Genomic DNA, 57,671 nt, shown 5'->3' with positions numbered 1-57,671 from the left:
CGCTGCCGAGACGGTGACGTCGATCGTGACCGGATTGGCGGGGTCCGCGTCGGGACCGGGATCTGATCCGCAGGCCACCAATGCGGTGGACAGCGTCAGTGCTGCCATGATGGACGTGGCTCGGCGTAAATGCATCTGCGTCCTCGCTGGATGATCGGCGTAGCGCTTACCGAAAGTGGGAGTGGCGGCTGTCGCACGAGCACTCATTGTGAGACGTACGTAACAACTGCATTCAACCTAAACATAAGATGTTTAGGGCGTCAAGGCGGCCTGTTGTCGACGGATTCCGCGAGAAATGGTCCCGCAGGTCAATTAAAGATCTGATGTATGGGTCGGAAATGTCCGATGCCAGTCGGTCACGGACTGATACCGCTCACCCACTGCGAACAACGCACCTTCACGGTGCGCCGCAGCGGTGAGTTGCGCTCCCACCGGCATGCCCGAGTACGGGTGAAACCCGACCGGCAGAGCCAGCGTCGGACCGTCGTGCAGAGACCACGGGTACGTGAATTGGCCCATTCGCCGTGACAGCGCGACGACGTCGTCGCCCCCGTCCCGCGGGGGAACGTCGACTGGCATGGTCGGGGTCAGCACCACGTCGACCGTCTCGAACGTCGCGGTCATGGCCTCGCGGAATCGGTCGCGGCCGGTGATTGCACGGGCGCGGTCGGACTCGGAGATTTTCAGGCCCAACGCTATTCGCTCACGGGTAGCGGGTTGGAAGCGGGAGGCCTCGGTGTCGAGCCGATGCCGATGGCGGCGAGCGAGGTCGCTGTAGACGATCGTGTAGACGATGTCTTGGGCATCGGCCGCGTGCGCGAGTTCGATAGGGACGATCTCGTAGCCCAGCTCCGCGAGTGTGCGAACGGCAACCGCGGCTGTCTGAGCAACACCGGGATCCACGTCGGCGGTGAGAAACACGGTCGGCACACCGATGCGCGTGATGTCCGCCGGAGCCAAGGGAGTGGGGGACAGGACGTCGAACAGAGCCTTCACCTCGGCGACCGACCGCGCCATCGGGCCGACGGTATCGAACTGCTCGCTCACCGGGAACACGCCGTCGTTGCTGATCGATCCCCAGCTCGGTCGTAGACCGGTGATTCCACACGCTGCGGCGGGTAGGCGAACCGACCCGCCGGTGTCGGTGCCCAGGGACGCGTCGACCAATCCGGCGGCGACGGCAATTCCCGAACCACCACTCGATCCGCCGGGCACCCGAGCGCGATTCCAAGGGTTGTACGACGGCCCCGCGGCCGAGTTCTGCGAGGTGACGCCGACAGCGAACTCGGCCATGTTCAGTTTCGCGACCACCGACCCGCCGGCGTCCCGCAGGCGGGTGACGACCTCGGCGTCCGACGCGGCGACGTTGTCCAATAAGAACTTCGATGCACAGGTGGTCTCGACACCGGCCACGTCGATGTTGTCCTTGACGCCGATGCGCAGGCCGGACAGGGGCCCCGGGGTGTCGTTCCGGTCGTCGATCCACCGGACGACACCGCCGAAGGTCCCGTCCTGGATCAGGCCGCGCTCCGGGCGCGCAGCTCGGCCGTCGCGTCCTCGTCGACCGTCCACGAATCGGTGTTCACGACCACACCGTAGTCGCGTCGAGCATCGTCCTCGGTGAGGTACTCGTCCCAGACGTCGCTGAGCACCTGAAACGGATCACGCTCGAACGGGTTTCCGAAGCCACCGCCCGAGGGCAGTTTGATCTCCAGCGTCTCACCGGAACGAATCGTCTCCTGAGTGACCTTGGAGTACAACACTTCCTCGCGATCGGTCCCGGCGTTCCTGGTGAACGAGCCGGACACACCATTGTGGCCACCGAGGGCACCGGCCGGCGGATCCGACCGGTTGTCGGCCTCGGACCCGAGGAACGTATCGGTCTCCATCAACCACTTGCGCACACTGCCGATACCGCCGCGCCACTTGCCTGGCGCAGGAGCCTCGTCGCGCAGCTCGTACCGCAACGCACGCATGGCGTGGTTGAGCTCGAGCTCCTCGATGGGGTTGTTGCGGGTGTTGGCCATCAGGGCGTCGACGGCGTCCATGCCGTCCTTGCCGTTGCGGCCACCGTACGAGCCCTCGTTGATTTCGATGTACACCCAATAGGATTCGCCGTCTGGGGCGATGCCGGAGTAGGCGATGGCGCACAGAGCAGCGGACGATCCCGCGATGGCGTGATCCGGAAGCACCGGGGCTAGAGCAAGATTGATCGAGTCGAACACACGGTTCACCTGCGAGAACCGCGCGAAGCACGATGCCGGGAAGTCCGGGTTGAAGATCGTCCCCTCGGGGGCATAGGCCTTGACGGGCCGGAAGCACCCGTCGTTCTGGGGAACGAATTCCTCCGTCAGATCTTCGTCGAGCAGAATCGTGCGAATGGCCGAGACGGCCACCGGTAGAACCGAACCTTCGAACGGGACGTTGAACGCGGTGGGTACCTGGCTGTTGGAGCCGGTGAGGTCGATGAGAATGTCCTCGCCCTCGACCTGCACCCGCACGGCCACCTTCAGTGGTTCGTCACGGTTCTTACCGTCGTCGTCGAGGTACCCGATGGGTGCGGTGTAGCTGCCGTCGGGAATCTCGCGAATCTTTTTGCGCAGCATCGATTCGGAGTAGTCCATCCAGCGTTCGCCCGCGCTCATGACGGTGTCGAGGCCGTACTTCTCGAGGAGCTCGGTGAATCGTTTTTCCCCGATCCGCGAGCATGCGATCAACGCTTCGAGGTCGCCGCGGTTCTGCTCCGGTGTGCGGACGTTGTCGAGGATGTGCTGAATCAAGTAGTCGTTGCGGACACCGGCCTCGTAGATCTTCATCGAGTCCATCAGCTTGCCCTCGGCCCACACGTCGACGACATCCATGCACAGGCCGGGGAAGTTGCCGCCGACATCGGAGACGTGTCCAGTACACCCGGCGAAGCCGATGTGTTCGCCCTGCCAGAAGATCGGGATGATCACGCCGTAGTCGGGTGAGTGAGCCGCGCCGTGGTACGGATGATTGTGCAGCACCACATCTCCGGGCTTGTACGTTCCGGCGAGGCGACGGTTGACACCCTTGATGTATGCCGGAATCGAACCACAGTGCATCGGAGTCGAATCCGATTCACACAGTTCACGTCCGTTGATGTCGAAGATGCCCGCGCCGAGGTCCTCGGACTCGCGGATGAGCGAGGAGTACGCCATGCGGTAGAGGACTTGGGCCATCTCCTTGGCCATCGATTGCAGGGCTCCGCCGATGACGCGCAGCGTGATGGGATCGACCTCGACGTCGTTCCAGGTTCGAGTGGATTCGCCCGCCAGTGACACTCCGGTGGTGGGCATCAGCGCCTTGCTCATGCGGGGTTCCTCTCGATGATGATGTGGCCGACAGCGTCGACGGTGGCGTGCTGATTCATGCCGATGATCGTGGTGGAGTCGAACTGCTCGACGATCGCCGGACCGTCGATCTCGTTGTTCGCCAACAACAACGACCGCTCGTAGACGGGTGTGTCCACCCACTGTGGCGCGGAAGTCTCGTCCTGCCAGAACAGTGCTTTGGTTGTCGTCTTGATCGCGGCCGAGGAGTCGGCGGTGCCCACGGCGATGTCGGCGATCTGGACGTGCGGTACCGCACCCACGCCGGTGACTCGGACGTTGATCAGCTGCACGGGTTTGTCGTCGAACCGCTGTGAGTAGGTGCGTCCGTGCACGTCGTGGAATGCCTCGGCGACAGTCTTGACCCACACGTCGTCGATGTCGCCGTCTGGCGCGGCGACGCGTAATTCGTAACCCTGGCCGACGTAGCGGCAGTCGACGCTGCGTTCGAGCGAAATGTTCTCTGCTGTAACGCCGTCTTTCTCGAGCTGCGCTACGGCGAGGGCGGACAGGCGCTCGATCTGCTCCTGCAGGAGTTCGATGTTCGGGTCTGCAGACGACGTCCACACCGTCGTCGGCTCCTCGTAGCGGATGTCGGTGGTGAGCAGCCCGACGGCGGAGGTGATGCCGGGGTGGCCGGGCACGATCACGCGTGGAATGCCGAGCTGGTCGGCGATCTGCCACGCGAACAGTGGACCGGCACCACCTTCGGCGATCAGTGAGAAGTCCCGTGGGTCATAGCCTTTACGTACCGAGTGCAGGCTGATGGCCTCGGTCATGGAATGGGCGAGGATCTTGAAGATGCCCATCGCGGCGTCGTCGAGTGGGGTGTCGAGCTTGTCGGCGATATGCGTTTGAATCGCCTGACGTGCCAACTCGGGCTTGACCTCCATAGTGCCGGACAGGAAGCTCTTCTCCCGCAGCCATCCCATCATCACCATGGCGTCGGTGGAGGTCGGTTCGGTGCCGCCGTGTCCGTAGCAGGCCGGGCCGGGAACGGCTCCCGCACTACGTGGTCCGACGCGGAACATGCCTCCGTCGTCGACGACGGCGATGGATCCACCTCCGGCACCGATGGTGTCGACCTCGGCCATCGGCACCATCGCGTGATAGTCACCGATCCGGGTGTCGAGCAGATGTTTCATGCGCAGAGCGCCGTCCGGTGCCACTCCGACGTCCGCGGAGGTTCCGCCGACATCGAGTGTGATGACACTGGGGAATCCGGACGCTTTGCCGATGGCGCATCCGCCGAGGAGGCCGGCGACGACACCGCTGGTCAGGAGTGAGACCGGGATTTCGCTGGCGCTGCGAGAGGTGACGAGTCCGCCGGCCGAGGTCATCAGATGCACGTCTTCGCCGACCAGCGCGGCCTTGGCTTTGCCGGCCAGGTTCTCGATGTACTTCGATGTCTTCGGTCCGATGAAGGCGTTGAGCGCTGCGGTCGAGAAGCGTTCGTACTCGCGGTATTGCGGGGCGACCTCACTGGAGAGGGAGATGAAGACGCCGGGGAACTCCTCCTCGATGATGGCTCGCACGCGCTGCTCGTGAGTCGGATTGCGGTACGCGTGCAGGAAAGCCACGGCAATGGCCTGCACGCCTCGGTCACGCAGCAGGCGAACTTGTTCGCGCACAGCATCTTCGTCGAGCGGGGTCAGAATATTCCCTGCGGCGTCGATTCGTTCCGGGACCACCCGCCGGTTGCGTCGCGGCACGAGCTGCCACTTCTGCCACGGAAGATCCTGGTAATTCGAGTAATTTAGAGGACGCTTCTTACGCGCGATGTGCAGCAGGTCGCGGAAACCCTCGGTGGTGATCATGCCGACGTCACAGCCGTTGTGCTCGAGCACGATGTTGGTGGCCACGGTGGTGCCGTGGAAGAACATGTCGATTTCGGACGGGTCGATCCCGGCGCGTTCGGCGAGGACCTTGATTCCGTCCATCGTGCCGATCGAGGGGTCGTGGTTGGTGGACGGGGTCTTGTGTACGACGACCGTGCCGTCGTCGTCCCACAGGACGAGGTCGGTGAACGTGCCGCCGACGTCGACTCCAATGCGTTTCATGCTGCGTCCGTTCTGTCGGTGCCCGAGTGGAGCGGAAAGGCGTGCTCGGCCTGTCCTGCGAAGTCGTGTGGTCACCACGAAGGTGACATGAGTCATAGTGCTGATGATCCTCTGGAAAAGCAATACCTCTGATGTTTTCAGTCCGGTTTGTAAGGTTCTCGCCGCCATCGGCCGTTTCCGGCCGGAATCGGGTGGTAAAGAGCGGATGTATAGGAGTCTGCGATCCGTGCATGGTGAATCGCTGGCCAGGCTAAGCTCGAGCCGATCGTCAGCCGTCGTCGAGATACAGGGGGAGAAGTGGCCGAATCGGCATCGCTCAAGGGCGCAGCCAAGAGCGTCCCCGCGTATGCGGTCCTCGCGGGACATCTACGCACTCGCATCCTGTCCGGTGAACTGCAGCCCGGTGAGCGTCTCCCCGGCGAAGCGGAGTTGACCGCCGAATTCGGCGTGGGCCGCAGCACCATTCGCGAGGCCCTTCGCTCCCTGGCCAGTCAGAACCTGATCGAGACGACGCGTGGCGTCACCGGAGGTAGCTTCGTCGCCGTCCCCAGCGTCGGACACATCAGCGAGCATCTGGAAACCGGTGTCGCACTGATGGCCGCCGCGGAAACCGTCACCGTCGACCAGCTCATGGAAGTGCGCAACCTGATGGAGGTGCCGGCCGCAGGCATCGCTGCGTTCCGCCGCACCGACGAGCATCTCGAACAGCTCAACGCGTCGATCTTCGACCCCAACGAGCTGCAGGGCCCCGAGACTTTCGCCAAGAACCAGGAATTTCACCTGGTCTTGCTTCGTGCGGCGCACAACCCGCTGCTCGAGCTCATCACCGCGCCCGTCTTTCGTGTGCTGTCCGGCCGATTCGGGCGTGATCACGCGCCCGAGGGCTTCTGGCAATGCGTCGACAGTGACCACCGAGGGCTGCGCGACGTGGTGGCCGCCGGTGATTCGATGGCCGCGATGGACCTGATGCGTAAGCATCTCGACCACCTCGGCGACTCGTACCGACAGATGGATCGACTCCGCAACCCGTAAACATCTGCTCTTTATCGAGCCGGTCTGCCTGAAGCCCGTCGATTATCGGTTTCGCTGAACCCTTGACGCCATAAACATCTGATGTTTATGGTCTAGGTAAGGCACTCGCCAAACCGACACGAGGAGACACGGTGGCAATCCATCCGGCCGTTCTGGGGCGCTTCTTCGACGACTACGCCGTGGGGGACGTCTACCAACATCCCTTCGGGCGGACGATCTCGGAGACCGACAACACGTGGATCACGCTGCTGTCGCTCAACACCAACCAGAACCATTTCAACGCGCACCTGGCATCGCAGAACCCCATCACCGATGGGAAGGTCATCGTCAATTCCGGCTTCACAGTCTCTGTGGTGCTGGGACTTTCGGTGATCGACATGAGTCAGAACGCAATCTCGAACCTGGCCTTCACCGACATCAAGATGTCCCACCCGGTGTACGCAGGCGACACGCTGTACGCCGAAAGCATCTGCACGGGACTGCGTAAGTCAGAGTCGCGCCCCTACGCCGGCATCGTCTCTATGATCACCCGCGGCCTCAATCAGGATGGCGTCGAGGTCATTTCGTGGAAGCGCTCGGTCATGGTCGCCACCCGTGACAGTGGCATCGGGCAGAACTACTTCCCCGAAGCGCAGAACGGCCCGCTCGAACTTCCCCAGATTAAGGATTCCGACGCATGAGGCCACTCGAAGACGTCCGCATCATCTCCCTCGAGCAGTACGGCGCGGGCCCGTTCGGCAGCCTGCATCTGGCCGACCTCGGCGCGGATGTCATCAAGATCGAGGACCCCAGCGTCGGCGGCGACGTCGGACGCTATGTCCCGCCCTACAACGAGGGCGAGGACTCGCTGTTTTTCGAGAGCTTCAACCGCAACAAACGCAGTCTCTCCCTTGATCTTTCGACCCCGAGTGGGCGAGCGGTGTTCGAGGACCTCGTCCGTACCAGCGACGCCGTCTACTCCAACCTCCGCGGCGACGTGCCGGAGAAGATCGGCATCACCTACGACCAGCTCAAGCACCTCAATCCCGCGATCGTGTGCTGCAGCCTCACCGGCTTCGGCATGACCGGCCCGCGCGCGAAAGAGCCTGGCTACGACTACATTCTGCAGGGACTTGCCGGCTGGATGAGCGTCACCGGCGACCCGGACGGCCCGCCCACCAAATCCGGTCTGTCGCTGGTCGATTACTCCGGTGGATTCGTCGCCGCGATCTCTTTGCTGTCGGGATTGCACGCTGCCCGACGCGACGGCATCGGTGGGGACTGCGACGTCTCGTTGTACGACACGGCGATGTCTCTGCTCACCTACCCCGCGACGTGGCATCTCAACGCCGGCTTCGAGCCGATCCGCACGAAGAACTCGGCCCACCCCTCCTTGGTACCGTTCCAGGCCTTCGAGGCAACGGACGGCTGGCTCATCGTGGGTTGCGCGAAGGAGAAGTTCTGGGACCGCTTGGTTGTCGCCATCGATCGACCGGACCTCGGTGCCGATCCACGGTTCAGCAACTTCTCGCTGCGCGGCAAGCATCAGGACGTGCTGCTGCCAATCCTGGAAGAGGTGTTCGCCACCAACACCGTCGAGCACTGGCTCTCGAAGCTCGGCCCGGCCGGGGTGCCTACCGGGCCGATCAACGACGTCGAGCACGCCTTGACCGAGCCGCACACGATCGCCCGCAATCTTGTGGTCGAGACAGAGCATCCGGTCTACAACACGGTGCGTCAGGTCGCCTCACCGGTGAACTTCGGTTCCGAGGCCAAGCAGTACCGCCGAGCGCCGCAACGCAACGAGCACTTCGACGACATCGTGCGCGACCAACTGGGCTACGACGACGAACGCGTCGCGAAACTGAAGGCGGAGGGCGCTTTCGGTACGGCGAAGGACGAGGTCCGGGCGTGACTTCGACGATCTTGGCGGAGTGGGCATCGAGTGTGACCGTTGCCGATCTGTCCGAGGACGTCAGGCACGCGGCCGCGCGTCACCTACTCGATGGCGTCGGTAATACCGTTGCGGCCCAACGCCTCGGCTACGGACAGCCGGGCTGGACAGTCGCCGACGCTCTCGGCGGCCCACCGGAGGCGCGGCCTCTCACCGGCATCCGAGGCCTGTCCGCACCGGCAGCCGCCTTCGCGACCGGGGTGATGCTGCATTCCCTGGATTTCGACGACACGCATGCGGGAGCATTGGTGCACGCGACGGCGGTGTCGTTGCCCGCGGCATTTGCCGTCGGGCAGCAGGTGTCGGCCTCCGGGGCGAATGTGCTGACCGCCGCGACTCTCGGTCTCGAAACTGCCTGTCGCCTCGGTGAAGTCAGTCCGCACGGATTTCACGCTCGGGGCGTACATGCCACGGCAGCGGTAGGACCGCTCACCGCCGCACTCGTCACCGGACACCTCTCGAAGTTCGACACCGAGACGATGGTCAACGCCCTGGGGATCGCCGGATCGTCGAGCTCGGGACTGCTCGAGTTCCTCGACACGGACGCGGACACCAAGGCGCTGCATCCCGGATCGGCCAGCATGAACGGTGTTCTGGCCGCCCGACTCGCCGCCGCCGGTGCCACCGGCCCCTCGTCGGTTCTGGAAGGTCGACGCGGCATCTACGCTGCGCTGACCGATCGGCCGACGAACTTCGCGGCACTGACCGAAGGACTCGGCACGCGGTGGGAAGCCACCCGGATCGGCATCAAGCCGTACCCCAGTTGCCAGCTCATGCACGTCACGCTCGACGCGGTGACGAAGGCGCTCGGGGACAATGCGGTTCAAGCGCGCGACGTGGCCGATATCGAGGTGTTCGTTCACCCCGATTCGAGCCCGTTCGTCTGTGGCCCGAACACCGGGGTCGCGTCACCGCGCAGCACCTACGACGGCAAGTTCGATCTGCCCTGGAGTGTGGCCGCGTTACTGCACGACGGATCGATCACCGTCTCGACCTACACCGACGAATCCATTGCACGCGACGACGTCCTCGTCACCGCCCGGAAGGTGCGGGTGACGAACCTGCCGTCCGAGGTTCCCGCGGCGGCCGCGTCGGGCAGGGCGATTCTCACGCTCACCGACGGACGCGTGCTCGACGCCTCCGTCGGCGGCAGTCAGGGATCCGCCGGATTCCCGCTGAGCGACGACCGTCTGCTGGAGAAGTTTCTCGGCAACTGCGGCAACGATTCTCGTGCCGCCGAGCTCGCCGACCGCATCCTCGGACTGGTCGACGAAACCGACCTGACCGCCATTCTCGATCTCGCCGCAGCCATCGCGCCGGCACCCTGACACTTCGATCGACGACACCCCAATCGACAGGACATCATCATGGACTTCACGTACGACGAACAGCAGATGGCATTCCGGAAAGCGCTGCGCACCTTCGTCGACAAGGAAATCATCCCGGTAGCCAACGAGTGGGAGAAGACGGGCCGATACCCCACCGAGATCGTCGAACACATGAAGGCCATGGGCCTGTTCGGGATCACGACGCCGGAGGAGTACGGCGGACTCGACCTCGACAAGGTCTCGTTCACCCTGGTGTACGAGGAGCTCGCCCGCGGATGGATGGGCGTCGCCGGAATTCTCGGCAGCCACAACCTCTCGTGCTGGATGATCGGCAAGCACGGCACCGAGGAGCAGAAGAAGACGCTGCTGCCCAAGCTTGCGACCGGTGAATGGCGAACGGGAGTCGGCCTGACCGAGCCCGGTGCCGGAACCGACCTGCAGGGCATCAAGACCACCGCCAAGCGCGACGGCGACCACTACGTCGTCAACGGTGCGAAGACGTGGATCACCAACGCTCGGCATGCGAATGTGCTTCCGGTACTGGTCAAGACCGACAGCACGACGACGCCGGCACACAAGGGCATGTCGCTGCTGTTGATCGACACCACGACCGACGGTTTCGAGGTGCAGCGCGACATGGGCAAGCTCGGTTACAAGGGCACCGAGTCGTGTGAGATCACGTTCACCGACGTGCGCGTCCCCGTCGACGCTCTGCTCGGGGGTGTGGAGGGTCGTGGACTGCAGCAGGCACTGTCGGGTCTCGAGATCGGTCGTCTGAACATTGCCGGACGCAGTGTCGGCATCGCGCAGGCTGCCTACGACGCCGCACTCGAATACGCGAAGCAGCGCACCGCTTTCGGTCAGCCCATCGCCGAGTTTCAGGCCATTCAGCTCAAGATCGCCGACATCGCAACCCAGCTGCAGGCAGCACGGTTGATGACGTACTGGGCTGCATCGCAGGCAGATTCGGGTAAGCGCGTGGATATGGAAGCCGGCATGGCGAAGTACTTCGCTTCCGAGGCTGCCATCACCGCCAGCCTCGAAGCCATGCGCATCCACGGTGGCTACGGCTACTCCACAGAGTTCGTCGTCGAGCGTCTCTACCGAGATGCTCCGCTGATGGCGATCGGTGAGGGAACCAACGACATCATGCGCACCGTCATCGCGAAGTCCCTGGTCGCGGGTACGGGAGTCATCGGATGAGGTCGGCTCTGACGTACCTCTACGTTCCCGGGGACGTGCCGGAGCGCTTCGGCAAGGCACTGGCATCGGGCACCGACGCAGTGGTGCTCGATCTCGAGGACGCCGTCACCGCGGCCAACAAGGACCATGCGCGTGCGACGGTGGCCGAGTGGGTCGCTGCCTGCGAACCGGGTGACGTCCAGATCTGGGTGCGGGTGAACCCAGGGCCGTTGCAGGAGGACGATATTCGCGCGGTGCTGCACCCGAACCTGACCGGCATTTGGCTGCCGAAGGTGTCGTCTGCTCGCGAGGTGGAGCAGGCCGATGCTCTACTGAGTGGCAGTAGCGCGGCGGTCTCGCCCCTCATCGAGACGGCCGCCGGAGTGTTCGCCGCTCTCGAGATCGCCCGTGCACCTCGGGTCAAGTTTCTCCAGATCGGGGAGGTAGACCTCGCCGCCGATCTGGGCGTCGACGGCTCGGCGGAGTCGCTGTCGTTCGTGCGTGCTCAGGTGGTCGCAGCCAGCGTCGCGGCCGGAATCGATCCGCCACCGGCCGCGGTGTCGCGAAACTTCCGAGATGCCGAAGCGTTCGAGGCCGATACCCGGGCGCTTACGGGCCTCGGTTTCGTCGGGCGTGCGTGTATTCATCCTGCTCAATTGGCTCCTGTGCGAACGGTATTCGTGCCGTCGGAGACGGAAGTGCGCGAGGCCGAGGAATTGTTGGCCGACTTGGAACGTGCTACCTCGGGCGTTGCCGTCGACAGCAAGGGATTCCTGATCGACGAAGCTGTGGCCCGCACTGCTCGACGAGTGGTGGAACGTGCCGCGCGGGAGTCGATCAGCACCTGACGTCAGCCGAGTCCGGCAGCGTCGAGTCGGCCACTCGATGCCTGGACTCGGACAATCGGCCGTGTTCACCAGGCCACGGGTCCGGCGTCGTCGAAGAATCCGCCCCGCGGGCCGTCGTCGGGCAGGGTGGCGAGCTTCAGCGCGATGTGCGCACCTTCCTCCGGCGTGCGTGTGGATGCGAATCCGGTGAAATCCGTTGCCACATAGCCCGGGCAGCATGCATTGACGATCACCGCAGTGTCCGCGAGCTGCCGTGCGTACTGCACGGTCATCGCGTTCAGCATGGTCTTGGATGGCGCATATGCCGCCATGATCGGGCCGGTCTGCAGCGCGAGCGAGCCCATATTGCTCGAGACGTTGACGATGCGTGGCGAAGTAGATCGAAGAAGTGCCGGGAGTAGTGCGTTTGTCACTCTGATGACCCCGAATACGTTGGTATCGAGGGTAGTCCGCAGTACGTCGATATCGAGCGTCGTCGGATTCTGCTGTTCGCCGCCGGAAATGCCTGCATTGTTCACCAGTATGTCGAGGTCATGGATCGAGTCGGCCGCTGCGGCGACGCTGTGATCCGACGTGACATCGAGGGGGACTCCGAACGCGTCGATGCCTGCAGCACGAAGTTTGTCGACCGCGTCCTGTCGTCGTGCATCGTTGCGGGCCCCGACTCCCACTCTGATTCCCTGCAGTCCCAGTCCGTGCGCGATGGCAAAGCCGATCCCTTTGTTGGCGCCGGTGACCAGCGCGGTCTTGGTTGTCATGCAGTCCATGGTCGGCGTCGAGCGCAGGTGCGTCCAATACCGATCGACCAACCAGTGATACTCACCGGGTATCACAACTAGGCTGTCGGCGTGGACGACCTCGAAACGCGTGAACTCCGGTATTTCGTTGCCGTTGCCGAGGAACTGCATTTCGGACGCGCGGCGGAGCGCTTGGGTATCGCCCAGCCACCGCTCTCGCGGGCGATCAGCAGGATGGAGCGCCGGCTCGGCGTCGCCCTCCTGGATCGGAATCGTCGCGGAGTGTCACTCACTGCTGCCGGTGCCGGGCTCTTGAGGGACGCTGTAACGGCGCTCGACGCCGTCGCTGCGGCAGTGCAGCGAGCGCGAAGCGCCGGTGACGTCATCAAATTGGTGACCAAAGCCGGTGCGTCCCATGAGCTTTTACGACGCGTGCTCGACGCGCACCCCACGAAGGTGGACATCGTGTTGTGCGAAGTCGGTGAGCAGGCCGAATATCTTCGCCGCGGTGACGCCGATGTGGCGTTGATGCATCGCCCCGTCGACGACCTCGTCGGGTTCGACGTCGAGGACCTCCTCACCGAGGGGCAGGTCGCGATCGTTCCGCGTGATCACCCCTTGGCCTCGAAAGTCGAAGTGGCCATGGATGATATCCGCGATGTGCCGGACCTACCGATGGCCCGATGGCCGCAGCTCGACGGGACCTATCCGGAGGGACCCGGGCCGAAGGTGCGCGCTCAATCGCAGATCGCCCAACTGGTCGCGCTGGGTCAGGCGCTGCTGGTGATCCCAGCGTCGAGTCGCGCGTGGCAGTGGCCCGAGCATGTGGCCGTACCTGTGGCCGATGCGCCGATGATCACGACGGTTATCGCGTGGCCGGCCGGAGTCCGATCGCCGGCGATATCGGCCTTGGTCACGTCGGCTGTCGGTGCATCTTCGATGACGAACTGAACCCGTCGGCGGTGCCGAATCGCCAACCGTCGTCGTACTGACCGAGGCGTCAGCCGAAGGCAATACGAAGCCCGACGCTCGCCGTGGCCCCACCGGCGCTGAGGATGAAGTTGTGCCGTCCTTCGTCGCGGAACACCATCTGCATCGGCAGGAACCAGAATCGGTTCTCGCCGGTGAAGCCGGCACCGGGAATTTGCAGCCCCCGCTGATTCACGATGTGTTCGCCGTTCGCGTCGAGCACTTCGAGAGTCGCGGGAAAGTCCTTACCGATGTCATCGGGTCCCGTCTGCAACAGTGCGACCAGCCGGCATTCAAGCATGCGGGTGTCGCGAGGGACCGTGCAGGTATCCCAGACGCCGCCGAGGATGTCGAGCATGTCGTTGGAGGCTCGCGCGTACTCGGCGAAGAACAATCCGGTGATGATCATCGGTTGCGGTCATCCGTTTCGTAGTATCGAAGTGACTTCATGGCGTCCAGGACGGTCGGGCGCAAGGGTGCCGGCACCTCGTATGTCCCGTCGCAGACCAGCCACCCGTCGGCGATGAATTGGTCCAGTAGGCCGCGGAGCATCAACGCAATGATGTGTTCGTACAGATCCCCGGAGTGGGCCGACCCGACTTCCGGGAGCTGCGTCCGTGGAATGCTCGTCATCGCGGCGAGAACTATCTGTCCGGCAACGACATCGGGGGCTTGCGACTGGCGCCGCGGGTCCTCGCTGAGGAAGTACCGGCGGATGACGTGCGACAGAGCCGTCCGGTGAGCGGACAGCGAGCCGGGGAGTGAGTGGGCGAACTCGTCGGCCCATGGACCGCGTATCGCCGTGGTGGATGTCAACTCGATCAATCCGGCCGCTGTTGCCGCATCCCACAGCGTCATCAGGTTGCGGATGTCGCGCATGGATCGTGAATTCCGCGCACGCGCGTCCAGATCCACCCCGAGGGCCTTCGCCAGCTCGCTGACCGACCCGGGCCGGGGAACACCTGTGCCGGTGATCGGTCGTGACGGACCGAGCCAGTCGAGGAGCGAACGAAGCTGCGCTATCGGCTTCGACGCGGTCAGCGCTGCGAACTCGTCCTCGGCGGTCGGTGGTGTGAGCTCGACATCGTGGGGCGTCGGTCCTTCGACCGGGGACTCGACTGCCGGCTCGATGTCGTCGGCGAATTCCGCGTTGGTGGTACGGGATCCCCGGCGACCGAACAGTGGAATCACGCGAGCGAGGTTGCTGTCTGTACGGTCGGAGGGCACGAACACAGCATAGGAAAAATGTGGGCCCTGCGACGATACGAGCCGAACCGCAGGTCGTCCTCTGGACACGTTTATGCTGTTCGCGATTGACGGCGACGATGAATGCGACGAGCGCGATGCCGCAGCCCTCGACGTCCTCCGGGAGCTCGGCCCGAGGCCTGCACCGGAGCGGTCATGACAATCCAGTGCGCGACCTCGGTGCACGGGGTGCGTGCAGTGGCTGCCGCTTTCGGCCGATGGTGCGTGTCGTACCTCTCCGCTAGGGTCGGGAGAGGTTCATGAGTGGCAGTTGTCGGTACCTGGCCGGCTGTCCGGCAACCCCGTCTCCATCGACAGGGTGCCCCAGGGGAAGAACCGGCGCGTCCCGCAATCGCAGGCGCGCAAGTCGATGGAGGGTTGCACCTCCAGAATGAGGTGAACAATGTCCGGTAGTGGCGAACTCGAAGCAGCACAGGCGAAGTGGGAACCCATTCCGCCGGAACGGCGTCGTGCCTGGTGCCAGACGCTACTGAGTTACCCGCCGATCTGGTACGGCGTGTTTCCGATGCTCGAGACTCGGAGGCTGGTACTCCAAGGCGGGTATGCCAATGCAGAAGCCTGGATCGACCTCGCGAAACGTGCTGAGGCAGTGGGCTTCACGCCTCGGACGTGGCTGATCTTTCGGCAGAGTCTCGAACCCGTTTACCTGAAGGGTCGGTTCCCGTCCCATCCCGAGAACATGCCGAAGCGGCGCGGGAACGGCGGTGTCGAGACGGTGGTGGTCGATCCCGAGGATTTCTCCGAGTGGCCATGGCTGTTCGAGGCGGGGTACCGCGCGGGCGAGGCGACCTTGCAGACGCTCTCTCGCTGAAGCCGTCCACCAGGCCATAAATGGGGTCGGCCTGCCAGTGGAACCGCGGAGATCGCTGTTGCGTCTGATAGTGGATTCGCTTCTACATCGACAACCCGGAGGTCCGAGTCGAACTTGGAACCGATGCAGCAGCAAAGAGACTGACGAGCTTCGGTGAACAGCGCGCATGACCGAACTGGCCGAGGCCATACACGAATTCGGGAACGCAAGACCCTGAAATCGTTGCGTACGAGACGATCGGAACCCTTTACCGAGAACCGATTCGGGTTCCATGGCTGAGCTCTACGGCCACGCGGGGTTGCAGTCCGCCTGGCCGGTCGGGCATTGAGGCTTGGTCAACGCGAATCCAGAGGTGGCACAGGCGTTCCGGATCGAGTCCGCAAAGTAAGGTCACAGCCCAGCGCATTCGCGATGGCGATCGCACCATCGAGTTGGATCGAGTCTTTGCCGCCTTCGAGAGCTTGGATCGTCGACCGACCCACGTCGGCGAGCAATGCCAACTCTGCTTGAGTGAGGCGTAACTGAAGCCGACGTGCGACGAAGGCGGCCGCCACCTCACTCGGATATCTCCGACTTCGTCGTCGCGGATGGGCCATATTCGCTCCTTATGCTTGCGACTACATGCATAGGCGACAATACGCCCCTCTTTTATAGGACTGAGCCCTGTTATGCCTGTGAACGAAGGCATAACGGCATATCCGAATGTCGAATCGCCCGTGTCGGTGGTCAGTTCATTGCGATACTGAATCGACATTGCCTGTACCGGGGACGGGTCCATGCAGTCTCGACCAGCTCGGAGTTGGCATGTCCACGAGAACTTTCATTGCAATCACCGCAGTGGCGCTGGTCTGCGTCGGCTGCTCGAGCAGCCCCAACGAGACACCGAGCGAAGCTGTTCCTGTGACGAGCAGTTCGAGCGTTGCGGTGTCGGCGTCACCTACCTCCAACGTGGACGTGACGGCGGCACCTGAGCCGCCGCCTGTTCCTCAGCCCCAACCCATCACCTACGAGTGCGGCGACTTGGATCTGTATCAGTCAGGCACCGCCCTGTACTCAGACGGCACGACAGGGTACGAAGCCGAGTGCGATACATATGTCCCGCCGGCACCGCCTGAATTGAGATATTGCGATTACGGCGGCACCGCGGTCTTCACCGATGGGTCGTACGTGGTGAACGACCCGAGATGCGCGGCGACAGCGCCGGTACCCGATGCAGGGTATCCGTACAACGAATCCGAGGATCGAAACGGCGATGGCGTCGTGAATGGCTACGAGCGGTGCGGAGTGTTGTGCGGTGAAGAACAGACCAGCGGGGATATCCAAACTCAGTACGGCTGCGAGCAGGGCTACATCACTGGTCCACAGTGCGAATAGATCGACCCGTGTTCGGCATTCGCCGTATTGCCGGTGACCCGTGAGGCATAGTGACCACCACTGTCCGTTGGCGTCGAAGGTGGAACCTCCGTGGGGAATGCAGTCAAGACCGGACGCGACGAGTGGGTCGTCGTCGATGTCGAGACCTCGGGTCTGAAGGCATCCCGTGATCGGGTGCTCAGCGTGGCCGCTATGACGGTCGACGAGGACGGACGCGTCGGACGCGAACTGTCGACACTGGTCAACCCGGGCTGCGATCCCGGTCCGGTGCACATCCACAAACTGACGCCCGAACGGCTTGCCGGTGCACCGACGTTCGACATGATCGCCCCGCAGCTCATGGATCTGCTCGACGGTCGAACCATGGTCGCGCACAACGCAAGTTTCGACCACGGCTTCCTGAAGCTCGAATCGATGCGTGCGGGCATCGACATGCCGACGAAGCAACGGTTGTGCACCGTGGCATTGTCGAGGCGACTACAACTCGACACTCCCAACCACAAGCTATCCACCTTGGCCGCGCACTGGAAAGTGCTGCAGTCCAATGCGCACGACGCCTACGACGATGCCCGCGTGCTGGCGCAGGTTTTCACTCACAGTGCTCGACTGGCCAGGTCGCTCGAACTTCCCCTTCCCGTCGTCACGTGCACCGAGCGCCTGACGCTGTATCCGGACACCGTGCCTCGAACGCATTGCACGTGGGAGAACCCCGGTCCTCTTGCTGGGGACGGCGGTCTGATTCAAGGCATGCGAGTCGTGATCAGCGGCGACACGCGCATTCCGCGGTTGCGTCTGGCCGCTCGAGTCACCGAAGCTGGCTTGGACGTGATGAACTCCGTCAGCCGATTCACCAGTGTGGTGGTGTGCTCGGATCCCACGACCGAAAGCAGAAAGGTCGAGCGAGCTCGGGCTCATGGACTTCGGATAATCTCGGAGTCCGAACTGCTCGACCTGCTACGGGATGTGCAACCAGGAACGCCCAAAGGTACTCGGCCGCAGGTCCAGCCGAAGCCACCCGTGCAACAGCCCGATCCAGTCGCCAAGCCCTGGCAGACGAGAAGGGTCTTGGTCATGGGTGGTTCGCATGCCGATTCTGTGCTGATGCGTTCCCGCCTGATTCAACTCGGTGCGACACCGGCTGTGAATCTCAGCGCTGGCGTGACCGACATCCTGATTCTGGACGGCGGCGATGGAGATCCCCGGATGCCGAAAGTGAAAGAACGGGATCTCACGTTGCTGACACCGGCGGCGATAGACCGTGAGCTGAAGATCGAGGTGCCTGCTCCGCTTCCGGCGCGGCGGTCCCGAATCGCCCCGCTGGTGCCACGTGGTGGTGTTGTCGATCTGGATCCAAGCCTCACCATGCTGACTTTGAACAGTTCGTGGCGGGCCGACGAGTCCGAGCAGGTAGGCGTCGACGTCGTCGCATTCCTGGTCAACGACGACGAGTTGGTCTCCAGTGACGAGGATTTCGTGTTCTACAACGCTCCGGCTACCTCGGACGGTGCCGTCTCGATGTCGATCGACGGTGACAGTGAGCAGGGTGTCCGGATCGACCTGACGCTCGTTCCCGAGGAATGCGCGCGCATCGTCATCGCCGCAGCCATAGACGGCGACAAGACGTTTGGCGACGTCGGTGCAGTCTCTGTTTCGCTCGATGGAGTCGATTCGACGGTCGCCACAGCTGTGCTTGACGCAGCCACGACCGAACAGTCGATGCTGTTGGCCGAGATCTACCGCCGGGGGAGTGGATGGCGCTTTCGACCCATCGGCCAAGGTTATGACGACGGATTGGCTGAATTGGCCGTCAGATACGGCGTGGAAGTCGACGAGTAGCCAAGAACAGGATCCTGTCAGGCATGTCGCAGCGTGCCCGGGACGGCGCGACGCGGCGTCAGCTCGAACGCGTTGCCGAAAGAACACTGACCTCGTTGGGTCCAGTGCAGTCGACCGCAGGCTGATATGCCAACCGTCTCCCGATCGTTCCTATTCAGGCGAGATGTGCAGAATGCGATCAACGGGACAGGGCGGTTACGAACGGAGGGCCGGTGGCATCCAGCTGGGCCATTCGGCCTGTCCTACGAGGTGACCGCGATCGAACCGGGCAATCGTGCGGAACGGGCGTCGCGCTGATGAATTGTCGTACACCTGAGCGCGATCCACCATCTCGACCGCAGAGCGAAGGAGAGGCCACAACCGGTCGTACCGTTCGCGAACTTTCGCCTCTGGGACCGAATGGCCGCCTTGATCGACACGGTTTTGCACTCGGGCCACAGCCGTTTCGACGGGAATTGCGATGACGTGCAGCGTCACCAAATGGCCTGCACCGACGGCAGACTGGACCAGTTCGACCTTGGACTCGTGCGAGAAGACGGTCTTGGTGACGAACGACGATCGTGCCGAGAGGAATTCCGCACGCAGCTCGGCAGCAACTTTCGACGCATCGTAGGCGTGCGCAGACTCGTCGCCGGGCCATCGATCGTGCGCGATCTCGTCGGCATTGACGAACGGAAGATGCGTGACCGGTGACAGTACGCGCGCGTTGAAGGTGCTCTTGCCGGCACCATTGGGTCCAGCGAGTAGATGAAGTACCGGGTCCGAGATCGGTGTTGTCACGATGGGCTGTCTCGGGAGCGCGCTCTATCGACGGTTGCTCCACTCGACGTTGCCGTGCTCGTCGGACTCGACGTACGAGCGACCTTCTGCAGTGAATTCACTCTCGAAGTCGAGCGACTCCGTCACCGATTCCATCTGTTCTGTCCACTCAGCGCGAACGACGGCCTGCCTGTGCGGCGTCAGGTCGTCATAGCGCGCCTTACCTGCGAGCACATCGGCAATATCGCGTGCCGAGACTCGATGTGAAAGCTCCATCTCACGGCCGATCAGTGCCCAGTGAGCAATCTGTTGGGCGGCACTTCGGCTTGCAGCATATCCGGCCACTTTTGCCGCATCGTAAAGTTCGTCGTCGATACGTAGAGACGAGGTGGTGCCCATGTGATGTCCTATCGCCGCAGCAGTATCGCCAGCGTAGCAATCTGCCACAACGCTCTGCTGGGTCTCGATCAACGAGGTCCGACGAGTCCCCGTCACGCGCCGTCCAGCGCACCGAGCAGCCCGGTGAAGGTAGCCCCACCCGTCAGGCCAGGACTGTTGCGAACTGTTCGAGGAAGTAGTCGACGTCCGCCGCCTCGATGGTCAACGGCGGTCTGATCTTCAGGGTGTTTCCGTACAGGCCGGTGGCCGAGATCAGCACCCCGCGTTTCTTCATCGCGTTGACCACGCGTAGGCCCTCGGCTGGGTCCGGTCGACCTGCAGGGCCAATGAATTCGACTCCGACGAACAACCCCGCACCCCGGACGTCCCCGATGGAATCGACGCGATCGGCGACCGTGCTCAGGCCTGCCAGTATGCGCTCACCCATCGCAGCCGAATTGGCCACCAAGTCCTCGTCTCGGATCACGTCCAGCACCGCTTGCGCCGCAGCTATGGTCACTGGATTGCCACCGAAGGTGTTGAAATAGCGCAGGTCTCGTCCGAACTGCTCGGCCAACGAGCTCTGCATCACCAGTCCGGCGATGGGCATGCCGTTGCCCATCGGTTTGCCCATCGTGACGATGTCGGGCAGCAAGCCGTGCCGCTCGAAGCCCCACATCGATGCGCCCAGCCGGCCGAATCCCGGCTGCACCTCGTCGGCGATCAACATTCCACCCGCGGCGTGAACGACATTTGCCGCGGGCTTCAGGAAGGGTGTGGGCTCCGGCAAGATCCCATCGGAGGCGAAGATCGAGTCGATCATCAGAGCCGCGACGCCGATCCCGGACGCGGCCAGGTCGTCGATCTGCGTCTGCACCTGTTCGGCGAACCACGTCCCCAGATCGCCCTCCACCCGGTACGCATCCGGTGCCGGAACTGTCCGCAACCACGGAGCGTCGCGAACGGACGCCGGACCCATCGACGGCGAACAAGCCGCCACATCCACAGTCCCACCGTGATAGGCACTTTCGGTGACGATGATGCCCTGGCGTCCGGTCGCGTGCCGTGCGATGCGGAGAGCGAGGTCGTTGGCCTCGGATCCGGTGCACGTGAACATCGCGGTGTCCAACCGGTCGGGGAAGGTGCCGACCAGATCCTCGGCGTAGCCGATCACCGCCTCGTGCAGGTACCGCGTGTGCGTGTTGATCAACGACATCTGCCGAGTGACGGCCTCGACCACCCGGGGATGGCAATGCCCCACGCTGGCAACGTTGTTGTACATGTCGAGGTATCGCGTGCCATCGGCGTCGAACACATACACACCCTCGCCTCGTACCAACTCGAGCGGAGTCTCGTACATCAGGTGATAGGCAGGCCCGAGCACCCGCCTTCGACGCTCGACCAGATCGAGCGTGCGGGTGCTGAGCCCCACGGCCGAGGATGCATCGAAACCGTTGACGCTCAGGGCCCCGACGCGATCGAGTGTGGTCACCTCACAACCCCTGCAGCCAGAACGCCCAACGCGGATCCGCCATCTTCATCCGCGCGCGGGCGAGCTTCCAGGTTCCGTACTTGTGGTAGTCGAAATCCCATGCGGTGCTGAGCTTGTGGTTCATGCAACCCCACAGCCCCCATTTGACGTCGGCGAGTGCGCTGCACACCTGCACCCGGGAGATCATCGACCACTCGGCTTTGCCGTAGAACTCTTCGATCAGCTCTATGGTCTGCTGCTCGCCGTAGAACATCTCGGTGATCATGACGGCCAGCTCGTAGGCGCGGTCGTTGTTCGACGCGAACTCGTAGTCCACCAATTTCATCGGCAGGCCGTCGCCGATGAGGATGTTGCCCGGCATCGGGTCGTTGTGACACGCCACCAGGTCCAGTCCGGACGCCAGCATCGCGTTCTTCGCCTGCCCGTATTCCGCAAGAATCACCTCGGCGTCGCGCGGCAATCGCACGCCGAGTTCGGCAACCTGATCGAGGTGTTCGTCGATCATGTCGAAAATCGTCTTCGTGATGCTGAGCTTGCTGCCAGAATGCAGCACGCGATACAGATCGATCATGCCCAGGGGAATCTCGGGGCGCTTGAGGTCACCGTTGGTGCACGCCCGATAGCCTTCGAGGAACTCGATCACCTCCACGCCGGTCACCGGATCGAACAGCACCACCTCGGGTCCGATATCCAAAGCGCCTGCACGACGGGCAGCTTCGTTGGCCAGCGACCGATCGATGAACGAATCCGTTCCGGCTCCGGGGAGTTTCATGAAGTAGCGCTTCGGTTTTCCCTCGACGGTGATGCGCCAATTGCTGTTCATCAACCCTCCGGGTACCGGGGTATAGGTGATGTTCAGTCCCTCCCACTCCGCAACGGCAGCCAGGGCTTTCTCCACCTGCCGCTCGGGTTCGGTGCGGGCAGATCCCAGTGCGATCTCGTTCATGGCCACCTCAGATGTTCCGTACTCGGTCGTCGAAATGCGGGTCGCGCAGTCCAGCGCGCGCCCTCAGGAACTGCCAGTCGGAGAACTTCGAGTACTCGTGCGTACCCGGCCTCATCGCGTCCGCATACGAGCCGATGAGGGCCCACCGCATGCAGTCGGCGATGCCGTAGATGCGGGCGCGATCGAACAACGCACTGTCGAACGACCCCCACATCATCTCGAACACCTCACGTGCGTCGGTGTCGAACGGGCGGATCTCGGCGAGCAACGCACCGATGTCCTGCAGCGGATCCATCAGCGCCGCAACGTCCCAGTCGACGAGCCGCATGCTGCCGTCGTCGAGCACCAGGACATTGGAGACATTGCCGTCGCCGTGGCATGGCACCGCGTCGACGCCGGCGCTCTCGATCCGCGCTGCGGCGGGTCCGAGAGTGCGCAGCATCCAGTCGAAGTCGGCCGGTAATGCGCCGCCGACCCGCTCGACCAGGCCCCGCACATGCGCCAGGTCCTCGAACACCGACGCACGTCTGGTGATTCCGTTGAGCCGGTGAACGGAGGTCCGCAGTGCCACGAGCTTCTCGACGTTCGCATCCTCGTCGAACAGATCGAGCGTTGCGGTCGAACACAGTCCGGTGAAATCCTCCATCACCAGCACACCGGACGCTGCGTCGGAGAAGAAGACAGCGGGGCCGACGCCCGCGTCACCGGCCGCGGTGGCAGCGGAGAATGTTGCTGCGATATCGATGTAGTCGCGGGCATGCGGTTCCATCACCTTCACGTATGCGGCCGAACCTGCCCCTGAGTCCGCAACCTCGGCCCGCGCCGAATAGCGCTCGGAGTCCGCGCCCCACCAACTGGGACTCGCCATGGTGGTACTGGGGTCCAACGTCAGGTCGCCCGTCGCCCAGATGCCCAACTCGCTCAATGTCTGTCGCACAGTCATCCCAGTGCTCCGATCGTGTCAGCGGCCACAGCTGTCGGCCAGTCCATCTCGAATCCGCGCGCACCTTCGAGCCATTTCGTCAGCCGCAGCACCGCCTGATCTGCGAACCGCGGTCCGACGACCTGGATCCCGACGGGCATGTGTGCGCTGAAGCCGAAGCAGAGCGCCGACGCAGGCTGGGCGGTCTGGTTGAACCACGCGGTGAAACTGCAGTGGCCCAATGGTTGTGCCGGGTCGAGCCCGACCACTTCGGCCCCGAACCCCACCGTCGGAATGACCGGCGAGATGACGAAGTCGAACTCGGCCGTCTGCGCCCGAATCATCTCCTGCGAGCGCATCACCGCATCGGTGTCGCGCGAGAACTGCGCGGCCGAGAAGTGCGCGGCCGGAGCAGCCCAGTCTGCGACCGCGGGCAGGACATCCGATCGCCGGTCCTCAGAAATCGCCTCCCATTCCGTTCGTGCACGAACCTGGAACAGACGATCCAACGCCGGGTACGGATCTGCGCCGAAGATCGGCGGCATTTCGGTGACCACGGCACCCGCTGCACTCAGTTGCATTGCTGCAGAACGCACCACGGCCTGCACGTCGTCGGAAACGGAGGGACCGTAGCCCATGTCCAGCATGACGCCGATGCGCAGTCCGGCAGGAGCCAGGCCCCCGCGTATATCGGTGGTGTCCTCATAGGGAAGGCTCCACGTGTCCCGTGGATCGGGCCTCGAGATGACACCGTAGAGATCGATGAGATCGTCGACGGTGCGCGCCATCGGACCGGCCGATCGCATGGTCGACGGAGCGGTATGCGGTATACGGCCCTGCGTCGGCTTCAATGCGACGAGCCCGCAGTGTCCTGCGGGCAACCGCACCGACCCGGCGATATCGGAACCGACAGAACCGAAACCGATGCCCGACGCCAACGACGCACCTGCGCCTGCACTGGATCCACCGGTATTGCGCGAGAGGTCCCAGGGATTGCGGGTGATTCCGTACAGCGAGCTGACGCCCGCTGCCATCATCCCCATGTCGGGCATCGTCGTCTTCCCGACGATGACTGCACCGGCTTCCTTCAGTCGCGCAGCCGGTGGTGCGTCGACGGTCGACATCGGCAGGTCCGCATTCGCGGCGACGCCGTGCCGCCACGGCATCCCGATCGCATGGATGCTGTCCTTGATCGTCACCGGAATGCCGTCCAAGTCGCCCCGGGCGCGACCGGATACGAGTCGATCGGTCGCGGCCTGAGCTGCCGCACGTGCACCCGATTCATCGACGTACGCAATCGCATTGATCACGGGGTCGATGGCCGCCAGATGCTCCAGCGTGGCATCGAGCAGGTGCAGGGGAGTGGTCTCACCGCTGCCGAACGCCTCGCGAATCTCGGCGATCGTCTTCGTCAAGAGGGGATTCATCGAGTGCCTTTCGTGCCGGCGAGTTCGACGGGCAGGACGACCCCGATATCGCCGCGCACCATGCGCGCGACCGTCTCGGCGAGCATCTTCACACCGTCGAGCAGGTCGGCATCGTGGGTCTGCTCCTTCTCGCTGTGCGAGATGCCGTCGACGCTGGGGACGAACAGCATCACCGTCGGAACGACGTCCTTGAGATTCACCGAGTCATGGCCGGCCATGGTGAGCATCCGTCGACACGACAATCCGAGGGACTCGGCGGCTTCCTCGGCGAGTTCGACGCCCTCGATCTGGTAGCTCGTGGACGGACGCAGCGCCGACGTGTCGATGCTGACGCGCACCTCCCCGTCGGCGTTCACGGAATCGATTGCTGCAAGCATCTTCTCGTGGGCCTGCTCGAGAACCTCGGGATCGGAGGACCGGATGTCGATGGCCATGGCGACCTTCGACGGCACGACGATGGGGGAGTTGGGTTCGACGTCGAACTCGCCGACCGAGGCCAGCAGCGCCTGTTCCGGAAACTGGGTCGTGAGATCGCGGGCAGCGAGCACGATGCGGGATGCGCCGACCAACGCGTCGTGACGCAGGGCCATATGAGTTGCGCCGGTGTGCGACTGCTCGCCGTGCACGGTGATCGAGTACTTCCGCGCGGCCCAGTTGGCGGTGACGATGCCGATCGTCGTGCCTGTGCTCTCGAGGATGGGACCCTGTTCGATGTGGATCTCGGCGTAGGAGGCGGCCTCGGGAGCGGAATCATTGCCGTGGAAACCGATATCGGACAAAGCATCCCGCACGCTGACACCACTACGGTCGGTGACCTTCAGGATGTCGTCGGCCTCGAACTTGCCGATGAAGACCCCGCTTCCCATCAGACTGGGCGAGAAGCGGGAGCCTTCCTCGTTGAACCAGTTCACCACCGCAAGGTTGAATTGTGGTGCGACCGAGCCACGTTCGACACACTCGGCGACCTCGTACGCGGCGTGGGCCGCGGCGAGGACCCCGTAGGCCCCGTCGTACTTCCCGGCGGTCGGCTGACTGTCGAGATGCGAACCGACGAGGACGTACGGTGCGCCTGGCGCAAATTCCACGGTGCCGTACATGTTTCCCACCGCGTCGACAGTGGTGGTGAAGCCGTGCCGGTCGAACCAGTCGGCGAGGAACCGCCTGGTTCGACCGTCGTCCGCGGTTGCTGCCTCGCGGTGCACACCACCGGCGGCGGTGGCACCGAACTGCGACATAGCGGTGAAGTCGTCGAGAAATGTCACGGTCAGATCTTTTCCGGTGCGGGGTTGGTGGCCAGTTCTTCGATCTGGTCCTCGAAGGACAGGTCGACCGGTGCCGTGCGGGTGGGACGTTTGCCGACCTCGAACATCTCGTCGACGCGGGCCTTCTCCTCGGCGGTGGTTCCGGTGGCCTTGGAGACGATGAGGAACACGGCCAGGTTGACGGCCATGCCGACGACGCCACCGGTGAGGCTGCCGAGCCCGACGATGTCGTCCGGGAAGATGGCGGTGAGCACCAGTGCGACGGTGAAGCCGGAGATCATTCCGGCGACTGCGCCCTTACCGTTGCCGCCTCGCCAGAAGATGCCGAGGAACAGCGGAATGGCAAGCTGCACAACGCCTTGGTACGAGATCTGCGCGAGAAGTTGCAGGCGCGTCATGTTGAAGGTGGCGTAGGCGACGATGGCCGCCGCTGCCATGAACGCGAGCATGCTCGTCTTGGCCACCTTGGTGAGCTGGCTGTCGGTGAGCTTGCGCTTGTCGGAGTTGACGATGTCGTTGGCGATCTGCAGTCCGCAGACCTGCACGCTGCCGTCGATGTGGCCCATGGACGCGGCGAACACCATGGTGGCGGCGAGCCCCAGAAGCCACGTCCCGCCGTAGCTTTCGGCAATGGTGAACCAGCCGGTCTGCGGCGAGTCGGCGACGGCGGGAATGACCGTTCCGGCAATGCCGACGAGCATGAGCAGGGAGTAGAAGACGCCGGAGATCAGCACGGTGCGGATGGTGCCGGACTTGACTGCGCGAACACTGGACGCGGTGTAGATGCGCTGGAAGCTCGTCGGCCAGCACAGCGATCCGACGACACCGGTGAAGATGAGCGCGAAGAGGTAGAACGGGCCGTAGGAGTCGCCGTCGCCCGGAACGCGCAGGTACTCGTCGGCGACGTCTCCGAGAGTCGAGAAGCTGATCGGACCGCCGGCGACACCGGAGAGCAGAATCAGGCATAGTGCAGCAGAGAAGACGTAGGCGACCAGACCTTGGAACATGTCGGTCATGATCAGGCCGCGCATGCCCATCTTGACGGTCCAGTACTGGCGGATGACGATGACGGCCAGGCCGACGAACAGGCACGTGGTGACCGACCATGCTCCGGCACTGGCGATCTGGAAGACCTCGCCGAGTGCCTGCATGCCGAGGACCACCCAGGGGAAGAGCGAGACGATACCGATGACGCTGGCGACGATCTTGGTGCCGCGGGAGTTGAAGCGCAGGCCCAGCAGGTCGGGCTGTGATCGCAGGTTGTACTTAGCTCCCCATCGCCAGGCGCGGGTGGCCATGAAATACATCATGGCGACACCGAGGCTGGAGTACGCGAGGCCGTACAGTCCGAATACGCCTGCGCCGCTGGCGAGTCCGAAGAACGCGATGAACACCGAGCCCGGCCACCACGAGTTGACGTAGCTCATCGCGACGTACCAGGGACCGTAGCTGCGACCGCCCACCGAGTACTCGTCGAACGTGGGGGAGGTCTTCTGTTGGGTGGTGTAGAGGATGAAGATGACGACGGCGTAGAAGACGCCGAGCATTCCCAGCATGATCAACATGTCATTCTCCAGTCAGCGGTGCGGTAGCGGGGAGGAGATCCTCGTCGAGCTCGCCGCGGATGTCCTCGACGATGTAGAGACCCCAGAGAGTGAGTCCCAGAACGACTCCGTTGATCAGCCAGTACATGATGGCGAACGGAATACCGAGAATCTCGTAGCGAATGCCACTGCCCCACATGTACAGCGGGGGGAACAGTGCGAAGAGCAGAGCGAGAGCGTAGATACCGCCGAAGAACGTCATGATGCTCTTTCGGCTCAGGCCGCGAATGTACTCTTTCATGTGCGTCATCCTTGGTTGACTATTTTGAGAACCGAGTCGTGAATTGCGCCGTTGGTCGCAATCCCGTTGCCTTTGTCGAAGTCTCGCGCTCCGTCGAGCGAGGTGAACGTGCCGCCGGCTTCCTCGATGATCACCGGCATGGGGGCAAGATCGTAGATCTGCGTCGTGTAGTCGACCACTGCGTCGGCCTGGCCGCTCGCAACCATCATGTAGCCATAGGCGTCGCCCCAGGTCCTCAGCACGGCACCGGTGGCGTGGAGGTCGACGATGGTATCGGGGTGCCAGTCCTCGAGCCAGGTTGCCATCACATAGGCACCGTCCAGATCTGTCCTGGTCGAAACATGTACCTGCTCACCATTTTTCCAGCACCCTTTGCCGCGCTCGGCGTGCATGAGGATGTTTGCGCTGGGTAGGTTGATGACGCCGAAGACGATCTGCTCGCCTTCTTCGAGCGCAATCAGGTTGGCGTACAGCGGAACTCCGTGCACGAACGACTTGGTGCCGTCGATCGGGTCGACGATCCATCGGTAGTCGGAGGTGCCGCTGGTTTCACCGAACTCCTCCCCGAGAAAGCCGTCGGTGGGGAAGTGCTCGGCGACGCCGGCTCTGATGTGCGTCTCGATATCGCGATCCGCCTGTGTAACAGGGGAACCGTCCTGTTTCTGTTCGACGGTGAGGGCTGAGGTGTCGAACCAGTGACGAGCGATCTCGCCCGCCGAGCGAGCGAGCTCCACGCCGAGAGCGGCGCGTGCCGACCTGGAATCCTCCACGGTGTTGCACCCTTCGGTAGATGTTGCGTTCTCGGGTAGGTGCAACGATGGGCGTAGACCATTTCTGGTTTTCTCGTCGATACGTGAACGTCGTGTAACGCGTGACCTGGTTGCGGGTCATAGGACACCCGCCGTGTTAATCGTGCGTTAATGCCCAGGTCGAGGGGTGTTGCGCGGGCCTGATTGAAGATTGAATGGGCTTCTGCAGTCGTGACGAAGGAAATCGAGGTGATTCGGTGCTGTTGATGGAGCAGACGCACGCGGCGCTTCTTCGGTTGACTGCCGAGCTCGAATCGCGGTCCGTTGCCCGGTTGCCTCCCGAACGCGAACTGGCCGAGCGACTCGGCACGTCACGGACGACGCTGCGCAAAGCATTGGATCTCCTCGAACGCGACGGCGTCATCCGACGGACGAAGGGGAGAGCCGGCGGTGCGTTCCTGACCTCGGTGACACCGGGTTCGTCGTCACCGGAAAGTGCGCAGTCCCTCTGTCAGAGCCGGCGACTGCTGCGAAGCCTCAACACCGTCAAGGGCGTCCCGCAGATGCTGCACGAACAGGGATTTCGCGACGGGACCAAGGTCATCTCGGCGCGCATCGCCGAGCCGAGCCCGGAGGCGGCGCAGGTACTGGGAGACGGACCTGTGGTATCTCTGCTGCGGCTGCGCTTCGCGGACGGCGACACGCTCTCGCTGGAGCAGATGTACCTCAGCGACAGCATCTGTGGCCGAGTTCTGGAGACCCCGTTGAACTCGGTGTACGAGGCGCTGCGCACCAGGCTCGGCGTATCGGTCTGTATGGCAGACGAATCCATCGAATTGGCGACGATCAGTGCGCCTGCGGGCTCGCTGCTCCGGCAACCCGAGGGAACGCCCATCCTGAAGCTCGAACGCATCGGATACGACCAGTCCGAACGACCCGTCGAATATTCGGTGGACCTGTTCCGCGCCGACCGAACTCGATTGAGTGTGCGCACCTCGTCGCTGGTGAGTGCGTCGGTCACGGAGACGTCGACGTAAAAAGCAGGCCAGGAGACCGTGGTCCCCGGGCCTGGACGTGGCTGGCTACTCGGTGCAGCAGTGCCCAGCGAGCTTCGGCGTCTCCGGTGCCAGATCCAGCATCGGATTGCCGTCGAAGAATCCCGTGGGCTTGAGGTGCAGACTCACATGGCTGACCGGCATGACCGGCCAATCCTCGGGGCGCACCACGTGGTGAGCGGCGATCGTGGGCCAGATGACCAGGTCTGCGTCTTCGAGTGAGCGATCCTGCGCGGTGTATGCCACCAGGCCGTCGTAGCCGGGATTCTGGGCCACGTACTCACCGGCTGCGTAGCGTTCCCGTTCTTCGTACGGCGTCGCCCACATGTGCTTGGTGGCGAACCCGCCTCGGCGAGCCTGCTGCGAACCGGGCTGTGCCAGAGGCAGAGCGACCGCACCGGACGGCTCGATCTTGTACCCGATGTGCCCGCCGAGCTTGTTCTTTTTGTCCGCGTTGGCAATCAACCAGGAACGAGCCCGGAGTGGATCGGCGACGCGCTGCGCCTGCGATTCGGTGGCTAGATGGCGCTTCGTCTGACGCCACGCGTTGCCGTGAGGATTGTCCGGCCCGACGGGCACTGCCTCGGCTTCGAGTTCGTAGAGATTGTTGCGTGGCCCGTCCACGTTCATGTCCAGGCGAACGCTGAAGAAGTGCTGGTGATGCGGCCCGTAGAGACCGGGCGCGACGAGCGTGCCGAACTCGGGGATCGTGTCCGGCTCGATCGCGCCGGTGGAAATGATGCCGGTCAGTTTGATCTCGAACTCGATGGACCCGTCGAGATACAGATGCCAGTAGAAGCCGTAGTCGTAGTTGCCCACGGTGGCGAAGAACGACACCACGAGCCGACGGTTGCGTCGGACCTGGCCAACGTTGTCGCGAAAGTCGGTGTGCTTCCAACCGATGCTGTAGTCCTCCTCGTGCATGCAGATCGCATTCGGAAGTTCGATCGGCTGACCGTCCTGATCGTTGACGTACGCGTCGAAGTAGTGAATCTCACCGAGGCAATCACAACCCAGCTGAAGCGAATTGGCGAGAACACCCAAACCGTACTCGCCCTCGTCGAACACGTTCTTGTTCCACTGACTGTCACCGGGATCGCCGTACGGTACGTACATTTCCGACAGCGACGCCCGATGGATGATCGGCCGCAGAGTTCCGCGATCGACGTAACCGACGTCGTGCAGCACCAACCCCTCACGAGGTGTGAAGCCGACGCGCAAGCGCCAATTGGCCCACTCGACGTAGTGGCCGTCCACCGTGAACGACGGACCGTCGGGTTGGGTGATGTCGATCTTCTTCATCGGTGCGCGTTGGTGGGGGAACTCCGGGACATTCCCGGGGCGTTCGTAGAATTTGGGTAGGTAGTTGCCGGGAGTCTGTGGGATGGGAACCACTCCGGTGTCTGCGACGTCGACCACCTCCATCGTGTCCATATCGACTGTGACGACGAGGTTCTCGACGGGCCGCGCATATCCGTTCTCCTGCGCTTCGCTTCGTACGAACGTCAGCGGGCGGGCGAGGCGTCGACCACCGGGGTTGTCACCCTCCATGGTGTGGCCGCTGGCCCACTTGTCCACCATCGCCAGCGAGAAATCGGTGACGCCGCGCTTGACCATCGCCTCCTGCCACCGTGGATCGGCCTTGATGACGTCCTCGCAGCGAAGGAATTCCTCCAGCGTGATGGGTGGCTGGGCATCGGCGATCTCGGTGTAACTGATCAGGGCATCATGAGTGAGCGAGACCACTGCCTCGACGGTGGCATGGGCGTCACGGTCACGCAGGACGACGAATGCTCGACGGTCCGTATCCGATTGCTGCAGATCGGCTTTGGTCGGCTCCAGCAGCTCGATGTAGACGAAGCGCGCAGCAGAGGTCAGACTCTGCTCGCGAGTCACGATCGCCGACGTCCTCGAAATCTCCTGCGGGGTCAGCGGTTCGAGGGGGTGAACTACAACGGGCGCAAAGGTATCGGTCATCGTGGCTCCTGCAATGGGTAGTGGAGAAGTTCCGGCGGAATGCGGCGCGTGCGAAGGAAAACGACGACGGCGGCGAGCGCGAGTTCGGTCGCAGCAAGAATCGAGGCCGCCGAAACGTCGCTGACCCTGTCGGTGACGAGGGCATGATGGTGCCCCGCGGGACCGGAGGCATGCGCAAGCAGCATCACGGCGCTCGACGTCGCCATGATCACCCACGGACGATTGCTCGTCGACCGCCACAGATCGGCAGCACACAGCAGGCACACCACCGCCATGGCGGCGACCACAACACCGAGTGCGCTGCCGATCCCCATCCTCAGGTGGAGAAAGGCCGTGGTCACCGCCAGTGCCGCTGCACAACGGTTGATCAACACTGTCCGGGGCTCCCTGTCGTCGATGTCGGTTACGACGTTAGGGGTAGACCATTTCTGGTACTTGCATGCTGTGTGAGGGACCTGTAACTCCGGGGGTTCTTCACCGTGGTTGGTATTCGTCCGTCCCATGCACTCCTTCGAATCCATTCAAACAGCGGAGTTCGCACCACCGGACATATCGGTACAGTCCGATTTGCATGTTCACCGCTAGAGAAGGGAACTCCACAATGGAGTGCAAGAAGTGCTACAAGCGCGTTCACGAATGCCCCAACTGCAAAGGTCGCGGAGGCGGCAGCGATTTCGGAAATCATCTCAATTGCAGCAAGTGCAGCAACACCGGATATCTCTGCAATACGCACGACGGATATTGGAAGTAGTTCGACAGCAAAAGAACTGGAGACCGTCGCCTCGCCGAGGGTGTCCCCGAGTGAGAGGCCGGCATCTTGGGTTTGTTCACGCGCCCACGCGCGGCGATCGACTGGAGTACCGAACCGATTGTTGCTGAAGCGAATTGGCAACGTCACCAGACGGTACGGCCGAGCTTCGTTGCGCTAGCCGAGACTCTCATTGCTGAGAGTGGTCGTGACTCGAGGCGCATCGACACCGACAAGGTTGTCGGCGCTCTGACGAATATCTGCAGAACTATCGCGGCTGAGAACCTCCCGGACCGATCCGACGCCATCGAGGCAATTCTGGAACGACCCGGCAACGCACGGGACGCGATCTGGGACTACTTCACGTACGCCGGTGCCAAAGGCGTCGCGTTGTCGAACCACATCGGCGAATTGTTGACCAGTGGAAAGGTCCGCATCATCATCGCGTCGATGATCGACGAGGGTCGACTCAACTCGACTGGGGACGTCGGGTCCGACGGAATACCCTTGATGTCACCGGACAGCCCAGACACGGAGGCGTTGGCCGACCCCGGCGGTGACGAGCTAGATCCGGTCAGCACCGTATACAAGCTCATCAGCAGCGTTGGTCTGAGTGTGATGGTGTACGGCCCTGGTGACCTGTCCGAGTGCTTCGTCGCCACGTCGGAGGCGGCACCGCTCTTCTCCGGAACGGTGACCGAAAGCGGCCTTCTGGGGGCTTTCCCAGATCTGTCGAACGTCTACTGGTTCGGAATCGATGGTGTCGACGGGTCGGCGATCGTCGTGCCCGTCACTCCGGATGCGGACGTAGGTCGCATTCTTCGAGAGGTCGTCGATCCGCTTTCCACCTTGGGGGCACCGTGGTCGACGGCAATCGCACGCGGTTCGGTGGTCCCAACTACGTTCGCGCGCATATTCGATCGATCCGTCGTACGTCGCGTGTGGAACTTGCCTGGGCTGCACACACTTCGACCCGTCGATGCCGAGCCGCTCGAACTGTCCTGGAGCCTCCGATCTCGGATGATGGCCGATGAGTGGAGGAACATCAGTGGCAACTTCTTCGCCAAGGAAGTCGTCGACGCGCAGGGTGCTCGGATTACCGTTCATTTCGCCTCATGGAGGGGCTCACACGCAGTCTTCGTTGCTCTCGGTGAATCGATCGACGGGCGAGTACCCGACGAGATGACACGGATCGAGCTCTCCTCGTGCGAGATCGGTGTCGCGTACGAGCAGGTGGTGCTCATAGAGAGGCTTCAGGGCCGAGGTTGTCCATCCTTTGCCGATGTTGGGGGCGCTACCGATCGTGTGGTGACGCAGTTCGGTTCTCTCTCCGGACCGTTCGCTGACCCGATGCCTCCACGTGCGGCGGACCAGCATGGAGAAGGCCGCTCTGCTCCCCGATACGATCGTGGCCGAAACTCGGTATTGGAGCTGGCCAGGGGCGCAAACTGTGAATTGGAGACCAATCGGCTCCGCGTCGAACTCGAGTGGGAGAGCGGACCGGCCGGAGCCACCGTTGATACCTCGGCATTGCTGTTGGCCGACACCGGCAAGGTCAGGTCCGATATCGACTTCGTCTTCTACAATCAACCACGCCACGAAGTATGCTCCGTCCGACACGAGAAGTACTCGGGCACTGCCGGGGCACACGACTACGTGTCTTTGGACCTGGCTACAGCAACTCCCTACGCCCATACCATCGTCATCGTCGGTTCTCTCGACGGCGGAACGTTCTCGTCGCTGCACGGATTACGTGCAGTAGTCAACGACCTCGATTCGGGCCACACGATCATTTCGTTTTCGATCACGGGTTCTACCAGCGAAACCGCTCTCATTCTCGGCGAGATCTACCAGCGCAACGGTGGATGGAAGTTCCGTGCAGTGGGGCAAGGGTATGCAACAGGGTTACGTGGTGTCGCAGAGGATTTCGGGATCACCGTCGACTGACGTCGCATTCCATCCGACCAATTCGACCTGGCAACAACGTCGGTCGATACCGACGTGAACAACCCTGCGCGAGATCACCCCACCCGGCCGCGCGAGACCTTCAGCGTCAGGGGCACGAAGATCGCCAGCAGCACAATGGAGACGATGAAGGAGTAGAGCATCGGATTCGAGGACGCCCAGGTCACCGGTTCGTTGATCAACGTCGACGGTGCGATTGGATTGCCGAACGCCTCGCGGGTGGCGCGGGCCACCGAGGTCACCGGGTTCCATTGCGCGAATATTCGCAGTGGCCCGGGCAGCGTCGCCGACGGGATGAAGGCCGACGAGATGAAGGTCAGCGGAAACACGATGATCATCAGAACGCTCTGAGCGCTTTCGGCTGTTGCCGAGATCAATCCGACGACGGCACCCATCCACGACATCGCGAAACCGAAGAACACCAGCAGGGCAATCGCTCCCAGAGCGGAACTCAGTGATCCGTTGATGCGCCATCCGACGACGAATCCCGCACCGATCATCACGGCGATACTCACCACCGATACCAGCGCGTCGGTGAGAGTGCGCCCCAGCACGATCGCCAACCTCGACATCGGCAGCGAGTGGAATCGTTCGACAATTCCCTCACGACTGTCGGTGGCCAGCCCGATGGCGGTGAACCCAGCGCTGAACACCACGGTTTGCGTGAAGATTCCGCCCATCAGGAACTGTCGATAGTCGCTTCCACCGAGCGCGCCGCCGAGGACGTAGGAGAACAGCAGCACGAACATCAACGGCTGCACCGTCGCACCGAGCAGCAACTGCGGAACGCGCAGGATCACCAACAGATTGCGCTGTGTCATCGTTGCGCAATCGACGAGGAAGCTGCCGATTCCCTCGCGGCGAACGGGTCGCGCGGCCATCGTGGTCATCGAACGATCCTCTCGGCATTCGGGGCACCCGTTTGATGACGACCGGCATCCTCGTCACCGGTCAAGTCGAAGAACACATCGTCGAGATTCGGTGCGCTGACGTACGCATCGTGGACGTCGATGCCCGTCCCGTACAGACGGGACAGGATCAGCATCAGCGACCGCGAGCCGTACGGCGCGTCCGCGGCGAACCAACCCTCGCGGACGGTGGCGGGGTCGGTGCGAACGTTCATGCGAGACAACAACTCTGTCGCCACTCTCAGGCTGTTGGGATTGAGGACCTGTACGTGTGCGCTCGGTACGCGCAGGCGGGACTTCAGTTGCGTCGGCGTGCCCTCGGCGACCACGCGGCCCTTGTCGAACACCACCACGTCGTCGGCCAACCGCTCTGCCTCGTCGAGGTACTGCGTCGTCAGCAGCACCGCGGTGCCGTCCCCGGTCAGTTCTTCGACCACGTCCCAGAGCTCGCCGCGACTGCGCGGATCGAGGCCGGTGGTCGGTTCGTCGAGAATCACCAACGGTGGCCGCGCGACCAAGGCACCGGCCAGGTCGAGACGTCGACGCATACCGCCCGAGTACGTCGACGCCGCCCGTCCCGCAGCGTCCTCGAGGTGGAACATCGCCAGCAATTCCTTGGCTCGCTTGCGGGACCGCGACCCACCGAGCCCGTAGAGCCGACCGAGCATCCGCAGATTCTCGTACCCGGTGAGGCGGCCGTCGACGGCGGCGTACTGCCCGGACAATCCGATCAGCCCGCGCACCGCCCGTGGATTTTCCGCCACGTCGATGCCGGCGACCGTCACCGATCCGCTCGTGGGAGCGCTGAGGGTCGCGATGATGCGCACCGCGGTGGTCTTGCCCGCGCCGTTGGGACCCAACACCGCGGTCACCGTCCCCGCGGGCACCACCAGGTCGACGCCGCTGAGCGCCACGTGATTGCCCTTGCGGCCCACGTACTCCTTGACGAGGTTCCGTACCTCGACCACTGTCTCGCTCATCGGTATTGCCCCGATGCGGCTGCCGGAGTGCGTGACTCGATGCCGCGTGCCACCTCGGCCAGGGCCTTCGGGGTACCCATCTCGTTGTGGGTGGTCGGAACCGGGTGATCTGAGATGGTCCCACCGACGAATTGTCGCCATTCCCAGGGGGATCGAGGCACCCCGCGGTAGCGCGAGGCGGAGAAGAACGTGAGGTCGCCGCCGAAGAACTCGGGCCGATGCTCGTAGCCGAGGCGAACGAAGAGACGGTACCGGTCGTACAGGCGTCGAATCTGATCGTCGTCGAGCAACGTCGCCGCCCCGCCTTGCCTGCGCACCAGCGCGATGGCGTCGTCGAGAGTCAGATCGTCCTCGACCTCGAACTCGCCCACGAACTCGCGCAGCAGGTCCGCCACCGACATCTCCTGCCTCGGTGCCGTCTCCTCGCACAGCGGATACGCGTCGAGAACGATCAGTTCCACTGTCTCGCCCTGCTTCTCGAACTCGACGGCCATCGCCTGCGCGATGAGCCCGCCGAGCGACCAGCCCGCGAGACGATACGGCCCCTCGGGGAACTCCGTGCGGATCGCGTTGACGTAGTCGCGCGCCATCTCCTTCACCGATTCCGGTTCCGGTGCGGTGGTCACGATTCCGCGGGCCTGAATTCCGACGACGGGAGTATCCGCATCCAGATACGGAAGAATCCCGGTGTAGCTCCACACCAGTCCGATGGCCGGATGAATGCAGAACAGCGGTGTCCGATCGGACGATCCTCCGCGCAGCGGTATCAGGACGTCGAACGGAGACCGCGGACGCAGAGTCACCGGAGCCTGTTGGGCGGCGACACCGCTGTGGCCCAGCGCATCGAGTCGGGCCGCGATCGCGTCAGGCGTGGCGACGTCGAAGAACCACGTCACGTCCACTCGATCTCGATCGGAATCGGCCACCTGCTCACGCAGCGTATCCATCACCATGACTGCGGCCAGGGAATTGCCGCCGAGGGCGAAGAAATCGGAGTCCGCGTCGACGGTGTCGACATCGACCGCAAGCACGGCCGCAAAAGCTGATCGCACCGAATCGACCGTCGACCCGGCGGGGCGCGCGACGGTGGCGGTCGCCGGTCCCGCCGCGAGCGCGACCCGATCGACCTTTCCGTGTGAGGTGAGGGGGAGCCTGTCGTGCAGCACTATTCGCGCGGGCACCAGATGTCGGGGGAGTACCTCGGACATATCCGCCCGCAGGTGATCTACATCGACGACGTCCGTGGTGCTCACGTGCGCGACGAGTGACGATCCGGTCGCGGTGTCCTCGACGAGCACCACCGCGGACTGCACCGACGGGTTCGCCGACAGCACAGCCTCGACCTCGGCCGGCTCGACTCGAACTCCGCGAATCTTGGTCTGCGAGTCCGACCGTCCGAGAATCCGCAGCTGTGCACCGTCCTGGGTCGAGACGGAGCGAACGAGGTCACCGGTTCGGTAGAGCCGGGAGCCTGCATCGCCGTACGGGTTCGCAACGAATCGGGTCGCCGTCAATGCGGGCCGATCGAGATAGCCCCGAGCCAGTCCGGCACCGGCGATGTAGAGCTCGCCCATGTTCGGTCCGTCCACCCTGCGCAGGTCGGAATCGAGGATCAGCGTCGACGTGCCCGGTACCGCGGATCCGATGTGCGGTGCCACCGCCGCCTTCTGCAGCCCCATCGTTGCCGCGACCGTCGACTCGCTCGGGCCGTACGCGTTGACGAAGCGACGGCCGTCCGCCCAGGTGTCCAGCAGCGCTGCCGACAGCGCCTCGCCTCCGGTGCCGATCGTGGTGACCGACAGCAATGCGTCGGGCGAGAGTGTCCCCAGCGCAGCCGGGGTGATGAAGATCGTGTCGACGCGTTCGCGGCGGATCAGGTTGCCGAGTTGTGTCCCCGCAAAGGTCGACGACGGTGCGACCACACAGGTCGAGCCGCGAACGACGACCAACAGCATTTCCAGAATCGCGGCATCGAACCCCGGCGACGCCACGTGCAGAACCCGGGACCGGGGACCGGTGTCGAACTGGAGCCCCAGCGACACCGCGAATCGCTCGAGCCCGCGATGGGTGACTGCGACCGGCTTCGGCCGACCCGTCGTTCCCGAGGTGTAGACGACGTAGGCGATGTCGTCGGGATGCGGCCGTGGTGCAGGCACATTCCGGTCGACCGGTTCGACGTCCCGAATCGATCTCCACGTCACGTTCTCGCGCGGTAGGTCCGCGTCCGGGCCGTCGCACAGTCCCAGGATCGGAGCCGAATCCTCCAGGATGTAGCGCAACCGCTCGCTCGGGTAAGACGGGTCCAGCGGCAGGACGGCCGCACCGGTTCGCGCGATCGCCCAGAACGCGGTGACCGAGGCCAGGGAACGCTGAGCTGCGAGAGCAACACAGGTTCCCGGCCCCGCACCGGCCCCACGAAGCGAATCGGCCAGGGTGGCAACGGCCTCGTCCAGCTCGCGATAGCTCATCGAACCGTCCGCCGCAGCGACTGCCACCGCATTCGGATCGAGTGAGACGGCCGCGTCGAACAGCGCGCCGAGTGTGGGAGGAGAAAGAACGATCTCCGACGCGTCGAGCAGATCACCGACGGTGCTCGACGGCTCTGCGGCAGCTCGATCGAGTAGTTCGACCAATCGTTGCCCCAGATGACGAACGGTGCTGGGAAGGAACAGGTCTCGCGCGTAGGTGATGCGCACGTCGGCGCTGCCGTCGTGGCTTGGGCGGACGGACACCACGAGGTCGAACGCCGAGGTGGTGATCGGGGCTTCGATCGTGGCGATGGTTCGGTCGCCGGTATCGATCGTCAGCGGCGGTGAATCCTGCACGGCGAGCACGATTTGAACGACGGGATTGCGGGCGGGGTGACGCGGTTGTCCGAGCGCGGACACGACCTCGTCGAACGGGATCATTGCGTGCTCGAACGCGTCGAGGTCGGTGTCGCGTACCGCGGCCAGCGCCTCCGCGAACGACGCGGACCGTGCGAAGCCGGTGCGCAGTGCGAGCGTGTTGACCGCCATGCCCACCATCGAGTCGAGAGCCGTACCACCGCGTCCCGAGTGCGGTGTACCGATCACGACGTCCGTGGTGCTGCCGGCCGAAGTTCCGACGGATGCGAGCGCGGCGAGCGCGGTGTGCACCACCATGAATTCCGAGGACCGGTGGGTTCGGGCGAGGCTGCTCACCCGGGCACGCACCTCGGCGGACATCGGCACCGTGACGGTGGCCGCCCGTCCGGTGGGGGAACTCGGTCGCGACATGTCCAACGGGACGGCGTGTTCGACGGGTGCGTCGCGCAGTGTCTCCGTCCAGTAGTCGAGGCCGGTTACTCGCACTCCGTCGGTCATCGCCGACTCGAGTGCGAGCTGGTACTCGGCGTACTGCAATGGCAGGCTCGGCCAGATCGGGGTGTTGCCACTTTCACGAGTGGTGTACGCGAACAACAGATCAGCAGAGAGCGGGGCGATCGATTCACCGTCGGCGGCGATGTGGTGCACGACCAAAGCCACCACGTGCTCGTCGTCCCCGGTTCGCGCCACCGTGGCTCGCACCGGAAGTTCGATCGACAGATCGAAGCGGTGCGCACCGGCCTGGGCCAGAAGCTCGGTGATCGAGCAGCTTTCGCGCGAGTCCGCGATGCTCACCTCGACTCGTCGCTGCGGCCAAACCCGCTGCACCGGTCCCGTCGGCGTGGTCGGGAACGTGGTCCGCAACGACTCGTGGCGCTGCACCACATCGTTCAGTGCCTCTTCCAGCACATGGGGGTCGAAGGCTCCGGTGACGCGGAGGCCGCCCACGATGTTGTACGCCGTTGCCGTCGAGGCGATTCGGCTCGTGATCCACATGGCCTGCTGCTGGGGTGACAGAGGGATCGACGGGCCCCTCGTGGAGCGAACGCTCTCGATCAGTTCGGTGGTGAGCCAGTGTGACCGTTGTATCGAGTCCTCGGGGCCCTCTTGTGCCGTGTCGAGGTGCGCGGCAAGCTCGGCAACCGTGGGGTTGTCGAAAATCGCCCGAACCGGGACGTGGTGGTCCAGGCTCTCGCCGATCCGGGTGGCGTATCGCGTCGCGGACAGCGATGTGCCGCCGAGGGCGAAGAAGTCGGCCGAAGTTCCCACCGACGGTACGTCGACGATCTCGGACAGAATCTGCAGCAGAGCCGATTCGAGTTCTGTTCGCGGCTCGTCGTCGACGGAGGTGACGTCGAACGACGGTGCAGGCAAGGCAGATCGGTCCAATTTGCCGACCGGGGTGAGCGGGATGGCGTCGAGGACCACGATCCGGGCGGGCACCATGTGTCGGGGCAGCCGCTCGCGGACGATGCGCGTCACGTCACCGACGTCGACGGTGTCCTCACCGTGCACGTAGGACACGAGCACGGTCTCTCCGGATGGGGAGGTGGTCGTCGTCGTCACGGCGAGATCGACCCCGGGTATCGCACCGAGAACGCCGTCGATCTCACCCAATTCGATTCGCAGACCGCGGATCTTGACCTGGAAGTCGCTGCGTCCGACGATCTTGACCGTCGAGTCGTGTGCGCCGTCGACGTACGCGAGATCTCCCGTGCGGTACATCCGTGACCCGGGAGGGCCGAATGGATCAGCGACGAATTGGGTGGCCGTCAGCGCGGGACGATCGACATATCCGCGCGCGAGTTGTCCACCGGACAGGTGCAATTCACCGGTGACGCCACTCGGTACCGCAGACAGTCGGGTGTCGAGAACGGTCGCGCGGACGCCGGCGACCGGCATCCCGATGGATACGTCCCGGGTCGGTTCGAGAACCGGAAGATGGGTGGAGATGGTGGATTCGGTCGGCCCGTAGACGTTGACGATACGACGGCCTGCCGCTGCGATCGCGAGCAACTCCGGCCCGAAGTTCTCGCCTCCGATGCCGATCGTGGTCATCGACGACAGCTGCGGACCGGTGAGGTCGAGGGTGGCCAGCACCGACGGCGTCAGGAAGCAGTGCGACACCTGGTGGACGTCGATCACCGCTTCGAGTTCTTCCGCACCGACGATGTCGGCGGGAGCGACCGTCAACGTCCCGCCCGAGCGAATTGCGAGTGCGATCTCGAGCATCGACGCGTCGAAACTCGGTGAGGCGAAGGCCAATACGCGTGAACGCGAATCGGCCCCGAACGCGCGTACCAGCTCGGCCCCGGCGTCGGAGTAGGCCTGCCGGGAGATTTCGACGCCCTTCGGAGTGCCGGTGGTTCCCGAGGTGTAGATGACGTACGCCGCATTGGCTGCAGACACCGCCGGGGCATCGCGGCCGTACGTCCCGGCATGGGCGAACAGCGAGTCCAGCGTCATCCAGAAGTCGTTCGAACCATCGGTGCGCAGGTGCGTGAGACCGACGACGGCGCGGCTGTCGCGAACCATGAATTCGCGGCGGTCCTCCGGGTAGGCGGGATCGACCGGTACGTACACGCCTCCCGAGCGAGCGACGGCAAGCACGCACAGCACCGATTCCATGGAGCGAGGCAACATTCCGACGACTCTGGTCTCGGCCCGCACACCTCGACTGCGAAGAGTCGCGGCCCCGCGAGTGACGAGTGCGTCGAGATCGCCGTACGTCATGGATCGCTCGTCTTCCACCAGTGCCACGGCGGTCGGCGAACGCCGCGCGCAGTCTCGCAGTGCGCGGTCGATGCTGACGCCCCATGGATCGGCTCGACCGCTGAGCATCGGCAGCAGCCTCGCGCGTTCGCATGGAACCAGCACGTCGATTCGGTGGATCGGACGGTCGGGTTCGGCGGTCATCTGGGCGAGTACCGACGTCAGACGCTGCAGTAGCGCGTCGGCGGTGGGCTCGTCGTAGAGGTCCCGGGCGTAGGTCAGCACGATCGTCGTCTCGTCGGGTCTGGAGGCCGAACGGGCGAGAACCACTTCGAGGTCGTACTTGGTGACGGGCAGATCGATGCCGTACGCGCTCACGGTTCCGCCGCCGATCTCCATGTCGACATCGGGGGTGACGCGGTCGGTCAACATCACCTGGAACAGCGGGTGGCGACCGGGCAGGCGGACCGGATCCAGATGCTCGACCAGGGAGTCGAAGGGCATGTGTCCTCGAGAGAGCGCCTCGATGTCGACACCTCGGACCGCGAGCACGTGCTCGTGCACGGAATGGCTCGGCGTGACCTCGGTGCGCAGGACAACAGAGTTGACGAACATTCCGACCACGCGGTCGAGGTCGGGATGCCCGCGCCCCGCCACAGCGGTACCGATCACCACATCGTCGCCGACACCCGAACGGGACATCAGCAGCGCCAACGCGGCGTGCACGACCATGAACTCCGTCGATCCGGTGCCTGCAGCCAGGCGATCGATGGCAGCCTTCGCGTCGGGGCTCAGCACGGTGGAGACGGCCCCGCCGAGGCCGGTCGGCGTACTGGGACGGGCGCGCATCGTGCCCGGTGGACGGGTGTCGGGAAGGCCCGCGAGAGTATCGGACCACCACGTCCGGAGAGCACTCAGCGACGAAGCGGTGTCGGTGGCCTCGCCCAACTGGGCACGCTGCCACGCGACGGCATCGGCGTACTGGACCGACAGTGAATCCCACTGCGGTGCAGTGTCTTCCAATCTCGCCCGGTAGGCCTCGCCGATGTCGGCAGCCAAGACGCCGAGTGACCACCCGTCGACGCAGATGTGGTGCAGGACGATCGCGACGACGTGTTCGTCGCGGTCCGGTAGCGAGATCACTCGGCCACGAAGTGGCAGATCGTGTTCGAGATCGAAGGGGCGCGTAGCGATCTCGGACAGGGAGTCGAGCAGTGCTGTGTCATCGACATCAGCGCCGTCGATGGTCACGGCATCGAACGGCAGAGGATTCTCGGTGCTCGGGGCGTCCAGGATCAGCTGTAGGGGAACATCTTCGGACGGGTCGATGCGGAAGACGGTGCGCAAGCTCTCGTGGCGCCGGACGACGTCCTCGAGTGCCAGCCGAATGGCGGGGATATCGAGCTCGCCGCGGACTCGAAGAGCGAGCGGAATGTGATACGCGGCCGACGGCTGGTAGCGCTCGATCCACCACATGCTGCGCTGCGAGGGCGAGGCGGGCAACGGCTCTGTACGCGAAACAGCAACCGGTGCCGTGGATCCAGCGTCGTCGGCGAGGTCGACGACGGCGGCGGCCAGTCGCTCGACCGTCGAATGCAGAAAGACCTCGCGCACGCCGACGCGGTACCGGCCGTCGGCGGCGAGGCGAGCGGCGACGACGGTGGCGAGCAACGAGTTGCCGCCGAGGGCGAAGAAGTCGTCCGTGGCCGACACCGACGGCACGTCGAGTACCTCCGAGAACACCTGGGCGACAATGACTTCCTGCGGTGATTCAGGCTCGCGCCGATCGGCCACGACCTGTTCGACGGGCTCGGGAAGCAGGCGGCGATCGACCTTGCCGTTGGCGTTCAACTCGAACGCATCGAGCACGTTCACGCGGTGGGGCACCATGTACGCGGGGAGAACGCCGACGAGCGAGGCGGTCACCTCGTCGGGGTCGAGCACCGCATCGGTCTCTGCGACGACATAGCCTACGAGGGTGCGGGCCACCCCGTCGCCGTGCACGACCACGACGGCGTCACTGACCTGTGGGTGGGCGCGAAGTGCCTCCTCGATCTCACCGAGCTCGATCCGGAACCCACGCACCTTGACCTGATGGTCGCGTCGGCCGATGTAGGTGAGTTCTCCTGTGGCAGTCCATCTGACGAGATCGCCGGTTCGGTACAGCCGACCCCCTCCGAAGGGGTCGGCCACGAATCGGCTCGCTGTCAGTCCGCGTCGATCGTGGTAGCCACGCGCCACCCCGGTCCCGCCGATGTAGAGCTCGCCCACGCATCCCGGGGGAGTCGGGTCGAGTCGGCGGTCCAACACGTAGGCCCGAATACCGGCGATAGGACGCCCGAGCGCAACTTTCTTTCCTGCCGCGAGCGGGCCGAGGGTGACGGCGACCGTGGTCTCGGTGGGGCCGTAGACGTCGACCATCCGCCGTCCGGGAGCCCAGTCGTCGACCAGCGCGGCAGGCACGGCGTCGCCGCCGACTCCGATCGAGACGAGTGTCGACCCGGCGGCGGGGGAGACCGTCGCCAGCGCGGACGGCGTGATGAACCCGGCGTCGATGCAGTGCTCGGTGAGCAGCGCCCCGAGTTCGTCGCCGCCGTACACCCCGGTGGGCAGCACCACGAGGGTTCCGCCGGCACCGAAAGCCAGGAACATCTCGAGCACGGATGCGTCGAAACCCGGTGACACGAAGTGCATCACCCGTGACCCGACGATCGTGGCGTGGGCCGCGATGGCCGCGTCGGCGATGGGGCCGATACCGCGATGGGTGACGGCAACGCCTTTGGGGACGCCGGTGCTGCCGGATGTGTAGATCACGTACGCGAGATGATCGAGAGTGAGTGGGGCGAGGCGGTCGGCGTCGGTGATCGCACCGTCGGTGAATCCACGTGCGGGATCGTCCTCGACGAGGATCCAGTCGATCTCGGACGGCAGTCGGCCGTGCATGTCTCGCGTCGTCACACCGACGCGCGCGCCACAGTCCGCCAGCGTGCGCTCGATGCGATCGAGTGGATGCGCAGGATCGATCGGTACGTACGCACCGCCTGCCTTGGTGATGGCCCACACTATGGTCACGGATTTGTGCGAGCGTGGGAGTACCACGGCCACAGGCACGTCCGGGCCGACCCCCATCGAGATCAGCTGGCGTGCGAACGCATTCGAGCGACGGTCGAGCTCGCGGTACTCGACCACGGTGTCACCATCGACGACCGCGGGACGATCCGCCGCACGACGCACACCGCGGCCGAAGATTTCCGGCAGGGTTGCCAGAGCAGCAGGCGCACCGCCGCTCCACTCGTCAAGCAGGAGTCGATGATCCGAGTCGGTGAGCACGCCGATGGAGTCGATCGGGCAGTCGGGTTGCCGGGTTGCGAACTCGTGCAGGAATCGAGCGAAACGCGCACTGTGCATTTCGATGTCGGCCAGCTCGTACGTGGCAGGGTTGCCCTCGATGTCGACGCGCATCTGCCCGTTGTCGGAGTTCGTGTGCAGGGTGACGGCCATGTCTGCCGTCGGACCCGAGGTCAACAGGTCCAGCCGCGCGTCCAGATCGCCCAGCCGAATCCGGTCACCGAACAGCATCGGGTTGATGGTCGGCCCCAGGGTTGCCCCCGAGGCCCGCAGGTCTCCGGCGATCTCCGCCGCGGGGAGCAGCTGGTGCCGAAGAGCACCTCCGATGCGATGGCCGATGTTCTCGATCAGATCGGCAATGGTGGTCGTCGATCCGACTCGGGCTCCGATGGGAACGGCGTTCGCCGTCATGGATGCAGATGATCTCGCCCAGGCGGTGACGCGGGCAGCCATCGGAAGGGTGAGAACGACGTCGTCGGTGTCGGTAGCGCGGGCGAGGTACGCCGCGAAAGCCGCGACCACCAGAGCGGCGACGGTGGTTTTGTACGTTCCGGCGGCACTGGCAAGGGCTTGGTCGGTCTGCAGGTCCAGCGTCCTGTTGCACCGATGATTGAACGACGACGGTTCGGCCGTGCGGCCGGAGAACGACACCGGTTCCGGGAGTTCTGCCGCCACTGCCGCCCAGTACGCACGGTCCTTCTCGATTCGTGCCGACGCCCGATACACCGCCTCGGCCTCGACGAATGCGCGCGGGTGCCTCGCCCTGCGCGGCGGTGGAATCTCGCCGCGTTCGAGTGCCGAGTAGACCTCGCCGGTACGGACGGCGACCACTGCCGAACCGAATCCGTCGATCACGGTGTGGTGTGCTCGTGCGTACCAGAAGTACCGTAGGTGACCGACTTTCAGGACCGCCGACCTGGACAGTGGTGTCGAGTACAGGTCGATCCGAGCGGTGAACTCTGCGTTCATCCAATCGCGTGCGGCCGCGATCGGGTCGGGAGAGCCGGTGAGGTCGTGGTACTCGAGTTCGGTGGGCAGAATCGCTGCATCGACGAACTGACGCACGGTCTGCGGACCATCTCGGCCGTCGCCGGGGGCGAGGAGTCGGGTCAACAGCGAACCCGTTTCGGCGGCGGTGATGCGCACCGAGTCGACGAGGAGATCGAAATTCAGGTCGCCACGGACGTCCATGTAGTGCGCAACGCTGTGTGCGGCATGCGGATGCAACTGCTGTGCCAGCCACATCGCGTACTGCGAGGACGTCAACTCGAACGGATCTTCGTAGTCGTCGTCCAACGTCACGAACCCGAGTACCTGATTTGAATCGGTCACCATTACCCCCGCGCAACTGTGCGCCCCGTCGTATCCCACTTGCTCGGAACCCCGATGGAACGGTAGCAAACTCCGCGTAGGTTGGAACGGCTCTTTACGTACCGACGTGCAGTGAAACTGGTTTATTACTGAACTCGAGGTTTGTTTAGCCAGTCTCGGCAAATATCTTGTGTAGCAACGCTCGGCGGTGTAGGAGTCAGGAAATGGACGCCGAAGACCGCCCCGAGCGGGCGCTCGGGGCGGTCGGCCACGGTGTTCCGAACGGTGCCGCTACACCAGCTCGATGACGTTCAATGCCCCGTCGGCATGCGAGCTACGCAGTCGCTTCTTGTCGTATTTGCCGACGCTGGTTTTCGGGACCTCGTCGATGAAGGTCCATCGCTCCGGCAGCTGCCAATGCGCGACGCGGCTGTCGAGGAACTCCTTGAGTTCTTCGGCTGTCACCGATGCGCCCTCGCGGACGACTACGGCCACCAGGGGCCGCTCGTCCCACTTCGGATCGGGCACTCCGATCACCGCAGCCTCGCGAACTGCCGGATGCCCCATCACCTGGTTCTCGAGCTCCACCGACGAGATCCATTCGCCCCCGGACTTGATGATGTCCTTGGAGCGATCGGTCAGTCGCAGGTAGCCGCCCTCGGAGATGGTGCCCACGTCACCGGTCCGCAGCCAGCCGTCGTCGAACTTGTCGTCTGCGTCGGCGCGGTAGTAGCTGCCGGTGATCCAGGGGCCACGGACTTCGAGTTCACCGACGGTCTTACCGTCCCACGGCAATACCTCACCGGCATCGCCGACGAGCCGTGCTCGCACTCCGGCGACGAATCTGCCCTGTGTGCAACGCAAGTCGAACTCGTCCTCCGCCGACAGCCCGGCATCGGGCTTGCCGGAGGTACCCAGAGGCGAGGTCTCGGTCATGCCCCAGGCCTGCGAGATGTGCACCCCGTACTTCTCGTGGAACGCCCGCATCAAACTCGGTGGACACGCGGCACCGCCGACCACCACGTCACGCAGACTCGACAGATCGGCCGGGTGCTCGTCCAGGTGAGCGAGCAGGGCCTGCCAGATGGTCGGAACGGCCGCCGCCGCTGTCGGACGCAGTGTCGACATCATCTCCGTCAACGGAGCCGGCTGCAGAAACCTGTCGGGCATGATCAACGATGCGCCGACCATCAGCGCTGCGTAGGGCAACCCCCACGACATTGCGTGGAACATCGGCACGATGGCCAAGACCTTGTCGGACTGTGCGATCGCCATCGCGTCGGTCATGCAGGCCTGCATCGAATGCAGGTAGATGGAGCGATGCGAATACACGACTCCCTTGGGGTCGCCGGTGGTGCCCGAGGTGTAACACATTGCGGCAGCTGATCGTTCGTCGAGCTCCGGCCAGTCGAACTCTTCCGGATTGCCCGCGAGCAGGTCCTCGTAACCCACCACCTCGATACCGTCGGGTGCAGTGACCTGCGTCGGGTCGACGCCGACGACGACGAGATGCCGCACGGTCTCGAACGTCGGCAACAGAGGTGTCAGCAGAGGGAGCAGGCTCGCGTCGGCGATGATCACCTGGTCCTCGGCATGGTTGACGATGTAGGTGAGCTGCTCGGGAAAGAGTCGAATGTTCAGCGTGTGCAGCACCGCGCCCATCGCAGGAATCGCCATGTACGCCTCCATGTGCGGGGCGTTGTTCCACATGAACGTTCCGACGCGCTGATCGTCGTCGATGCCGATCGACCGCAGACCGTGCGCCAGTTGCGCTGCCCGCCTACCCAATTCCCCGAAGGTCACCGTGGTCGGACCGGTGTCCGTCCAGGTGGTGATCTCGGCCGAGGAGTGAATGGACGTCCCGAATCGAACCAGCTGGCCGATGGACAGTGGGGTGTCCTGCATGGTGCTCTTCATCGATCTCGCTCCTGAAGTCTCGGCATACACGTCGTTGTGTTGCGCGTCACACCATGCACGATACGGACTTACTCGGACGCGTGGTCTCGGGTACCTCGGATTCGGGCGTCGACCTCGCGAACCATGTCCTGATAGATCTCCGCCGCGGGGTCTATGACCGCGAAGTGGCCCCCGGGTCCTTCGACCGAGCCGACCGAATCCGAGCCCGCCGACGCGGCGGCGTAGTACGCCCGACTGATCTCGAGCAGGTTGGGATCGTCCGATACCGCGCACACCACCAGATGCGGAACTCCGAGCGGAAGCCTCGCGATCGGCGACGATGCCTCGTACGTCTCCTGCGCACCGGCGAATCGCGCACCGATCGCATTCGACACCGCACCCTCACCGAGCCAGCGCTCATCGCCGACCTTCAGATCGAGCACGCCGGCCAGACTCACTGCGAGAGCAGGGGTTACGGCCTTTCCGGCCGAATCGGCTGCGAGGCGCAGAGCGAGTTGACCGCCCGCCGAGTGCCCCATCAGCACTGTTCGGGACAGATCAAGACTGCCGGGTGCCGTCTCCAGCGCCGCCAGAGCGGACGCGACGTCGCCGGTCATCGCATCCCACCCGTGTTCGTCGGGGCGACGATATTCGACGTTCCACGTGGCGTAACCCCGCCCGGTCAGATCGACGGCCATCGCGTCCATCAGGTCGAATTCCCATCGCGAACGCCAGTAGCCACCGTGGATCAGCACGGCGACGGGAAACGGGCCATCGCCCTCGGGTAACCGCTGCTCGACGCGTTGCTCGGGGTGATCCCCGTAGTGCAGGATCGTCCCGGGGTAAAAGCGGTGGAAGTACACGCTGTCGATCGCAAATCGCAGACCGTCGAGCCCGCGGCCGCGAATGTGAGTGCGGATGCCCGGTGATCTGTCCGGTGTGCACTGGCCCAGATCGACTCGAACGACACCGCTGCTGTGCGGCGAAATATCGACCGGGATTCCGTCGCCAGGAACGACGATCGCTTCGTCGAAACCTGATGCGATGTCGACCATTCCGCCCGTCAATCCTCGGGCCGACAGCGCCCTGGCGACCAATTCCTGGGCCGTCGCGAGATCGGCGAACACGCCGGGAGCGGCGACGATGTCGAGGTGCGTCGAGGGGTGCGTCATGGGTTCACGCTACCCAGAAAAGCGTCGACCGAACCCGAGACGGAGTGTCCGGGCTCGGTCGAAGGACGGTGATCAGTTGTCGACGGCCTCGTTCAGTTCGCGCAGACGTGGGAGTGCGCGGTTGGTGAGCAGGTCCTCGCGAGTCTCGGCGGAAACTGCCATGCTGTCCTTCCACAGCGAGCGGCCTGCCATCGCGCCGCGCGCGCCGTTGGCGACCGCGATGCGCACCTGCTCGATGAACGTCTCGTGGTCGACGCCCGCCGACAGCACTGCCCACGGAACACCCTGTGCCGCTTCGGTAACGGCCGCACATGCCTCGGCGGAACCGGGGTAGGGGAGCTTGAGTACCTTGGCACCGCATTCGACCGAGATGCGGGTGGAGTCGGCGATGATCTTGCCGAAGCCGGCCTTGTAGTCCTCGTCCGATTCGCCCTCGAGCTTGTAGGTCAGGATTTCGACGATGAGCAGCAGGCCCTCGGCGGAGCAGGCCTTGACGAGGTCGCGGATCTCCTCGGCGACACGGGAATCGACGCCCTGCCGTTCGGGGCGCATGTAGAACAGCATCTTGGCGACGTCGCCACCGAGGTCGCGTACGACGCGCGGGGTGACTCCGTCGACGTACCGGGTGTACCGCAGTCCATCGGTCTCCTCGAAGCCCGAGGCGTCCATGCCGACGACGAGTGCGGTGTTGCGCGAGAGCACACCCTCGTCGACGATCTTCGGCAGTGCGACCTCGGGGTCGAGCAGGATCGCCGGGGCGTGATTGCCGAGGTAGCGAACCAGATCGGCCTTGGCGTCGGCGAGCTGCTCGAGCGTGACCGAGCCGGGTCCGTCGGGAGCGTCCGTCATGACCGCCTTCATGCCGTTGCGCTGATCTCCGGCGACGATGAGCATGTTGCCGTCGGCGGTGGAGATGGCGGCCATTCCGCGACGCTCGAGGGTGGTGAGTTCGTTCATTGTCTTCTCCTGGTGATGGGTTGGGGATGCGAGCAAGTGAGACAACGTTGTCTCGTTGCAGAAATGTGGGCTCAGATTTCTATGAGCGTCAGTAGTCGCGCAGCGAACAGTGCTGCGCCGTAAGCGGTGTCCTGAGAGCGGGTCGACACCGAGACATCAGGGAGCACCTGCGCGCGGGCATCCCGGACGCTGGCCATGCCCGCCCAACCGCCGGTGAGCAGCGTGGTCCGAGCGGGCGCAACCTCGGCGTCGAGGGCAGCGATGAGGCGGGCGATCTCCTCGTTGCCGTGCAACAGGATCGAACGGAACAGCTCCGCCGAGTTCACCCCGTCGGTGCGCACGGTGATGGACAGCACGCCGTCGTCGTTGCGCGCCCCGGCGATCTCTATCCCGCCGTCGGTGGACGGTCCGGCGGCAGGCAACGCGCACACTCGCTGATCGAGCAGGTCACGCCCGGCGCGGTCGGTGATGTCGCACATCTGCAACGCCCGTCGCATCAACAGTCCGGTCTTGACCCCGGCGACGAGTACGTGTTGGCCAGGAACCACATGCCGCACCGAGTTGATCAGGTGATCGGCCAGACGGCTTCGCGCTGCGGTAGTCAGAGGAGCGTCGAGCACTCGCAGCAGAACCTCGGCGGTGCCCATCGACACGTGATATCGATCGTTGGGGATTGCCCCACCCGATACGGCGGAGACGAGGTGGTCGTGACCGGCCACGGTCAACCGTGCCCCCACGATGGCGTCGGGAAGTGCATGTCCGGTTGCGACCCCCAGGTCGGTGCCTGCGTCGACGAGGGGCGGGATGAACTCGGCCCCGACGCCCAAGTGTGTCAACATCTCCGTCCACGGCTCGCCGGTGTTCTGATCGAGCAGTCCGGTCCGGGAACTCAACGAGTAGTCGGCCACCGCGCGGCCACCGAGGGCCAACACGACGAACTCGGGCAGATTGAACCAGCGCAGTTCGGCCAGGTTCAGTCCGTTGTCGCGGAGGTGCGCGATCTTGACCACTGATACCTGGACGCCGACGGGCAGGCCTGTCTTGCCGGCGAACCGATCACGAAGATCCTGGGGTAGTGAATCGACCTGCTGCTGCCCGCGCGGATCGAACCATGCGAATGCCGGAGCGCGGACAACGTTGTCTTTACCCAGAAGGAAGCCCGTCTCGCCCATTCCGGACACCGCGATCGCATCGATGCGCGACGCGGGATCGCCGGTCACCTCGGGCAGTCGCCGCGCGACGGCGTCGAGCAGATTCGCGATGGTGGCGAGCAGGTCCTCGGCCTCGAGGTCGGTGGTTCCGCCCGGGCCGTGATGCCACGGCGTCGGACTCTGCTCGATGAGCAGTTCGGTTCCGGCCTCGTCGATCACGAGCACCTTGATGCCGGTGCTACCGAGGTCGAGTCCCGCAACGAGTCTGGGATTCACGGGGATGTTCTCATTTCTGTGCAGGTAAGGGGAGTGCATGTGAGAGTCGTTCGACCAGGGTGGTCGGCGCAATCTGTTGCTCGACTTCGAGATAGGGATCATCGAAGCGTTGCACCAGGCGATCGAACGCGAGGGTGCCGATCCGGTATGGATCCTGGTCGATGCATGTGACGGACGGGCTGACAGCATCGGCGAGCGAGAAGTTGCCGAACGAGACCATGGCAACGTCGGTGCGATCGATCTCGTGCAGCACCGATACCACGGCCGTCGCATGCCGTGCGTTGGCGACGAAGAAGGCGGTCGGCGGATTGCGCAGTGCCAGTAGCTTCTTCACTACCGGCCGTACCGAATCTGCGGCGTGCGAGACGGGGGGTGCGAGGGCGGCGTCCGGTGTCTGACCGAGGTCGGTGAGGACGTCGAGGTACGCCTCGCGGCGGAGCTGGGCCGTCTGCAGTCGATCGTCGAAGCCGAGCAACGCAATTCGTGTGTGCCCGCTCGCGACCAGTTTCTCGACGGCGTGCTTGGCGGCACCGTAATCGTCGACGATGACCGAATCGAAGCCCGGGATGGAACGGTCGATGGTCACGGTCGGCAATGTTCGACGCCGAGGCACGAGGAAGTCGCTGTGATCGCCGACAGGCGCGAGGATGATCCCCCGCACGTGTTGACCGGCCAGCAGCGCCAGCTGGTCACGTTCGCGGTGAGCGTCGAACCCGGTGCTGCCGACGATGACGGCCAGTCCGTGTTCGAGAGCGCGATCCTCGACCGCACTGACCAAGGAGGCGAAGAACACGTCGTCGATCGAATCGACGATGATCCCGATGGTGTTTCCCGATCCCGATTTCAACGAGCGCGCAGCGGAATTGGGGACGTAGTTGAGCGTCTGCACCGCGGCCTCGACGCGTTCGCGCAGCTCGGGCAAGACCGTGTCCACGCCGTTGACGACACGGGAGACGGTCTTGAAGCTGACGCCTGCCAATGCGGCGACGTCTTTGATGCTTGCGCGCTCGGTCACGTGAACTCTCGATCGGAGGGATTGTGTTCGCTGTAGCTAAGTGCGAGACAACGTTGTCTTGTATGATTCCCGCTATGCCTCATGTCTGTCAAGACGTTTCCGTGATCGATCGGGATCAACTGCCGGTTCTGGTTGTCGCGGGTGCTGCAGGAAGTGGAAAGACCACCCTCGGACGCGAGCTGGCGCGCCGCTTCGGCACGGCATTGCTAGACCTCGATACACTCACCAATCCACTACTCGATCAACTGGATTCGCTACTGGACGGGCAGCACTGGAACAGTGCAGGGCCGCACGCAGAACGCATTCGTGCCGGCCGGTATGCAGTACTGCTCGCTGCTGCGAGGGACCTCGTGGAAATCGGTCAGCGCCCCGTTCTGGTCGCGCCCTTCACCCGCGAACTGACCGCGGGCACGGAGTGGGAACGACTTGTCACGCAGGTGGCCCCCGCAGCAACGATGGTCGTGCACGTCGACGGCTCGCCGGAGCTGCTGGCGCGTCGGCGGGCGGCCCGCGGGGCAGAGCGCGACGCGCATCGGTCGACGGATCGCCCGGTGGAGAAGCCGCGTGTTCCACATCTACGGATCGATGCCGAATTGTCGACCACACTGCAGGTCGATCTGGTTGCGCATGCGCTCCAGGATCAGTCGCAGCGGTGATCGCTTCCAGGCGTGCAGGATCGGCGTTCGATGAGCTCGACGCCGAGGATATTGCGGCGCTTGAAGCGCTTGCCGGGATTCTCGATTCGGCCGAGTAGTCGCTCGATGGCCAATCGGCCGAGCCGAGCAGGATTCTGGTCGATCACCGTCACCGGCGGCCACACTGCATCCGCCAGCGGGAAGTCGCCAAATCCGACGAACGCCAGATGCAGCAATTCCATCTGCTGCAGCACCGGCACGCATGCCATGGCCACGCGTGCGTTGGACAGAAACAGCGCCGTCGGTGGATCGTCGAGTGCGGTCAATGCGGTCAGGGCGTTGCGGGCATCGTCGCGGCCCATGACGCCGAGCGCAACGAGCGACTCGTCGAACTCGATTCCTTCGGCCTGCAACGACTCTCGATACCCCTCGAGCCGATTCCGGCTGGTAGGAATATTGGCACTGTCACCGATGACTGCGATGCGAGTGTGTCCCAACCGAAGCAGATGATCGGTGGCCAACACCGCCCCGCCGTGATCGTCGTCGACGAAGCTGTCGGCCTTGAGGCCGTCGGGTGCGCGATCGACGAAGACCGTCGGAGTCTTGTCGATCCAGCGCTCCAGGTAACCGTGATCGGAACCCGTCGGCGCAATGATCAAGCCGCTCAACTGTCTACGCAGCAGCGACTCGACCAGAGCCTGCTCCTGGTCACCGTCGTGCCCCAGGCTCGTGACCAACACGGCCATGTCGTCCTCGCGGGCGCGTTCCTCGATGGCTCGTGCGATGGAGGAGAAGAACGGATCGTCGATATCGGGCACGGCCACACCGATCGCTGCCGCTTGACCGTTGCGAAACGACGTCGCCATCGTGTTCGGAACGTAGTTCAGTGAATTCAGGGCATCGGTGACGCGAGCGCGCGTTTCGGGGTCGACGTGCGGATCGTTGTTGTACACCCGTGAGACGGTCTTGGCGCTGACTCCGGCCAGTGCCGCGACATCCTGCATGGTGGTCATGATCTACCCCGTCTGCTCGTCGTCCGCTCGTCATCGACTCGTGTAGCCGCCGTCCACCGGCAACGACACCCCGGTCACCATGGAAGCATCATCGCTCAACAGGAAGGCAATCGGCGCGGCAATCTCGTCCTCGGTGGCCCAGCGCCCCAGCGGCATCTGTGCCAGGAACGGCTCCTCGATCTCCGGACGGCCCCAGTAGAACGCGGACATCTCGGTCATCACGACGGTCGGATTGACTCCGTTGACCCGGATTCCGTGGCGGCCGAGTTCGAGGGCCGAAACCCGAGTGATGTTGTCCAGGGCGGCTTTCGAGGAGCCGTACGAGATGTGGCCCGTCAGGGCGACGAGACTGGCCTGGCTCGACACGTTCACGATTGCTCCAGCACCGGCGGCGATCATCGCGGGGACGGTGTACTTGATGACGAGGAGAGCGCCACGCGCGTTGATGGCGATGACCTTGTCGAAGACGGAGATGTCGGTGTCCTGTGGCGTGGCGATCTCGCCGCCGAAGCCGGCGCAGTTCACCACTCCGTAGAGCTCGAGTCCCTCGACGGCCTCGCGCACGCTGTCCTCGGAGGTCAGGTCGAACGCGAGAGGCTGCGCGCCGGTCTCGTCGGCGAGCTTGTCCAACGTATCCACCGATTGACCGGCTGCGACGACGTCGGCCCCGTCGGCCACCAGTCGTCGCACCGTGGCCGAGCCGATACCGCCGCTGGCACCGGTCACCAAGATCTTCCGGCCGTCGAACTTCGCCATGTGCGCCAACCTTCACTGTTTCCGAATCGGTCATGTCATCGATGTCATCCGCCGCATGTGCATGCTTGATGACATCGGTGTCATGGACGGTACCGTAGCGCCGTTCCGCTGGGTCGAAAATCGAGTAGATCGCAACTATCTCCAGTTCAGAGACGGTACCGCTCGGTCCGATAGCGGGTCGAAGGTGCGGCTTCTGCCGTGGGCAGGATCTGTGCCATGTCACCGGTGACATGAATTTTCACGAAACACGTGACAATGCGGGTTGCGTGGGTCACACTCGTTTACACAACGAGCCCCGCAGGGAGCTCGACCTGCCTCGCAGATCACGATCTCCGACCGTGCTGCACAGGCACCGGTGGGGGTGTTCATCCCGCACCCGACGGTTTTCGATTCGACCAAGGAGTATCCATGGCCAGCGTTGCACCTGTGGCGACACCGATCCTCGAGGCGAGGGGATTGTCGAGGAGCTTCGGAAACGTGCGCGCTCTCGACGACGCCGATTTCGACATCTACCCCGGCGAGGTCGTCGCCCTCATCGGCGACAACGGTGCAGGCAAGTCGACGTTGGTCAAGGCGCTCTCGGGCAGTCTCGCGGTCGACACCGGTGAGATCCTGTTCGACGGCACTGCGGTCGATCTCGACAGTCCCACCGTGGCAGCCGAACTGGGCATCGAGACGGTGTTCCAGGATCTGGCTCTCGCGCCCCACCTGAATGCGCAGCAGAACATGTTCCTCGGCCGGGAACTGCAGGCGAAAGGGCTACTGGGGCACCTAGGGTTTCTCGATGTGTCCACGATGCGCAAGCAGTCGCAGGACGCGTTGAACGAACTCGGAGCCACCGTGCGCAGCCTCACCGTTCCCGTCGGAGCCATGTCGGGTGGCCAGCAGCAGGCCATTGCGATCGCCCGTGCGGTCGCCTGGGCCAAAGGTGTTGTCTTCCTGGACGAACCGAAGGCGGCGCTCGGCGTCGTGCAGACCCGAAACGTTCTCGACACCATTCGCCGCGTGGCGGACAGGGGAGTGGCCGTGGTGTTCATCAGTCACTCGATGCCGCACGTGATCGAGGTCGCCGACCGCATTCAGGTACTGCGGATGGGCAAACGAGTCGCCACTCTCGACGCCAAGAACACGACCATGGAAGAACTCGTCGGCGCGATGACCGGCGCAACCACCGGAGCCACACGATGACCAACCAGACCATCAGCCCGTCCCTCGAGCCGATGCCTCTCGGCGACACACCGTCTCGCCACTCTTTCGATCTCGTCGAAGCGCTCGGTAAGTTGGCCCGGGTTCAGGTGTTCCAGATCGTGCTCGTATTGGCGGCGATCTGCCTGGTGTTCTCGATCATGGCTCCCGGCAGCTTCCCCGAGTGGGGCAACATCCGTCAGATCGTCCAGAACGTATCCATCCTGGCCGTTCTCGGGATCGGCATGACGTTCGTCATCGTCACCAGTGGCATCGATCTCTCGGTCGGCTCCGTTCTCGTCTTCTCCGGCGTCGTCTCGGCCAAGACCATGGCCGCGATCGGCGGCGACGGGTGGGGAGTTGCCGCCGTCGGAATCGTGGTGGCACTGGGGTGTGGACTCTGCTGGGGATTGCTCAACGGTTTCCTGATCGGTAAGGCCAACGTGCCTCCGCTGATCGTGACTCTCGGGACCCTGGGCGGAGCTCTCGGGCTCTCGCAGGTCATCACCGGGGGCGTCGACATCCGCGACGTACCACCGGTTCTGGTCGACACGATCGGCTACGGAAACTTTCCGGCCACCACCATTCCGCTGATCTCGAGCATCGCACTGGTGCTCGTGGTGATCTTCGGAATCGTGCTGCATCGCAACAAGTTCGGCCTCTACACCTTTGCCGTCGGCTCCAAGGAACAGTCTGCTCGGCGCGTCGGCATCAAGGTGGACATGCACCTGGTCAAGGTCTACGCACTCTCCGGCACTCTCGCTGGACTGGCCGGCATTCTGTCCTTGTCGCAGTACGGCACCACCGCCATCGCCGGACAGTCGCAGACCAACCTCAATGTCATTGCGGCAGTGGTCATCGGCGGAACCAGCCTCTTCGGCGGCATCGGAACCATGTTCGGCACCGTCGTGGGACTGTTCATCCCTGCCGTGCTGCAGAACGGCTTAGTCATCGTCGGAGTCCAGCCCTTCTGGCAGCAGGTCGCCGTCGGTGCTGTCCTCATCGCAGCGGTCTACTTCGATCAGCGCCGACGTGACGCAGCGAGCCGAGGTCAATCGCCCAGCTCCCTCAAGAAACTCTGGTCTCGAAGTCCCTAGTTCCGGCCAGCCTCGAAACTCCCTTTACTCAAATCCCTTACAAGGAAGTCGACCATGATCACATCACGCACCGCCGTCGTTGCACTGAGTGTCGCTTCGGTCTCCGCCATGTTCCTGGCGGGTTGTTCGTCCGACTCCGGAAGCGGTGGCGGCAGCAAC

General features: G+C 64.0%; 45 protein-coding genes and 1 riboswitch (2 of these 46 cut by a window edge). Of the genes, 15 read left to right on the top strand and 30 right to left on the bottom strand.

The window, feature by feature from the left end; all coding sequences use genetic code 11:
• The 4 genes from CH283_RS27105 to CH283_RS27090 all read right to left on the bottom strand — a co-directional run.
• On the bottom strand, positions 1–207 hold the 5' portion of the coding sequence (locus CH283_RS27105) for an ABC transporter substrate-binding protein (protein WP_255183373.1). The gene continues 882 nt to the left of window position 1, outside the view; 207 of the gene's 1,089 nt are visible here — the first part of the coding sequence; it begins with the start codon at positions 205–207; its stop codon lies beyond the left edge, outside the window.
• A gap of 105 nt (positions 208–312) precedes the next feature.
• On the bottom strand, positions 313–1,572 hold the full coding sequence (locus tag CH283_RS27100) for an amidase (RefSeq protein WP_255183372.1): 1,260 nt from the start codon (positions 1,570–1,572) through the stop codon (positions 313–315).
• Positions 1,518–3,335: a hydantoinase B/oxoprolinase family protein gene (locus tag CH283_RS27095; protein ID WP_037148397.1), complete on the bottom strand. Its 1,818-nt coding sequence runs from the start codon at positions 3,333–3,335 to the stop codon at positions 1,518–1,520. The genes CH283_RS27100 and CH283_RS27095 overlap by 55 nt, the downstream gene beginning before the upstream one ends.
• A complete protein-coding gene (locus CH283_RS27090) occupies positions 3,332–5,413 on the bottom strand; it encodes a hydantoinase/oxoprolinase family protein (RefSeq protein ID WP_094639958.1) in 2,082 nt (693 codons plus the stop codon). Before CH283_RS27090 ends, CH283_RS27095 begins: the two co-directional genes overlap by 4 nt.
• Positions 5,414–5,710: 297 nt before the next feature.
• Here CH283_RS27090 and CH283_RS27085 point away from each other — a divergent pair, with 297 nt between their 5' ends.
• From CH283_RS27085 to CH283_RS27060, 6 genes are all read left to right on the top strand, one after another.
• Complete coding sequence (locus CH283_RS27085) at positions 5,711–6,445, top strand: FadR/GntR family transcriptional regulator (RefSeq protein WP_094639959.1); 735 nt, start codon at positions 5,711–5,713, stop codon at positions 6,443–6,445.
• 131 nt (positions 6,446–6,576) lie between these two features.
• Positions 6,577–7,125, top strand: a complete 549-nt coding sequence (locus CH283_RS27080; protein ID WP_032379726.1) for a MaoC family dehydratase — start codon at positions 6,577–6,579, stop codon at positions 7,123–7,125.
• The gene (locus CH283_RS27075; protein WP_094634840.1) at positions 7,122–8,339 is read left to right on the top strand and encodes a CaiB/BaiF CoA transferase family protein; all 1,218 of its coding nucleotides are present in this window, start codon (positions 7,122–7,124) and stop codon (positions 8,337–8,339) included. Before CH283_RS27080 ends, CH283_RS27075 begins: the two co-directional genes overlap by 4 nt.
• A complete protein-coding gene (locus tag CH283_RS27070; protein WP_094639960.1) occupies positions 8,336–9,706 on the top strand; it encodes an MmgE/PrpD family protein in 1,371 nt (456 codons plus the stop codon). The genes CH283_RS27075 and CH283_RS27070 overlap by 4 nt, the downstream gene beginning before the upstream one ends.
• Before the next feature lie 39 nt (positions 9,707–9,745).
• Positions 9,746–10,909, top strand: a complete 1,164-nt coding sequence (locus tag CH283_RS27065; RefSeq protein WP_094639961.1) for an acyl-CoA dehydrogenase family protein — start codon at positions 9,746–9,748, stop codon at positions 10,907–10,909.
• Positions 10,906–11,736 carry an HpcH/HpaI aldolase/citrate lyase family protein gene (locus CH283_RS27060; RefSeq protein WP_094639962.1) on the top strand — a complete coding sequence of 277 codons (831 nt, stop codon included), beginning with the start codon at positions 10,906–10,908 and terminating at the stop codon, positions 11,734–11,736. The genes CH283_RS27065 and CH283_RS27060 overlap by 4 nt, the downstream gene beginning before the upstream one ends.
• Positions 11,737–11,801: 65 nt before the next feature.
• On the opposite strand, the gene CH283_RS27055 is transcribed toward CH283_RS27060, so the two are convergent.
• Entirely contained in the window at positions 11,802–12,494 is a 693-nt protein-coding gene (locus CH283_RS27055; RefSeq protein WP_255183371.1) for an SDR family oxidoreductase, read from the bottom strand.
• A 90-nt stretch (positions 12,495–12,584) separates the two neighbouring features.
• Here CH283_RS27055 and CH283_RS27050 point away from each other — a divergent pair, with 90 nt between their 5' ends.
• Entirely contained in the window at positions 12,585–13,424 is an 840-nt protein-coding gene (locus CH283_RS27050) for a LysR family transcriptional regulator (protein WP_094639963.1), read from the top strand.
• Positions 13,425–13,473: 49 nt separating this feature from the next.
• Here the strand turns inward: CH283_RS27050 and CH283_RS27045 are convergent, their stop codons facing one another.
• Both CH283_RS27045 and CH283_RS27040 read right to left on the bottom strand, forming a co-directional pair.
• Positions 13,474–13,851: a DUF6941 family protein gene (locus CH283_RS27045; RefSeq protein WP_068047104.1), complete on the bottom strand. Its 378-nt coding sequence runs from the start codon at positions 13,849–13,851 to the stop codon at positions 13,474–13,476.
• The gene (locus CH283_RS27040) at positions 13,848–14,669 is read right to left on the bottom strand and encodes a hypothetical protein (protein WP_141215342.1); all 822 of its coding nucleotides are present in this window, start codon (positions 14,667–14,669) and stop codon (positions 13,848–13,850) included. Before CH283_RS27040 ends, CH283_RS27045 begins: the two co-directional genes overlap by 4 nt.
• Positions 14,670–14,943: 274 nt before the next feature.
• Positions 14,944–15,062, top strand: a riboswitch (SAM riboswitch).
• A 28-nt stretch (positions 15,063–15,090) separates the two neighbouring features.
• On the opposite strand from CH283_RS27040, the gene CH283_RS27035 reads away from it, so the two are divergent.
• Positions 15,091–15,519 (top strand): mandelate racemase/muconate lactonizing protein, encoded by a 429-nt coding sequence (locus tag CH283_RS27035; protein WP_094639965.1) that lies wholly within the window; start codon positions 15,091–15,093, stop codon positions 15,517–15,519.
• 335 nt (positions 15,520–15,854) lie between these two features.
• Here the strand turns inward: CH283_RS27035 and CH283_RS27030 are convergent, their stop codons facing one another.
• Positions 15,855–16,115: a helix-turn-helix domain-containing protein gene (locus CH283_RS27030; protein WP_082898556.1), complete on the bottom strand. Its 261-nt coding sequence runs from the start codon at positions 16,113–16,115 to the stop codon at positions 15,855–15,857.
• 868 nt (positions 16,116–16,983) lie between these two features.
• Here CH283_RS27030 and CH283_RS27015 point away from each other — a divergent pair.
• Positions 16,984–18,729, top strand: a complete 1,746-nt coding sequence (locus CH283_RS27015) for a TerD family protein (RefSeq protein WP_094639966.1) — start codon at positions 16,984–16,986, stop codon at positions 18,727–18,729.
• Positions 18,730–18,924: 195 nt separating this feature from the next.
• Here CH283_RS27015 and CH283_RS27010 read toward each other — a convergent pair whose 3' ends face one another.
• The 10 genes from CH283_RS27010 to CH283_RS26965 form a co-directional block, all read right to left on the bottom strand.
• The gene (locus tag CH283_RS27010; RefSeq protein ID WP_255183370.1) at positions 18,925–19,509 is read right to left on the bottom strand and encodes an AAA family ATPase; all 585 of its coding nucleotides are present in this window, start codon (positions 19,507–19,509) and stop codon (positions 18,925–18,927) included.
• 24 nt (positions 19,510–19,533) lie between these two features.
• On the bottom strand, positions 19,534–19,959 hold the full coding sequence (locus CH283_RS27005) for a ParD-like family protein (protein ID WP_255183369.1): 426 nt from the start codon (positions 19,957–19,959) through the stop codon (positions 19,534–19,536).
• A 70-nt stretch (positions 19,960–20,029) separates the two neighbouring features.
• Positions 20,030–21,358 (bottom strand): aspartate aminotransferase family protein, encoded by a 1,329-nt coding sequence (locus tag CH283_RS27000; RefSeq protein WP_255183368.1) that lies wholly within the window; start codon positions 21,356–21,358, stop codon positions 20,030–20,032.
• 1 nt (position 21,359) lies between these two features.
• Complete coding sequence (locus tag CH283_RS26995) at positions 21,360–22,304, bottom strand: choline kinase family protein (RefSeq protein ID WP_094640057.1); 945 nt, start codon at positions 22,302–22,304, stop codon at positions 21,360–21,362.
• A gap of 7 nt (positions 22,305–22,311) precedes the next feature.
• Complete coding sequence (locus CH283_RS26990) at positions 22,312–23,247, bottom strand: phosphotransferase family protein (protein WP_094639968.1); 936 nt, start codon at positions 23,245–23,247, stop codon at positions 22,312–22,314.
• Entirely contained in the window at positions 23,244–24,653 is a 1,410-nt protein-coding gene (locus CH283_RS26985; protein ID WP_094639969.1) for an amidase, read from the bottom strand. The genes CH283_RS26990 and CH283_RS26985 overlap by 4 nt, the downstream gene beginning before the upstream one ends.
• Positions 24,650–25,915 (bottom strand): M20 family metallo-hydrolase, encoded by a 1,266-nt coding sequence (locus CH283_RS26980; protein WP_255183367.1) that lies wholly within the window; start codon positions 25,913–25,915, stop codon positions 24,650–24,652. The genes CH283_RS26985 and CH283_RS26980 overlap by 4 nt, the downstream gene beginning before the upstream one ends.
• 2 nt (positions 25,916–25,917) lie before the next feature.
• Positions 25,918–27,480: a sodium:solute symporter family protein gene (locus tag CH283_RS26975; RefSeq protein WP_094639970.1), complete on the bottom strand. Its 1,563-nt coding sequence runs from the start codon at positions 27,478–27,480 to the stop codon at positions 25,918–25,920.
• A gap of 1 nt (position 27,481) precedes the next feature.
• Positions 27,482–27,760: a hypothetical protein gene (locus CH283_RS26970; RefSeq protein WP_094640059.1), complete on the bottom strand. Its 279-nt coding sequence runs from the start codon at positions 27,758–27,760 to the stop codon at positions 27,482–27,484.
• A gap of 5 nt (positions 27,761–27,765) precedes the next feature.
• Positions 27,766–28,530, bottom strand: a complete 765-nt coding sequence (locus CH283_RS26965; RefSeq protein ID WP_176460538.1) for an inositol monophosphatase family protein — start codon at positions 28,528–28,530, stop codon at positions 27,766–27,768.
• A 245-nt stretch (positions 28,531–28,775) separates the two neighbouring features.
• On the opposite strand from CH283_RS26965, the gene CH283_RS26960 reads away from it, so the two are divergent.
• Positions 28,776–29,546, top strand: a complete 771-nt coding sequence (locus CH283_RS26960) for a GntR family transcriptional regulator (protein ID WP_255183388.1) — start codon at positions 28,776–28,778, stop codon at positions 29,544–29,546.
• Positions 29,547–29,591: 45 nt separating this feature from the next.
• Here the strand turns inward: CH283_RS26960 and CH283_RS26955 are convergent, their stop codons facing one another.
• Together CH283_RS26955 and CH283_RS26950 are read right to left on the bottom strand one after the other, a co-directional pair.
• On the bottom strand, positions 29,592–31,541 hold the full coding sequence (locus CH283_RS26955) for a primary-amine oxidase (protein ID WP_094639973.1): 1,950 nt from the start codon (positions 31,539–31,541) through the stop codon (positions 29,592–29,594).
• Positions 31,538–31,915, bottom strand: coding sequence for a hypothetical protein (locus tag CH283_RS26950; protein ID WP_094639974.1), 378 nt, complete (start codon positions 31,913–31,915; stop codon positions 31,538–31,540). Before CH283_RS26950 ends, CH283_RS26955 begins: the two co-directional genes overlap by 4 nt.
• Before the next feature lie 443 nt (positions 31,916–32,358).
• Here CH283_RS26950 and CH283_RS26945 point away from each other — a divergent pair, with 443 nt between their 5' ends.
• Positions 32,359–34,236 carry a TerD family protein gene (locus tag CH283_RS26945; RefSeq protein ID WP_094648587.1) on the top strand — a complete coding sequence of 626 codons (1,878 nt, stop codon included), beginning with the start codon at positions 32,359–32,361 and terminating at the stop codon, positions 34,234–34,236.
• Between the two features lie 74 nt (positions 34,237–34,310).
• Here the strand turns inward: CH283_RS26945 and CH283_RS26940 are convergent, their stop codons facing one another.
• The 8 genes from CH283_RS26940 to CH283_RS26905 form a co-directional block, all read right to left on the bottom strand.
• Positions 34,311–35,144: an ABC transporter permease gene (locus tag CH283_RS26940; protein ID WP_094639976.1), complete on the bottom strand. Its 834-nt coding sequence runs from the start codon at positions 35,142–35,144 to the stop codon at positions 34,311–34,313.
• Positions 35,141–36,142, bottom strand: coding sequence for an ABC transporter ATP-binding protein (locus CH283_RS26935; RefSeq protein WP_094639977.1), 1,002 nt, complete (start codon positions 36,140–36,142; stop codon positions 35,141–35,143). The genes CH283_RS26940 and CH283_RS26935 overlap by 4 nt, the downstream gene beginning before the upstream one ends.
• A complete protein-coding gene (locus CH283_RS26930; protein ID WP_176460536.1) occupies positions 36,139–46,380 on the bottom strand; it encodes a non-ribosomal peptide synthetase in 10,242 nt (3,413 codons plus the stop codon). The genes CH283_RS26935 and CH283_RS26930 overlap by 4 nt, the downstream gene beginning before the upstream one ends.
• 270 nt (positions 46,381–46,650) lie before the next feature.
• Complete coding sequence (locus tag CH283_RS26925) at positions 46,651–48,276, bottom strand: long-chain fatty acid--CoA ligase (RefSeq protein WP_094639979.1); 1,626 nt, start codon at positions 48,274–48,276, stop codon at positions 46,651–46,653.
• A gap of 68 nt (positions 48,277–48,344) precedes the next feature.
• Positions 48,345–49,427: an alpha/beta hydrolase gene (locus CH283_RS26920; protein WP_082898557.1), complete on the bottom strand. Its 1,083-nt coding sequence runs from the start codon at positions 49,425–49,427 to the stop codon at positions 48,345–48,347.
• A 72-nt stretch (positions 49,428–49,499) separates the two neighbouring features.
• The gene (locus CH283_RS26915; protein ID WP_094639980.1) at positions 49,500–50,384 is read right to left on the bottom strand and encodes a tagatose-bisphosphate aldolase; all 885 of its coding nucleotides are present in this window, start codon (positions 50,382–50,384) and stop codon (positions 49,500–49,502) included.
• Between the two features lie 71 nt (positions 50,385–50,455).
• Complete coding sequence (locus CH283_RS26910; protein WP_217901146.1) at positions 50,456–51,811, bottom strand: FGGY-family carbohydrate kinase; 1,356 nt, start codon at positions 51,809–51,811, stop codon at positions 50,456–50,458.
• Between the two features lie 10 nt (positions 51,812–51,821).
• Positions 51,822–52,826, bottom strand: a complete 1,005-nt coding sequence (locus CH283_RS26905; protein ID WP_094639982.1) for a LacI family DNA-binding transcriptional regulator — start codon at positions 52,824–52,826, stop codon at positions 51,822–51,824.
• Positions 52,827–52,927: 101 nt separating this feature from the next.
• On the opposite strand from CH283_RS26905, the gene CH283_RS26900 reads away from it, so the two are divergent.
• Complete coding sequence (locus tag CH283_RS26900) at positions 52,928–53,482, top strand: AAA family ATPase (RefSeq protein ID WP_176460535.1); 555 nt, start codon at positions 52,928–52,930, stop codon at positions 53,480–53,482.
• On the opposite strand, the gene CH283_RS26895 is transcribed toward CH283_RS26900, so the two are convergent.
• Complete coding sequence (locus CH283_RS26895; protein WP_068046994.1) at positions 53,467–54,474, bottom strand: LacI family DNA-binding transcriptional regulator; 1,008 nt, start codon at positions 54,472–54,474, stop codon at positions 53,467–53,469. The genes CH283_RS26900 and CH283_RS26895 overlap by 16 nt on opposite strands.
• A 30-nt stretch (positions 54,475–54,504) precedes the next feature.
• Positions 54,505–55,230, bottom strand: coding sequence for an SDR family oxidoreductase (locus tag CH283_RS26890; RefSeq protein WP_094639984.1), 726 nt, complete (start codon positions 55,228–55,230; stop codon positions 54,505–54,507).
• A 408-nt stretch (positions 55,231–55,638) separates the two neighbouring features.
• Here CH283_RS26890 and CH283_RS26885 point away from each other — a divergent pair, with 408 nt between their 5' ends.
• The 3 genes in view from CH283_RS26885 to CH283_RS26875 are tightly spaced (at most 54 nt apart) and all read left to right on the top strand, a layout consistent with a single transcriptional unit that may run on beyond the window.
• A complete protein-coding gene (locus tag CH283_RS26885) occupies positions 55,639–56,418 on the top strand; it encodes an ATP-binding cassette domain-containing protein (protein WP_094639985.1) in 780 nt (259 codons plus the stop codon).
• Positions 56,415–57,512 carry an ABC transporter permease gene (locus CH283_RS26880; RefSeq protein ID WP_255183366.1) on the top strand — a complete coding sequence of 366 codons (1,098 nt, stop codon included), beginning with the start codon at positions 56,415–56,417 and terminating at the stop codon, positions 57,510–57,512. The genes CH283_RS26885 and CH283_RS26880 overlap by 4 nt, the downstream gene beginning before the upstream one ends.
• 54 nt (positions 57,513–57,566) lie before the next feature.
• Positions 57,567–57,671, top strand: the 5' end (the start) of a protein-coding gene (locus CH283_RS26875; RefSeq protein WP_094639986.1) for an ABC transporter substrate-binding protein. 867 nt of this gene lie beyond the right edge of the window; only the first 105 of its 972 coding nucleotides appear in the window; the start codon lies at positions 57,567–57,569; its stop codon lies off the right edge, out of view.

It is taken from the genome of Rhodococcus sp. 05-2254-2 (genome assembly GCF_002259095.1).
GTDB lineage: Bacteria > Actinomycetota > Actinomycetes > Mycobacteriales > Mycobacteriaceae > Rhodococcoides.
The sequence above is the reverse complement of the archived record's forward strand: the minus strand, read 5'-3'. Positions and strand labels throughout refer to the sequence as shown.

Bases quoted from the DNA above. Each gene is read 5' to 3' on its own strand.
- CH283_RS27055 (WP_255183371.1), bottom strand. From the start codon at position 12,494: ATGACAACCAAGACCGCGCTGGTCACCGGCGCCAACAAAGGGATCGGC.
- CH283_RS27075 (WP_094634840.1), top strand. From the start codon at position 7,122: ATGAGGCCACTCGAAGACGTCCGCATCATCTCCCTCGAGCAGTACGGC.
- CH283_RS26920 (WP_082898557.1), bottom strand. From the start codon at position 49,427: ATGACGCACCCCTCGACGCACCTCGACATCGTCGCCGCTCCCGGCGTG.
- CH283_RS26925 (WP_094639979.1), bottom strand. From the start codon at position 48,276: ATGAAGAGCACCATGCAGGACACCCCACTGTCCATCGGCCAGCTGGTT.
- CH283_RS27065 (WP_094639961.1), top strand. From the start codon at position 9,746: ATGGACTTCACGTACGACGAACAGCAGATGGCATTCCGGAAAGCGCTG.
- CH283_RS26915 (WP_094639980.1), bottom strand. From the start codon at position 50,384: ATGAACGAACTCACCACCCTCGAGCGTCGCGGAATGGCCGCCATCTCC.
- CH283_RS27035 (WP_094639965.1), top strand. From the start codon at position 15,091: ATGTCCGGTAGTGGCGAACTCGAAGCAGCACAGGCGAAGTGGGAACCC.
- CH283_RS26960 (WP_255183388.1), top strand. From the start codon at position 28,776: ATGGAGCAGACGCACGCGGCGCTTCTTCGGTTGACTGCCGAGCTCGAA.
- CH283_RS27060 (WP_094639962.1), top strand. From the start codon at position 10,906: ATGAGGTCGGCTCTGACGTACCTCTACGTTCCCGGGGACGTGCCGGAG.
- CH283_RS26970 (WP_094640059.1), bottom strand. From the start codon at position 27,760: ATGAAAGAGTACATTCGCGGCCTGAGCCGAAAGAGCATCATGACGTTC.
- CH283_RS26955 (WP_094639973.1), bottom strand. From the start codon at position 31,541: ATGACCGATACCTTTGCGCCCGTTGTAGTTCACCCCCTCGAACCGCTG.
- CH283_RS26975 (WP_094639970.1), bottom strand. From the start codon at position 27,480: ATGTTGATCATGCTGGGAATGCTCGGCGTCTTCTACGCCGTCGTCATC.
- CH283_RS27095 (WP_037148397.1), bottom strand. From the start codon at position 3,335: ATGAGCAAGGCGCTGATGCCCACCACCGGAGTGTCACTGGCGGGCGAA.
- CH283_RS26990 (WP_094639968.1), bottom strand. From the start codon at position 23,247: ATGACTGTGCGACAGACATTGAGCGAGTTGGGCATCTGGGCGACGGGC.
- CH283_RS26895 (WP_068046994.1), bottom strand. From the start codon at position 54,474: ATGACCACCATGCAGGATGTCGCGGCACTGGCCGGAGTCAGCGCCAAG.
- CH283_RS27045 (WP_068047104.1), bottom strand. From the start codon at position 13,851: ATGATCATCACCGGATTGTTCTTCGCCGAGTACGCGCGAGCCTCCAAC.
- CH283_RS26880 (WP_255183366.1), top strand. From the start codon at position 56,415: ATGACCAACCAGACCATCAGCCCGTCCCTCGAGCCGATGCCTCTCGGC.
- CH283_RS27030 (WP_082898556.1), bottom strand. From the start codon at position 16,115: ATGGCCCATCCGCGACGACGAAGTCGGAGATATCCGAGTGAGGTGGCG.
- CH283_RS26935 (WP_094639977.1), bottom strand. From the start codon at position 36,142: ATGAGCGAGACAGTGGTCGAGGTACGGAACCTCGTCAAGGAGTACGTG.
- CH283_RS26885 (WP_094639985.1), top strand. From the start codon at position 55,639: ATGGCCAGCGTTGCACCTGTGGCGACACCGATCCTCGAGGCGAGGGGA.
- CH283_RS26985 (WP_094639969.1), bottom strand. From the start codon at position 24,653: ATGAATCCCCTCTTGACGAAGACGATCGCCGAGATTCGCGAGGCGTTC.
- CH283_RS26890 (WP_094639984.1), bottom strand. From the start codon at position 55,230: ATGGCGAAGTTCGACGGCCGGAAGATCTTGGTGACCGGTGCCAGCGGC.
- CH283_RS26940 (WP_094639976.1), bottom strand. From the start codon at position 35,144: ATGACCACGATGGCCGCGCGACCCGTTCGCCGCGAGGGAATCGGCAGC.
- CH283_RS27090 (WP_094639958.1), bottom strand. From the start codon at position 5,413: ATGAAACGCATTGGAGTCGACGTCGGCGGCACGTTCACCGACCTCGTC.
- CH283_RS26995 (WP_094640057.1), bottom strand. From the start codon at position 22,304: ATGAACGAGATCGCACTGGGATCTGCCCGCACCGAACCCGAGCGGCAG.